Raw genomic sequence first — 56,777 nt, forward strand, 5'->3', positions numbered from 1 at the left:
AAAAGAAGCTGGCCCGGAAAATCAGCGAAGTCGTTTTGCTTTTGGTGGGCCTATTTTCCCAGGTTTATACCGGAACATCCGCCATATTACCGTAAGCTTCCAGCCAGGCACGCCGGTCGGGCGCCCGTTTTTTACCCAATAACATGTCCATACAGCTGTCGGTGTCGTCACCGTCTGCAATGGTCAGCATCACCAGCCTGCGGGTATCCGGCGCCATGGTGGTTTCGCGCAACTGCAGCGGGTTCATCTCACCCAAGCCTTTAAAACGCGTGACCGACACTTTTCCGCGGCTATTCTCTGCCGCCAGGCGGTCGATAATGCCCTTTTTTTCCGATTCATCAAGGGCGTAGAAGGTCTGCTTGCCAAGATCTACGCGGTACAGCGGCGGCATAGCCACAAACACGTGGCCGGCGGCAACCACCGGCCGAAAGTGCTTCACAAATAGCGCGCACAACAGCGTGGCGATGTGCAGCCCGTCGGAGTCGGCATCGGCCAGAATACACACTTTGTTGTAGCGCAAACCGGCCAGCTCGTTTGAACCCGGGTCTACCCCGATGGCCACGGCAATGTCGTGAATTTCCTGGGACGCCAGCACTTCGCTGGAATCCACTTCCCAGGTATTCAGAATTTTACCTTTCAAGGGCATAACGGCCTGAAATTGGCGGTCCCGGGCCTGCTTCGCCGAGCCGCCGGCGGAATCACCCTCTACCAAAAACAATTCCGACCGGGCCGTGTCACTGCCCGAGCAATCCGCCAGCTTGCCTGGTAGCGCAGGGCCCGAGGTAATTCGTTTACGGGCTACTTTTTTACTGGCTTTCAGGCGGCGCTGGGCGTTGCTGATAAAAAGCTCGGCCAGTATTTCGGCGATGTCGGTGTGCTGATTCAACCACAAACTGAAGGCGTCTTTCACCACTCCGGAAATAAACGCGGCAGCCTGACGTGATGACAGGCGCTCTTTGGTCTGGCCGGAAAACTGTGGCTCCTGCATCTTGAATGACAGCACATAAACTACCCGTTCCCAAATATCCTCAGGTGACAACTTAATGCCACGGGGCAGCAGGCTGCGAAACTCACAAAAGTCGCGCATGGCTTCTAGCAAGCCCGTGCGCAGACCGTTGACGTGGGTGCCGCCCTGAGCGGTTGGAATAAGGTTAACGTAGCTTTCGGCAACGGCGTCACCGCCGTCAGGCAGCCACTGGATGGCCCAGTCCACAGTTTCTGTATTGCCAGAAAAACTGCCAGTAAACGGCTCAAGAGGCACCACTTCACTGCCCGCCAGGGAAATGCGCAAATAGTCTCGCAGGCCGTCTTGATAACACCATTCGTCTTTCTCACCGGTTTTTTCCTGGCTAAAGGTCACCGTTAACCCGGGACACAAAACCGCCTTGGCGCGTAAATTGTGGCGCAGGCGGCTGACCGAGAAATTGGCCGAGTCGAAATACTTAGTGTCCGGTGTAAATTTAAGCCGGGTACCAGTATTGCGCTTTCCGCAGCTGTCGACGACCTCCAGCTCAGTCACTTTATCGCCGTTGGCGAACGTCATCCGATGTACCTGACCGTTGCGCCGAATAAGCACTTCCAGATGGGTCGACAGCGCGTTGACCACCGACACGCCAACTCCGTGCAAACCACCGGAAAAACTGTAGTTACCTTCGGAAAACTTACCGCCGGCGTGCAGCCGCGACAGAATCAGCTCTACCCCCGGCACACCTTCTTCCTTGTGCATGTCCACCGGCATGCCCCGGCCATCGTCTTCCACGCTCAGTGAGCCGTCGTTGTACAGCACGACATCGATACGCTTTGCATGGCCGGCCAGAGCCTCGTCCACGCTGTTATCGACCACTTCCTGGGCAAGATGATTGGGGCGGCTGGTGTCGGTGTACATCCCCGGCCTTTTTCGCACCGGGTCCAAACCGCTTAGAACTTCAATGGCATCGGCGTTGTAAGTTTGCTCGCTCATAGGCGGGGTAAAGCTCCGAATGGGAAATAGTGGGCCGCGGCCTAGCTTAGAGAATCAGCAGCAAAGTTCAACGGCTGTTTAACACCGCCAAGCTACAAGGACTCAGAACCCAACTTTAAGGACCACCTTACCAGTAGCACGACGCTCAGTCAGGGCACCAAGGGCCTTGGCGTAATCCTCAAACTCGAAAACCTCGCTGATTTTCGGATCAATTTTACCCTCGGCGTAGAGCTTCATCAGCTCCATCATGTTCTGGGCACTCGCTTCCAGCTCTCGCTGGGTAAAGCTGCCCCAGAACACACCGACGACAGAGCAGCCTTTCAATAGCGTCAAGTTCGCTGGAATTTTCGGGATATCGCCCGTGGCAAAACCAATAATCAGATGGCGGCCGTTCCAGGCCATGGCTCGCAGTGCCTGCTCCGTGTAATCACCACCCACGGGGTCGTAAATTACATCCACGCCCTTGCTGTTGGTCAGGCGCTTTATGGCGTCTTTAAGGGGCTCTTCCGTGTAATTGATCAACTCATCCGCACCCGCGGCTTCGGCAACTGCAAGCTTCTGTGCTGAACTGGCGGCAGCAATCACACGGGCACCCATGGCCTTGCCCAATTCAACCGTTGCCCGCCCTACACCACCGCTGGCGCCCAGAACAAGAAGACTTTCCCCAACCTGAATGTTCGCGCGCTGCTTAAGAGCGTAATAGGACGTGCCGTAAACCATCATAAATGCAGCGGCTTTTTCGTCACTCATGCCGTCTGGCAAAAGCAACACGTTATGCTCAGGCACAATCACTTCCTCAGCAAAAGCGCCATAGCCGGTCAAGCCCGCAACCCGATCGCCGACCTTAAAACGAGTGACTTTTTCTCCCACTGCAATCACTTCACCCGACATTTCGCCGCCCGGAGAAAACGGCAAGGTCGGCTTGAGCTGGTATTTCCCTTCGATAATAAGCGTATCAGGAAAGTTAAGGCCCGCTGCTTTTACGCGCACTTTAACACCGCGGCCTTTCGCTACAGGGCTCGGCACATCTTCAATCACGAGCGTGTCAGCAGGGCCGTATTCTTTGCAGAGAATGGCTTTCACAGAGACTCCTGTAATGATGTCATTGCATGATTCTGACAGGGCAAAATTATACCCCTGATGGTTGCCATCAAGCTAAACACAGTCCATCTATGAAGCAAATAAATCTTTCTTATTCGTCTGAATAAAAACGACTTATAGCCTGCACGAGGACTAGAGGCTTTATAAATGAACTGGCCACCCTTTCCTCAGGCTAATAAGTTGCTGGTTCCAACCGGAACTGTGGGCAAAATCAATCATCCCTTGGCCTGAGAGCCGTCAGGCGTTAACATTGCCGTTTTTTAAGCAGCCCGATTTTTCCAATCAGCCCGACTTTCGAAACCCCAGCATCTGTGAGGCAGACCCCCGTCATGCTTGAACGATTGTTTAAACTCCAGGCCCACGGCACCAACGTTCGTAAAGAAGTCGTTGCCGGTATTACCACCTTTTTAACCATGGCCTACATCATCGTGGTTAACCCCAGCATTCTGTCATCCACAGGTATGGACTTTGGCGCGGTGTTCGTCGCCACCTGCCTGGCGGCGGTTGTTGGCACACTGATTATGGGCCTGTGGGCAAACTACCCGATTGCCCTTGCACCGGGCATGGGCCTGAACGCATTTTTCTCGTTCACCGTGGTTGGCAGCATGGGATACACCTGGCAAGTGGCTCTTGGCGCTGTGTTTCTGTCGGGTTTGATATTCTTTGCGCTGAGTATTTTTAAAGTGCGGGAGTGGATCATCAACTCCATACCATTGTCTTTGCGCTTTGGCATTTCTGCCGGTATCGGTTTTTTTCTGGCGTTGATTGCCCTGAAAAACGCCGGCATTATCGTCGATCACCCAGCTACCCTGGTGGGTATGGGCGACGTCAAGGCGGCCGAGAGTCTGCTGTTTTTTGGCGGTTTTATTTTAATTTGCGCGCTGTCGTTCCGCCGCGTTACCGGCGCGGTGATGATCGGCATTATTGCGGTCACCCTGGTAGCGTTGGCTACCGGCATGATTGAATACAACGGCCTGTTTTCAGCACCGCCCAGCTTGGCCCCCACCTTCATGCAGCTAGACCTGGCTGGCGCGTTTAACGTCGGCATGATCAGCGTTATTTTTGCCTTTCTGTTTGTTGATCTGTTTGACACCTCTGGCACCCTGATCGGCGCCGCCCAACGTGGCGGCCTGCTGGACGAAAATGGCAAACTGCCACGTCTGGGCCGCGCGCTCATGTCAGACTCCGTGGCCACCATGTCGGGTGCTGTTCTGGGCACATCTACCACCACCAGCTATGTGGAATCCACCGCCGGTATCGCCGCAGGTGGTCGCACCGGCCTGACGGCAGTGGTTGTCGCCGGCCTGTTCGCCGCGTGTCTGGTGCTGGCGCCCCTTGCCAGCATCGTCCCTGCCTACGCCACCGCTCCGGCGCTGTTGTACGTCGCGGTGCTAATGGCCAGTGGACTAAAGCTGATCGACTGGGACGATGTGACCGACGCTGCACCAGCGGTTGTCACCGCGCTGATGATGCCGCTGACGTTCTCGATTGCTAACGGCATCGCTCTAGGCTTTATCACCTACGCGGTATTGAAAGCCCTGAGCGGTCGTTGGTCTGATCTCAATCTGAGCGTGATTGTTATCGCTCTGGTGTTTATTCTTAAATTCATTTTCCTGGATGTCGCGTAAGCGGCGCCCGGGAGTAAGGCAGGGGTTTCATGGATTACTTTTCTCAGAGCATCAAGCAGGCTATCCGCACGGTTCCGGACTGGCCGAAACCCGGTGTTACTTTCCGCGACATCACGACGGTGCTACAGAACAAAACCGCGTTTCGCAAACTGATTGATGCCTTTGTACACCGCTACCACGACCAGCAAATAGACGCGATTGCGGCGGTAGATGCCCGTGGCTTTATCATTGGCTCTGCCCTGGCGTATGAACTGAACGCCTCGCTGGTGTTGATTCGCAAGAAAGGCAAGCTTCCGTTTGATACCTTAGTGGAAGACTACGAACTGGAATACGGCACCGCCTCGGTGGAGCTGCACAAAGACGCCCTCAAACCCGGCGACAAAGTGGTGCTAGTCGATGATCTGATCGCCACCGGTGGCACCATGCTAGCGGCCTCCCGGCTGATTCGCCGGATTGGCGCCGAAATTGTAGAAGTAGCGGCGATGATCGATCTGCCTGACCTGGGCGGTTCTGACAAGCTGCGAGCCGAAGGCTTAGCGGTTTATACTGTATGCTCATTCGAGGGAGAATAAGCCGCCCTCAAACCTGAGTGAATGCAGGAAGTTGGTTAAGAGGTGCGAAAACGCTGTTCTCAACGAGTTTCCTGAATTTACGCAGATTTCGGAGGACACTATCGTGAATTATCAGCACCATTGGCACGACGCCACCCCTATTCATTTGCCCCTGGGCAAAATTGTCTGCATCGGCCGTAACTATGCCGAACACGCCAAAGAACTGAACAACCCGGTCCCGACCGAGCCCCTGCTGTTCATAAAACCCGCCACCGCCGCGGTACACCTGACCAGACCTCTGGACTTCCCGCGGGATCAAGGCGCCGTGCACTTTGAAACCGAATTGGCAGTGCTGATTGGCAAACCCCTGACCAACGCCTCCGCCAGCGATGCAGAAGCGGCGATACTGGGTTATGGCCTGGCGCTGGATTTGACCCTGCGCGACCTGCAAAGCCGGCTAAAAGAGCAGGGGCAGCCATGGGAGCGAGCTAAAGGATTTGATCGCGCCTGCCCACTCACGCCATTCATACCAGCCAACGAGCTTAACAAGCGCCGCCTGCACTTCAGCCTGGATATAGACGGCGAGCGTCAGCAAAGCGGCGACACCGCCGACATGCTGTTTCCACTGGTGCCCCTGATTGCCCACATCAGTACACAGTTCTCTCTGTTACCCGGGGATGTAATACTGACTGGTACGCCCAAAGGTGTCGGGCCACTGGAATCCGGACAAATCCTGCAACTGACGCTGGAAGATCGCCTGTCGGTGTCGACCAGAGTGATATAAAGAGTGATTTAAAGAGTGATATAAAGAGTGATTTAGACAACAGCCTTAAGCGTGGTTTAACGTGACGACGCTGAATCGTTTTTTGGTTAGGAGCGTATATCTGGCATGGCAAAAAAACCGGTTACCACCCGCAGTGGTCGTTTTTTCAAACTCGCAGGCATGACTGCCTCCGTGGCCGGACAATTCGCTGGCCAAAAGGCACGCAGTTTTTTTAGCGGTGAAAACGACGAAGGTGCGCGCAGCGAGAGCTACAGCCGTATGGCATCGCGCATTACCGACACTCTGGGGGAAATGAAAGGCGCTGCCATGAAGGTGGGCCAAATAGCATCGCAAACCCAAGATTTTTTACCCCGGGAATTTTCTGACGCCCTGCAAAAGCTTCAAAAAGAAGCGCCGCCCATGCCCTTCGAGGTGATTCGCCAGCAAATTGAAACCGCCTTGGGCAAACCGGTGCACGAGCTTTACGAGTACCTGCAGGAAGCACCTTACGCGGCGGCCTCGATAGGCCAGGTGCATCGGGCGCGGATGCACGATGGCACCGACGTGATCGTAAAGGTGCAGTATCCGGGGGTTGACCAATCTTGCGATTCCGACCTGAAGCAGCTTCGCCTGGCTTTAAAACTAGGCGGCCTGCTGAAAATGCCCAAGGAATCGGTAGATCAATTATTTAGTGAAATCCGCGAACGCCTGCACGAAGAATTGGATTACGACAATGAAGCCCGCAATCTTGATGTGTTTCGCGAGTTTCATCGCAACGATCCCTGGGTGGTTATTCCAGCGGTGGTGCGTAGCCACTCAACCCGCCACGTCATGACTCTGGAGCTGGAAGAAGGTGACCACGTCGGCGATATCACCCCGGAGCGTTACGACCAAAACACCATCAATCTCATCGGCCACCGCATTTTTACCGCGATGGCGGACCAATTGTTTCGTTTTCAGTGCATTCACGGTGACCCACACGCCGGTAACTTTGCTTACCGGCCGGACGGCACCATCGTGATGTACGATTTTGGCTGTGTAAAAAAGCTGAAGCCGGAGATTGTGCGGGCTTACCGCAATGCGGTAACGGCTGCTTTAGATCAGGATTATAAGGCGCTAGACCAGTATTTGATCGATTTGGGTGCGCGAGTTGAGAGCCAACCGGCGATTGATGAGGCTTATTACGCCATGTGGCGGGACATTTTAGTGGTGCCGTTTGAGTCTGAACAGCCCTACGATTTTGGTCAGGCGCGGTTGCATAAGGATGTGGCGGCCAAGACCAGTACGGTGTTTAAGTATCTGAATTCTTTTAAGCCGCCGGTGGAGAGTATTTTTATTGACCGGATGATCGCGGGGCATTATTGGATGCTGAAGCGATTGGGAGTTCAGGCGGCTTTTGGTAATGAGTTGCGGGCTTATTTGGCTGAGTTTGCTGATTAGGCGTTAATGGCACAGGTCTGGATTGAGAGTTAACAGCACAGGTCTGGATAAGCTGTTTACCCATTCTGCTACACCTTCCACTGCGCTTTTTTGAATAAACCGGGCGCGGGAGACTCTTCCTGTGGGGGTTACCGGGTCTATAACGGTGATGGGCACGTCGCGTTCTACTTTGTGGACCAGGCCGGCGGCCGGGTAGACTTGTAGGGAGGTGCCGACAATGAGCAGGTCGTCGGCACTGCGCACTATGTCTATAGCGGCTTCCAGCATCGGGACTTCTTCGCCGAACCAGACGATGTGGGGGCGCAGTTGGCTGCCGTCTTGGCTGCGTTCACCCAAGCTGATATCGCGGTAGCCGATGCTGTGGATGGCCTGGGGGTTTTTGCTGCTACGGGCCTTGGTGAGTTCACCGTGCAGGTGTAACACGTGGGTAGAGCCGCCGCGTTCGTGTAAATCGTCTACGTTCTGGGTGATTATGGTCACCTGATAACTGCGCTCCAATTCGGCAAGCAGGCAGTGGGCGCGATTGGGTAGAGTGTTGGCCAGTTGACGACGGCGTTCGTTGTAGAAACGCAGCACCAGCGCCGGGTCGCGCTGGAAGGCTTCGGGGGTGGCTACATCATGTACGTTGTGCTTTTCCCACAATCCGTTGCTATCACGGAAGGTGGCCAAGCCGCTTTCGGCGCTGATGCCAGCGCCGGTGAGTACTACGATGTGTCGCTTCATGTGCGCGCTAACCGCCGTATCAGTCGAAGATTTTACCCGGGTTGATGATGCCGTTAGGGTCAAAAACCTGTTTGATGCCTCTCAGGTACGCAATTTCAGCTTCGCTTCGAGTGTACTGCAGGTAGGCTTTTTTGGTCATGCCCACGCCGTGTTCGGCGGACACGCTGCCTTGGTATCTTTCCACAATTTCAAACACCCACTTATTCACTTGCTGGCACTTTTCGAAGAAGTCTTCTTTCGCCATGTCCTCAGGTTTGAGGATGTTCAGGTGCAGATTGCCGTCGCCGATGTGGCCAAACCAGATAATTTCGAAATCCGGATAGTGGTTGCTGACCACCTGGTCGATTTCGTCCAGAAAGCCCGGCACCCGGGATACCACCACAGAAATGTCGTTTTTGTAGGGGATACGCGGGGCGATGGATTCGGAGATGCGCTCGCGCAGCTGCCACAGGTTCTGGGCCTGGGTTTCGCTTTGGCTGATCACGCCGTCGAGCACCCAGCCGTTTTCCATGCACTGCTCGAACAGTTCCATGGCTTGTTCCGTCACCTGATCAGACACCGCTTCAAATTCCAGCAGCGCATAGTAAGGCGCCTCGGTGTCAAACGGCGCTTTTACCTGGCCGTGGGCCAGCACGTGATTCATCGCCTGGTGTGAGAAAAATTCGTAGGCGGTTAAATCCAGCTTGCTGCGGAAGGTGTTCAGCACGTCCATAGTGCTGCCCAGGTCATTCAGGCCCAGTACTAACACGGTAAGATTGTCTGGCTGGCGTGACAGCTTCATGGTGGCTTCTGTAATAAAACCCAGAGTGCCTTCAGCGCCGATGAACAAGTGGCGCAGGTCGTAGCCAGTGTTGTTCTTTTCCAGGTCTTTGTTCAGATCGAGAACATCGCCTTTACCGGTGACAACTTTCAAGCCAGCAACCCAGTCTCGGCTCATGCCATAGCGGATAACTTTGATGCCACCGGCGTTGGTGGACAGGTTGCCGCCCAGCTGGCTGGAGCCGGCGGACGCAAAGTCCACCGGGTAGTAAAGGCCGTTTTTTTCGGCAAAATTCTGCAGCTGTTCAGTAATAACACCGGCCTGGCAACGCACGGTGCGGTCACAGGCGTTGAAGTCCAGAATCTGGTTCATATTGTCAAACGCCACCACCACTTCACCGTCGGCGGCTACGGCGCCGGCGCTCAAGCCAGTTCGGCCGCCAGAGGGCACCAAAGCAACTTTGTTTTGGTTAGCGAACTGAACCAGCGCCTGCACGTGTTCGGTGGTTTTCGGCAGCGCAATAGCAACCGGATTTGGCGTGTATATTCGGGTCCAGTCGGTGCCGTAGGTGGCAAGATCAGACGGATCTGTCAGCACTTTACCCGGGGCATCACCCTTGGCCATCAGTTGCTTCAGGACGGCTATGATCTGTTCAGATGTCATCAGGCTGGGCTCTCGCGCAAGTGTGTCTCAAAATGGGGCGGTACAGTCAACATTAGACCGCCTGGAGGCGCAGGCCTGTATAAAAACAGGAGTGCTCTGCAAGCCGCCAACGCCAAGGATTATGTTATCATACCGCCCCTGTTCTGTGTGCCAGCCCATGCGATGTAAAGCTGAGATGACTGGCCACGGGTGGTTAAACGCGACAAAAAGTTGGAAAGTAAGCCCATGTCCAATACGTCTCTGCAAAAAAGCAAAATCCGAATCCTGTTGTTGGAAGGTGTTCACCAGTCTGCACTCGATTCGCTGCACTCCGCCGGTTACACCAACATTGAGTCCCTGTCGCACTCGTTGGCTGAAGACGAGCTGATCGAGAAAATTGCCGACGCCCATTTTGTCGGCTTACGATCGCGCACGCAGCTGACAGAGGCCGTATTCGAAGCCGCCAAGAAGCTGGTGGCAGTGGGTTGCTTCTGTATTGGCACCAATCAGGTAGACCTGCAGGCGGCCACACGCCGCGGTGTGGCGGTATTTAATGCGCCCTTTTCCAACACCCGCTCGGTAGCCGAACTGGTGTTGGCGCAAGCCATTTTGTTGCTGCGCGGCGTGCCGGAAAAGAATGCCAAGGCCCACCGTGGCGAATGGCTAAAGTCGGCCAAAGACAGCTATGAAATCCGCGGCAAGAAGCTGGGCATTATTGGCTATGGCAATATTGGCACCCAGTTCAGTGTGCTGGCCGAAGGCTTGGGCATGGACGTGTACTTCTACGATGTGGTGTCTAAACTCTCCATCGGCAATGCCACGCAAGTGGGTTCCCTGCAAGAACTGCTGAATCTGTGTGATGTGGTGAGCCTACACGTACCGGAAACCGCAGCCACCAAGTACATGTTCAAAGCCGAGCAGCTGGCACATATGAAGCCTGGCTCTATTTTGATGAACGCCTCACGTGGCACGGTGGTCGACATAGACGCCTTGGCTGACTCACTGCGCAGCGGCAAGCTGCTGGGCGCTGCCATTGACGTGTTCCCGGTTGAGCCAAAATCTAACAAAGAAGAATTCGAGTCGCCGTTACGTGAGTTCGACAACGTGATCCTGACCCCACACGTGGGGGGCTCCACCATAGAAGCCCAGGAAAATATCGGCCGTGAAGTCGCAGAAAAACTGTCCATGTACAGCGACAACGGTACGTCCGTATCGTCCGTGAACTTCCCCGAAGTGGCCCTGCCCTCGCATCCGAACCAGCATCGGCTACTGCACATTCACGAAAACGTGCCGGGCGTGATGTCAGAAATCAACCAAGTCTTTTCCGCCAACGGTATTAACGTCTGTGGTCAGTACCTGCAAACCAAGGAAGACATCGGCTACGTGGTGATCGACGTCGACAAAGCCTACGGTGAACTGGCGCTGGAAAAGCTGTTGGAAGTGAAGGGCACCATTCGCTGCCGCGTGCTGTTTTAAGCCCGCAAGGCCGAATAGGAAAAACCGGGGCTCAGGCCTCGGTTTTTTTGCTTTTAAGGGACAGATTTGAAATCTGTCCCTGGCCCGCCGAGGCCCCGGTTTTCTTACTCAAAGGGGATAGATTTGAAATCTGTCCCTGATCTTTTTGAGCAGTCCTCTCACCCAGCAAGCCGCTGGTTCCACCATAATCTGACGATGATAGCGTGCGGAAGTGTCAGCGCCGCCAGCGCCCAGAACATGACTCTGACTGCGTCAACCAGCAAACTCGTCGAAGGCCCAATAAGAATAGTCACTCCCCAGGCGACACTCGCCATTGCGATTGCCCCCAGCGTTGCAGGCAAGATTTTACGGGCCGGAAACGCCTGGAACAGGCTTTTTTGATTCGACAACAAGCGGTGTTCTGCAATCGAAAGGAAATGACGCACGCTGTGAATCGTACAAAAATAGAATGCGAATCCCAGAAGCGGTGGCAGTGCGATCAAGGCCGCACCCACCAGGCATAACTCGACCCACACTCTTGGGTCTAGTCGGTTGAGGCGTCCGAACAACAGGCATCCGAAGCCCAAAAGCCAAAACACCGCCAAATAAGGCCCAAGCCACACCACGATCTCCAAAACCACCTGTAGGTCACTCTTAACCAGCCAGGAAAACAACTCGCTTGTTTGCTGCGGGTGCCCGAGCATCGGACCCAGAATGGGCATGCTCCCGCTTAGCCAACGCAACAGAGGGTTTTTTGCCAAGCTTAGAAAAGCCTCGTCGGTATAGCCAAAATGCCAGACCGACAATCCCAGAAACACCAGCAGCGCCACCACCGGTAGAACCCAGATTAGCGCGACAAAAGCCAACGAGGCCATCAAGTAGACACACAGAACAACGAATAAACCGGTTGGCGACGTCGCGGTCAGTTTCTTGAGAATCATGGGGTCCGCGCCCCCGTGGGACAGGCCGAACACACCAATAGGCAGCAACACAATCCAGAACTGTTGTTCGATAGACAGAGCCGGCAACATAACGCCGACGATCAGCGCGAGGCTGGCAATGATCAATATAACGAACTGGTGAAGGCGTCCGCCTGAACTCCGATAAAGCACATTTTCAGTGTTAGCGGTGTCGTTTATCACCATGGCAATGCGGCTCGCACAAAGGGCCTGGGCGGTAGCGCGCTGGCCACTGCTAGAGCATCACGCCAGCGTGGCTGGTCGTTCATAAACCGGCTCATTTGTGCGGCACTCGTGGCAGCAAACAACCCCACGAACCATTGCGGTGCTTTGTCCGGGTGCCGCTTCAATGCCCGCAGAAATACGCTGTCCATCCAGTCCAGCCAGCCCGCCCGCACCACTGGGCCCTGAAGCATCCAGTCGCCACTGGCATGAGCCGCAAGAATCTGCCGGGCAAGCGCCGCGCTGCCTCTTTGGCAACTAACAAAATGATAGCCCGTGGCGGCTCTCATCCAGCCTGCACCGACGCCTGCCCTGAGCACCCGACCAACGCTCTGAACATTCGGCATGCGCAACATAGGCAGGCTACCAAACTCCTCTCTTGTGACCTCGTAATACCCCAGGTCCTGTCGCTGCAGCCATGAATCAAGGTCTGAGCGATAGTCCGGCGCAGGCTCCTTCTCTGGTTGAAAGGCGGTCCATTCAATCAGAAAGTGGTCCTCGTCGAGAGGCAACAGGTACAAAAAACACGGGTGCGGGTATCCAGGCTGAAAATCCATCAGTGTGGCCGTAGAGGTATCAAAACCGTGCTTGGGACAGGTAATCTCAAGGCCTGAGAAAACCTGCCAAAACCCAACGCCGAATATCAGCTGACCCTTGTCGGGAGGGCGCGTGTCTATGACTGCCTTTGCCTGCCAACGGCGTTGATCCGCCGACACTAAGGCGCCATCATCGGTGTGTTCGACGCCGTTAACGATCACACCAAGGTGTAAATCAAAGGCCGGAATATCGTCTATTTTGGCCAATGCATGCCGATACAGAACATCTGCCGGCAGCATTGCGTAAGCAATGTCCCTGTCAAACTGACACGCTGTTTGATGACCCTGGCTGACCTGCCAGCGAAACCAGCGATGGGTGATAAGATCGCGAAAAGGATGTGGCTCAAGGTCCCAGAAACACCATGTTCGATCGTTACTATAGGATGTTCGTGGTTCGAGAAAACAGACTCTGGGCAATGTTGTTTGCCCCTCTTCTGCCAACTGCAGAAGCCAACAGGCCAGGCTGAGCCCAGTTAACCCGGCTCCGATAATGACAAGGTCATACTCAGCGTTTGGCTCAGCGCGCTGGCTTGTGGGCTTCGGTCCAGATTCAGGTTCGACTTCAAGACGGCGGTTCATCGCTTTTCCGGCTGGCGCAGTTTAAGACTGGTAATCAGGCCTTGATGCAACTCGTGATCGTGACGAATAGACTGGCGGCTGATAGCGCCTGCCGTCAGTTGAACAACGGCTGCCACCGACACCTTCAATTTCTCGGCAGAGCCAACCACACATCGGCTCTGCCAATAGCGTTGTTCGCCCCTTTGCAGAATCTGTCGGCCAATTTGCCGATAGACCTTTGCAGCAACGGCAATGGCTAAACGTGCTCTGAACGGCAGATAACCCAACCCATGCCACCCACTGCGATAGTAGGCCTCGGACATGCCCAGCAGATTGCGGACGCCCAACCAGGCTTGATGCCGGGCATCTCGATTTCCAGCCACAATATCTTCTGGCGTAATCGTACCCCCTGCCCCATCGGCCGGCAGGTATAAGCGGTTCAAGTGGGCATCCTCCAGAACATCTCGAGAGATGTTGGTCAGCTGCATGGCAATTCCCAAATCAATGGCGTGCGGTAGGGCTTTCTCCCGCTCACGTGCGTTTAACAAGCACGTCATCATAACCCCTACCGTTCCGGCCACACCGTAGCAATAACGAAGGAGTTCGGCCTGATCCGCCACTCTGACAAGGTCAAGATCCCGACGCACCGTGGCAACAAGATCTCCTAATGCGCTCAGCGCCAACGGATGTTCTCCCAGCAGCAATTCGGCCTGCTGGTAAAGGTTGGGGTTTTCGTCGGCCAATGTTGGCCTGGACATCAGCGCCTGATGGAATTCGCCAAGCTGTCGGTCAGCGGCCATCGCCTGGGCGGGTGTTGATGCCTCGTCCGCCAAGTCGTCTATGCTTCGGCATATCCGATACAGGTCTGCGGCGCTCTCAAGCTGTTCCGCGGTCAATAGCTGGCCGGCCCAATAAAAGCTCTTCCCCTTGCGCCGCAGCACATCAGCGCCGGTTGCGGTTAGAGTGGTCTCGGCCACCGAATCCGTCATTTCACGCCTCTGATGGCGGTGCCTGCTGACGCTCCCGCTTCGGTGTCGGCCTGAGATTCAAAGGCTCTGACCACTAAGCGCTCAACCACACCTGCCGAGCACACGACACCTGGCACGCCTGCACCGGGATGAACACCAGCACCCACAAAAAACAGGTTCCGGTAGCGCGGCGACTGGTTATGAAAACGCAGCCCGGCCGACTGCGTGAGTGTAGGCGCAATGGAGAACCCGCTGCCAAAAGGACTGTTCAGTTCAGTGTGGAAATAGGTGGGCGAAATGCTGCGTTTGGCGCGGATCTGCTGCGGAAGGTCCGGCATGAGGCGCTGAGTCAAAATGTTGATAATTTGATCTTCAACGTCAGTAGAAATCTGATCCCAATCCTGATTGCCCTGAAGATTAGGGACCGGGGCCAGGACATAAAAGGCGTCACCATTTTTTGGCGCCATGGTCGGGTCTGTCGCGCCGGGCCGGTGCAAATACAAGCTCAGATCTTCCGGAATCTGGCGCTGTTCAAAAATCTCGGTCAAAATTTCCCGGAAGGTTTCACCAAACACAATCGTGTGGTGTTCAATGTCGGAGTAAACCCGCTCGGTGGTGAAATAAAGCACAAACAGCCCCATAGACTGCTTTAACCGTGCCCTATGGCTGTCGGCAAGCCGCTGGCGAGTGGTTCTTTCAATCCAGTGATCGTAAACGTAGAGCGGGTCCGCGTTACTCACCACCAAGTCGGCATCAAAACGCCGGCCCTGGTCGGTCACAGCGGCGCGCACGTTCAGGCCGTCCATGTCCAGATACTGAACTGACTGGCCGACGTGCAAGCGACCGCCGTGTCGCTGGAACAGCTCCGCCAATGCTTTAATCAATACACCGGTTCCGCCTTGTACATACCAAACACCGCTTTTACGCTCCAAAGCATGAATCAGGGCGTAAAGTGACGATGTTTGAAACGGGTTACCCCCCACCAGCAGAGAAGGCACAGAGAAAGCTCTGCGCAGACGCTCATCGCTGAAAAACTGGGAAACGAATTGGTAAATACTCCGGTCGGCCCTGAGTTTAATGAGGTCTGGCAAAACCTCCAACATGTCCGCGACTCGGGTAAAAGGCCGTTGTGCCAACTCGGTGAAGCCGCGATCGTACATTGCTTCGGCGGCTCGCAGGAATTGCGGGTAATGTTCGCCTTCGCCCGGCGAGAGCCGGTCAATCTCTTCAACCAGCGCCTCTGTTGTGCCGTGATAGTCAAAGTGACTGCCATCGGCAAAGTCCATGCGGTAAAAGGGCGACACCGGCAACAGTGTCACCTGATCTTTTAGAACTTCACCAAAACGTTCGAACAATTCAGCAAAAAGAAAAGGCGCGGTAATGACGGTTGGCCCGGCATCAAAGCTGTGGCCATCCAGTTCGAAGGTTCTGGCTCGCCCCCCCAAATCCTCGTGCTTTTCCAACAGGTCGACATTATAACCTCGAGCCAACAAGCGTAAGGCAACAGCAAGTCCGCCAAATCCGGCTCCAACAACCACCGCTGTTTTCGCCGCACTAACCCCACGTAGTTGTTGTGTCATGACATCACTCCCCATTCGATCCAAGGGTGTAGCGATGTGCTTGTGCTCTGCCTTCCAATTTCATGAGTAACGGGCCGAGCGTGGGCGTAATCGGCGTAGCCATCTGTGTTTCGAGACGCTTAAGCTGGCGTCGGCCACGCTGCAATGCAGCCAGCGCGTGGCGGGTCGCCCTTTGGACTCTAAGTTCCGGACTGTCGCTCAATCTGCCACGATGATGGTGCCATGCATGAAAAGGATGGAGCGATTTCACCTTGGTGTCCAAATCAGCCATTGGCTCCGCCAGATCGTCCAGGTCGTCGATGATCTGATAGGCCAGACCAACCGCCTCTGCGAACCGCTTTATAGAGTCCAGAACCGACAACTCAGCCTTCGCCGCTATCGCACCTGTCATCAGCGGAAGCTGGATCAGTGGCACAGTTTTGGCTTGCGCAGCTTCTATATAAGCCTTGAACCGGGGCTGAACGCCGGGTTCTACCGGTGCAATCTCAATGCTTTGCCCGACAATAACCCGACCGGTCATCGCCGCCAAATATTGTGTCAAAAGACGGGATTGCTGGGCATCGTCCAAACCAGCGGACACAGCAAAAGCCGTACAAAGAAGTAAATCGCCGGCGCACAAAGCGACACCTCTGCCGTGTCGTTTCCATACTGTCGGCTGCCCTCTTCGGAGGTGATCGCCGTCGAGGAGGTCATCGTGGACTAAAGACGCGTTGTGGATGAGTTCGCAGCATGCCGCTGCAACAACCGCGTATTCTTGGGAACATTCAAAACTTCTGCAACTGGCCAGCGCCAGACGGGCTCGCAACAAACTCCCCCTGGTACTGATCTGGTATTGGCTGGCGTTGTTTGCTGGCCCTTCCATTACACCTTGCAAAGCGTCGAGCATCAATGCCCTAACCTGCTCCAACGCTTGCGTATGATCGGCCTTGTCGGCTGATTGGACCGCCACAACGTTAGCACTGGCGTTTTTTTTCAAAGGTGACTCGGCGCCTAAGACGGAAACAGTCATTGTTATTCTCCCTACCCGGGGATGAGTACTGAAAGCCGCTTATTGAGCCCGCTCAATCTTAAAGGGAAAAGGCGGAACCGGCACAGACCTGGTCCGTGCCGGTTTGATCACAATGGCTGGCAATCAGCAGTCAAGTTCCGACTGATCTTACGACTGCGTTAAGGCGCCTTTTTTCACCGGGGTTTTCTGCTCTGCTTGCGCGGCTGTTTCTGCTGGTACTTTCACATGTTCACGCTCATCTGCCTTACCCTTGCGCACTGCAATCGTAAAGATCAACAGCCCGAACACGGCTTTCGCAACAATGTCAGCAATGGTGTAGCCGGTTTCAACAGCAACAATCGCTGAACCGCCGGTTACGCCAAGCAGTGGTAGCAAATAGACGATTGGGTAAAATGCCCAGGAAGCCACCACCAGAATAGATGCTGTGCTTATCAGGCCTTTCACTTCGTCCGGCTGCTGTGAAATAGATTCTTTAAGACCGATTACCAGCTCACGCACGATGTACAGGAACGGGATCATCGACAGAATCCAGAAAAGTGCCCGGGTTCCGACTTCACTCGCAACTTCGCCAGGATAGCCAAGAACAATCATTAGCGCGGCTGCACCACCAAGCTTGACAGACCGGCTCACGGTCTCGCTATTGCTGAGCTTCATCACCAAAATCAGCTCAACCAGCAGCAAAGGCACTGTTAACAGCCAATCTACATAGCGGTACGCTCGGTTAAAGCCTTCACCCGAAGCCAATACGTCACCCGTAGTCACCGATGCAGCCCCGTGCCAAGAGAGCATGATTTGGAGGTAATGATAGGCTGCAATAGCCGTCACCAAACCGCTGATTGTGATGGCCATTCGATAGGCCGGCGCAACAGACGACTTCATCAACCACAAAAACAATGTGGCCGATGCCATGACGGCAAAACCGAAAGAAAAAACATTGCTTATAAAACCATATTGACCAACTGATAAACTTTCGAGCTCTAACATGTCCTTAACCCTCTCACTTGTTGTATTAAGAAGTCAGCCATCGGCATGTTTTTAAAGCTTTTTTACCCGACTGCCAACCTTGGGGACAAGATAAAAAAAACCTTACAATTGGTACTTACGTTTAACCGATTTTTTAGATCAGGCTCATACCGCTATTCATGAATAATTTTCCGTAAAAATGACAGGCAAGCTAGAAAATTGCGTTTTCGCTGCAGGCTGGTGTCTGCGCCAAAGCCGCTTTTCTTCCTTGTGACGGCACCGCAACGTGGTGCAGGATTACCACATACGTTAATGATACGACATGTAGAAAAAGGCTCAGGAAAGTTTAGTTCATGAGTGGGCAATGGCTGCCCACTCATAGACTGGCAACCAATAAAAAAGCCTGCCCGAGCGCAAACTCGGACAGGCTCTTCAGACGCTTTCGCTAGCGAATGACAGCGCTCAGGAAGCGCTCAATGTTGCCCGTGCTTCTCTAACCGCAGTCGAAAGTTCCCGCGTCAGTGACAAAACATCATCGCGGCCCTGCGCTTCGGTATCTGCATTGGCTATGCACTCCACCAAAGCCGAGCCCACCACTACGGCATCCGCAAAACGCGCAATACGTTCAGCTTGGGGGGCAGTGCGAATGCCAAAGCCCACGGCCACTGGCAAGTTTGTATGCTCGCGAATCCGCGCCAGTTCTTTTTCCACTTTTTCAGCAGTAGGTGCGGCAGAACCCGTAACACCGGTGCTGGAGACGTAATACAAAAAACCAGAGGTATTTGCCAACACACTTGGCAGCCGGGCCGCATCAGTGGTGGGCGTTGCCAGGCGAATAAAGTGGATACCGGCTTCGCGGGCCGGCACGCACAGTTCGTTGTCATGCTCTGGTGGCAAGTCCACCACGATCATGCCGTCTACACCAGATGCTGCGGCGTCGTGTAGAAACCGATCTACTCCGTAGCAGTAAATCGGGTTGTAATAGCCCATCAGTACAATCGGCGTGTCCTGATTATGCTCACGAAATTCACGCACCATCTGCAGGGTTTTGATGGTGTTGTGACCACCGGCCAAAGCCCGCTGGCTCGCAAGCTGAATGGGCACGCCATCGGCCATAGGGTCGGTGAACGGCATCCCCAGCTCGATGATATCGGCACCGGCTTCAGGCAACCCTTTTAGAATCTCCGCGCTGTGCTGGTAGTCCGGATAGCCTGCGGTTACAAACGTAACCAGGGCAGCACGATCTTGCTCGCGCAAGGCTTCAAAACAACGATCAATACGACTTGCGCTCATATCAGGCTTCCCTTTTAACGTCTTTTCCAGCGTCTTTATCAGCGTTTTCAGCACTGGCGTCCATGGCGGCAAGGACGGTAGACATGTCTTTATCACCGCGGCCGCTCAGGTTAATAACAATCAAATGATCCTGCGGCAATGTCGGGGCCACTTTCATCACATAGGCAATAGCATGGGCTGTTTCCAGCGCCGGAATAATACCTTCAATACGGCACAGAGTGTGGAAGGCTTCCAAAGCTTCGTCATCGGTAATGGCGGCGTAGCTGACCCGGCCAATATCATTTAACCAGGCGTGTTCAGGGCCAATGCCCGGGTAATCCAGGCCCGCCGAAATCGAATGGGCATCCTGAATCTGCCCGTCAGCGGATTGCAGCAAGAAGGTACGGTTGCCGTGCAATACGCCAGGAGTGCCGCCTTTCAGGCTGGCCGCGTGGCGCTTGTCCAGGCCTTCACCGGCAGCTTCAACACCCACCATAGCGACGCTCTCATCATCCAGAAATGGATGAAACAGGCCCATGGCGTTTGAGCCGCCACCCACACAGGCTACCAGCGTGTCAGGCAGGCGCCCTTCGCGCTCAAGAATCTGCTCGCGGGTTTCTTCACCAATAATCGATTGGAAATCACGCACCATGGCCGGATAGGGATGCGGGCCTGCGACTGTGCCGATGATATAAAAAGTATCGGCCACGTTGGTCACCCAGTCACGCAGGGCTTCATTCATGGCATCTTTCAAGGTGCCTGCACCGCTGGTGACCGGGATTACTTTTGCACCCAGCAATCGCATGCGCTGCACGTTGGGCTGCTGACGGTGAATGTCGACGCTGCCCATGTACACCACGCACTCCATACCAAAGCGCGCAGCTACCGTGGCGGTTGCCACACCGTGCATGCCCGCCCCGGTTTCCGCAATGATGCGGGTTTTACCCATGCGTTTGGCCAGCAAAATCTGGCCCAGGCAATTATTGATCTTGTGAGCGCCGGTGTGCAGAAGATCTTCACGCTTAAGGTAAACCTTGGCCCCGCCGAGCTGTTCGGTTAAGCGCTCAGCCAAATACAACGGGCTCTTGCGGCCGACAAAGTCACGGCGCAGCGCATCCATCTCATCAATAAAGTCTTTTGAGTTGCGTGCAGTTGTGTATTCTTTTTGCAGTTCAAGAATGAGCGGCATCAGGGTCTCGGCCACAAAACGGCCACCAAAATGACCAAAAAAGCCGTTGATATCCGGGCCCTGTCGAAGCGTGGTTGCTGTGCTCATGCGATTGACTCCATTGCGCTGATTCGATTTCTGTTCGATTTCTAATTGATATCCAGTGTAAAGCAGGACAGCACAGAGGAAAATCGATAAAATCGCACCAACCTGTGAGAAAAAGTAACCGATTTATGGAACATGCCAACCTACCTTTACCGTCGCTGAATGCGCTGCGCGCCTTTAATGCTGCAGCACGCTTGCTCAGCATGAGCCGCGCCGCTGAAACCCTAAGCGTGACTCACGGCGCCATCAGCCGGCAAATCGGCCAGCTTGAACAACAACTCGGCATAGCGTTATTCGAACGCCAGGGCCGCGGCATTGCTTTGACCGCCGCAGGCCATCAGCTGTTCGCCACCACGGATTCGGTTTTCTCACAGTTGGAACAGGTTTGCGATCGCCTGCGGCGAGAGGCCCGTGATGCGCCCCTGGTGTTGAGCTGCTCGGGTAGCTTTCTGGCGCGCTGGTTTATTCCGCGCCTGGGCCGGTTACGCCAGGACTGCCCCGGCCTGGACATTCACCTGACCACCACCGACGAAGAGCTGCACCTGCCCGCGGGGGTAGACGCTGCTCTGGGCTTCACCTCGGCGCCGGCGCCCTCAGGCCAAAACCTGATTGTTCTGGGTCCTGAACGAATTGGACCGGTGATGGCCCCCGGGCTGGCCCCTGCCAACCCAGACATGCCGGCGAGCGCACTGCTGGAGTTGCCGCTACTGGAAACCCTGTCACGGCCGCAAGCCTGGCCACAATGGTGTAAGCATCAGCAATTAGATACGCAGAGTTTGCCGATACGGCAATCATTCGAACATTTAAATTACATGCTAGAGGCCGCATTGGTAGGGCTGGGCGTGGCAATAGCGCCGCAATATCTGGTGGAAGAAGACCTTCGCAGCGGGCGACTGCTGGCGCCCTGGGGTTTTATAGAGACCCGCGACACCCTGTGCCTGCGGCTTCCCGGTGATACGGTGTCGCCGCGGGCCCAGCGCCTGGCCGATTGGCTGGCCAAGGCGCTGGCACAGTGACTCTAATCCGGGAGTTGAACCTAACTCCGTCGCGTTAGCGCACGGACATCCGCTTTAACGCATAGGTACCAGCGTTAGTTCAACGCGACGGTTCTGTTCACGGCCGGATTCGGTGTCGTTAGACGTCACCGGGGAACGTTCTCCGTAACCCACCGCGCGGGTACGCTTGGACTCAATACCCTGATTTAACAGAAAGTCACGAACAGAAGACGCGCGGCTCTCACTCAACAACTGGTTATAGCTATCGGCGCCTTGGCTGTCGGTGTGCCCTTCTATTTGAATAATAGTTTGGTCAAATTCTTTCAGTACTAAGGCAACAGAATCCAGAGTTCCGGCAAACTGCGAGCGGATACTAGTCTGGTTGAGGTTAAAAGTAATGTTGCCAGGCATCACCAGCGAGATCTGGTCGCCATTACGCACCACGCGCACGCCGGTACCTTCAAGCTGCTGGCGCAGTTGCACTTCCTGGCGATCCATATACACACCAATACCGCCACCTAAAGCACCGCCAGCTGCAGCGCCAATCAGCGCACCTTTGCCGCGATCGCTTTTGCTGGAGGTAGCCACACCAATTACAGCACCGCCAAGTGCGCCAATCACGCTACCCTTGGTGGCGTTCGATGTTTTCTGTTCGCCGGTGTATGGGTCGTATGTCATACAGCCGCCAAGCGTCAGGCTGGCCAGTGTTACCGCAAGTATGGTTTTTTTCACAACACTTTCCTTCTTTCCGTGGGTCTGCGACAGCGTGTTCACACGTCTGTCGTGAATGTATCGATAATCGTGTTAAACACCGTTGCCTGCAAATCGTGGGCCTCGTTGACCAAATGGTGCCTGCCCCGTGGCAACTTGACTTCATGAACCCGCGCAAACTTGTTACGAATAATCCGCAAATTATGGGGCCAATCTACGGTCAGGTCTTTTTCACCCTGGACTACGGTTATATCGAACTCAACCGGGCGCGCAGACTCAATATGAGGCACCCACTGACGCAATGCCGAAACCCAGTCAACGTGAACAGCGCGGGCCTGCAACGGGTCGGCGTTACGTAGAAATTTCAAAAACTCCGAGTTGCCGCTGTTGGCACTGAATACCCGCCGCCAACGGCTGACAAACGGCTTAAGCACCGTGTGCAACACGCGGGCTTTAACCCAGCCGGCGGGGCGTATCAGCGGCGCCAGTAAAACCACTTTGCGAAACTCTGATGTGGCCCGGGTATGATGATTCGACAGCAGATAGTCAATCAGTATGGCGCCGCCCGTGCTCTGCCCCACGGCATACCAAGGCCCGCGAATTTTGTGTCGCACCTTTGCCGTTACATCGCTAAGCACCAGCTGGTACTCCAGAAAGCTGCCTATAGCCGCCGGAGTGCCACTGGAAAGCCCGTGGCCCGGCTGGTCATACGCCAGCACGTCAAAGCCTTCCCCCAAGCAACGATCTATCAGCTGGGTGTAAAGCCCGACATGGTCGAAATAACCGTGCATTACAAAAACCGTTCCGCGGCAATGTGTTGCGGCTGCACTGCGGTAATAGTGCACCATGACCTGATGCTTGCCGGAGTTCACATAGCCTTGGTGGTATTCCACCTGCGAATGCTCTACCCAAAGGTCCAGCCCATAAAAATGACAGTAAGCCATCATTTCACGGCTCAGTTCTCGCTTGTTTTCTGGCTCGAACGCTTCCAGCCTGTCCAGCAACGAGTTACGGTCCCAGTCGGGTATTTTTATAGTATCTGTTTTCCAGTACACGAGGGGCTAAACACCTGTGGTGAGTAAGAAACATTCGTTGAGGGCGTCATGTTCTGCGCCTTTAAGCTCACGAAACCCTACTGGTCGGAGAGCCAGTCGTCCAGCGCAAGCTGGCCATTGCACAGGGCCTCTTTACGGTTTTTGGGCCAGCGTTTGATTTTCCACTCTAACTGCATGGCTTGAGCGCGGCCACCAACACAGCTCTGGAACGCCAGAACCAGCGGGCCCTTGCCGCGAAGGCTGCGAGCACCTTTGACGCTGCCCTGATGTTCTGAAAAACGCCGCTCCACATCCGTAGACACCCCGGTGTATAAGGCGCCAGCGGCGGTTCGCACCAGGTAAACCGACCACTCAACCGCCACCGCTCACGACTCCTGCGGCGGCATCCTGTTTCTGTGAGGCTTTTTTCTGCTGCAACCACAAGCCGGCCATAATCAGTACCAGCCCAACATAAGTAGACGGCAAAATCCGCTCGCCCAAAATAAACCAGATAAACACCAGCGACAAAAACGGCGATATGAAAATAAGGTTGCTGACTTTCGCCGTGTTTTCGGCTTTTTTCATGGCGTAGGACCAAAGCACGAACGCAATGCCCATTTCAAACACGCCAACATAACCGGCCGCCAGCAAGGAACCCGTCAGCGGAAAGTGCAGACTGTCGGTGGCTATGGCCGCTGCAACAATCACTGGCAAACCAAATAGAAAATTCAGGAACAAGCCCACCACTGGGTCGCGGGTATCGCGGGTGGCAATAATCCAATAGCTCGCCCATACCAACGTACTGCCAACGGCAAAAGCCACTCCCACCGGGTCCGAAAAGCTCAGGTCGGTTACCGCGCCACGGGTGGCAATCACAAATACGCCGGCGTAGCACACCAGCCCGGCCGCAATGTCGCGCCCGCGCAAACGTTGGCCCAGAAAGGGAACAGACAGGTAAGCCAACACCAGCGCCCAGGTGTAATTGATGGGCTGGGCTTCCTGGGCCGGCAGGCGGTCAAAGGCGCCAAACAGGAGGAAATAGTACAGGCACGGGTTAATAAGGCCCATCATAAATGACTGCGCATACTGCCCGCTGCGCAACTGGAACACCAAGCGCCAGCGGCCCTGAAGCCCCAGAATTGTGCCCATCACCAGGATAGAGGCCACACAGGCAATTAACAGCAGCTGCAGCGGAGATAGATCCGCCAGTGCCAACTTGAACGCGGTGGCCACGGTGGACCACAGTAATACCGTGGTAAGGCCGTACATCATGGCCTGTTTTTGATTGGTCATAGTTTAAACTCTCACCGCGGCTTTGACGCCGGACTATGGGCAACGCAGTATACCCATCCTTACCGTCCTTATACAGGTCGGTAATTTGCTAACAATATTGCCTTATGCCAGCCTAACAACTGATTTTTCGCCATCATCGGAGACTATCGCCATGAACAAACGGATTCTAAGCGTTCTTACCACCACAACGCTCGTTAGCCTGCTCAGCGCTGCCGGCGCCATGGCTCAGCAGACACCGGCGATTGAGAAGATTACGGAAAGTTTCAGCAAGCCTGCAGCGGCCGGAACACACACAGCGTTTTACAACGATGCACAGCTACACAAGTTCGTGAATGCACAACAACAGATTAGCGATTTAGAAAACGATTACAAAGATCGCATTGACAGCGCCGAGTCTGAGGCTGACGCAAAAAAACTGGGCGAAGAAGTGAATGTGCGAATGGCAAAAATTATTGAAAGTCAGAATCTGGATGTTGAAACTTATAACGCCATCGCATTCGCGTACAACAGCGAACCGAGCATTCGCAACCGAGTTGACGCCTTGATGCCCTGATGTCGTCGCCCCCGAATGAGCCGTCTGGGTCAGTTTCCAGTCACCGGCGCAGATACAAAACCGATACCCTCGGTGGCCATAACCTGCGCGCCAGTAGCGGTTAGTTCACTGATAAATCGAAACTGGGCGCTTGGCTTTATCGGAGATGCTTTAAGCCTGTAAACCATACCCCACGGTTCGTTAGATACTACCACCAGAACTGGCTTCCAGGTTTTGGTGAGCGGGTGGGTGAATGCAACAGTGCGCAGCAACGTCATCACTCTCGCCATGTCATGGTGGGGTTGCAGGTGAAACTCGGCAACACACATAAGATGATCAGTGCCGTCATTGCCGTTGGCAATCAACGAATCCCACAGTTTGCTATGAGGTACCACAATCACCGTGTCGTCTGGCGTTAACAATTCGGCAGCGCGGGTGCCAATCGCACGCACTTCGCCGTATTGGCCGTCAATTTCTATCCAGTCGCCAGGCCGGTACGGCATTTCGTAAAGGGTAACAATGCCGGCAATCAGGCTATTGGCGTAGTCTTTGAATGCAAAACCCAGCGCCAGCGCCAAGGCGCCAAAAATAGCCACCATATTCTCTAAAGTCGGCTTCACCAGAATCGGCACCACCAGAATGACAGTAGCGACGATAATCACTAATCGCAGCAGCGGCACCGATGCCAATAAGTACAGTCGAGGTTTACCGCCGAGTTTGGCGGCTATACGGGGGAAAACATTCTGCACTGCCCAGCTCAGCAGTGACGCGCTCACAATCAGAATTAACGCCTACCACAACGCTTCGGACGTTATGCTGTCCAGAGCATGTTTTAAACCGAGCCCTTCTTTCATCGATCGCTCTCCCCGTGTTCGTCGGTATAATCAGAAACGATCAATGGGAAATCCCCACGTCTGCAAATGCCGGCGGACGCTTGGATACCCAAGCGGAGTGACTCGCCATGACGCATCTGCGGCCATTTCCTGATAGGCCAACGACTTCTGTTCCGGCCAACTCAGCTCAAAAACTGCGTCTGGGCACGGCGCCACATAGACAAAGCGATGCCCGGAATTCCGCGGGAATCTGCCGCCAGATTACGTAAGAACTCGCTGTATTTACGATTTTCCCCCGGCTTTTCATCGGTTTCCTCTGGTTCCAACGGCAGCACGTATAAGCCATCCGTCGTCATTCGCACGATCGGTACGTCATCGCGGCTGTGACACGCCAGTTGCTGCAACTAGGCACCTAAACGCTCGGTCGTCATGGGAGCCGGCATCCAAGGTGCAAACTGGGCATCTGGGTAGTAGCTGGTCCAAAACTGCCAGCACCAACTATTGCAACCAATAATCCCCTCGCCGGCACTGTTTTGTGCCACTCGCCGCAACAGCTCTTGCACCAGTGCAAGGCCACTGCGGTGGCGACGCCAGAAAGCGGCCAGCTCGCTGATTACCCAAGGTTTATCCAACGGTTGCTGCTGCCACCACTCCCGCGCCGCTTCTTCGCTCATGAGGAGGTTGTCGGGCGGCAGAATTAATTGATAAGCGTGTGCCTTTGAAACACTCTTGTGTCCTGATTCGGTACGGGCAGCATCAGATTATCGTTCCCAATGCTGTCATTATCGGCGCTGTCGCTACTTTTTTGCTCTAGTGTGTGCTTTGTCACTCGCTCTCCAATGCGCTAATCGTCTGCAAAGGCCTCACAATCCATAGCATAGTCCTAAAACAAAGCATTACGACGTTATTCGGGAACCAGCCACTCCGTCTGTTGACACAGGCCCAGCCTTGCAGCCGGCTCTAGGTCGCTTATCATCGCCGACAGACGTTCATCCATGCCCCACGGCGGGTTGATGACCAGCATTCCCGAACCGACCATGCCGCGCTCAGGCGGCGTATGCAGTCGCACTTCGCTGCGTAGGATTTTGCGAACCGGGCCAGCCCTGAAACTGTCTAGCAAAGTCTTTTCAAGGCCAGTGGTCAGAATGGGATACCACACCAAAAACACCCCGTGACGGCATTTTTGCCACGCGCGGCGGAGTGTTTCGGCTACGGCGTTATAGTCGGTTTTTACTTCGTAAGACGGGTCAATCAACACCAATAAGCGCGGCTGACGGGGTGGAAGTACTCTCAACAAGCCCGTCATACCGTCTTGATGGGTTACTTTTAATCGTTTGCCAGAAGCCCACTGGCTCAAACTGTTCGTTTCTGACGGGTGCAGTTCGAACACTCCCAAATTGTCCTGCCCACGCAGAAAATGTGCGAACCACGCAGGAGATCCGGGATATTGACGCAGGTTCACACCCGAATTAAGTTCGCGCAAATACGACCGAAATAGCGGCCAATCGGCTGACTTCAGAGTGTCCAGCTGGGGCCAGAGTTTGCGGATACCCGCGTCAGCTTCGGCTGTTTTGCGAGCGCGCTCACTATCAAGATCGTAAAGCGCACTGCCCGCGTGGGTATCAATACAGGCAATGCCCGATGCTTTTGCTTGCATCATATTAAGCGTCAGCACAAGCGCAGCGTGCTTGTGCACATCGGCGAAATTGCCAGCGTGAAAGGCGTGGAGATAACTCAGCATAAATAGCTCCCGTTTAATGGAAGCCATTAAGCCCGAGGGCGGCCAACGTGTGCAAGCGCATCACCGGTGAATACAATTCAACACGGCCACACGGGTCTGTAAGAAGACATCAGCAGCCATTGTGCTTATTGATTATTGCCGGTTTACCGGCGCTCGGTACTGCGTTTTGAACCCGCAGATTTAACCGCTTCTGACGCGGCAAAGGAACCCTTTTTAATTTCTTGCCAGGCCGTAAAAATGCTGGCGGACGTTCCTGCAAGCTGGATAACTGAGCTGCTCATGATCCGATTCTCCGCGGTGTTTGATTGACACGGCGCGCACCAGAGTCTTATCAGGCGCTTGCTTGACGTCAATGTAACAGCCTTGATAGTGATTGCAAATCATTCTCATTGTTATTTTTGATCGAGATCAATTACAGTTTGCGCATTCGCATTGCGGTACTTCATAATGCAAACGCTAACCGGTATCATTACAAACAACTATTTTTGGAGTTTATTATGCCCTTTCCATTCCGCCCAGGGACGTTGGCGATTGCCGTTTCTGCTTTGCTTGTGGTCGGCTTCAACGCCAACGGTGCCGTTGCAAAAAACCAGCCTGCTGATCAGACTGTTAGCCGCAGCGCAGTGGTTGCTCATTATGCAGACGTTGCCCACGCCACCTTTGAAGATGCGTTAATCACCTCACGCGCGTTAAACGCGGCGGTTGACCGTCTGATTGCGGACCCGACCGACGCCAGCCTGAATGCCGCTAAAAAAGCTTGGTACGCAGCACGCGTTCCTTACCAGCAAAGCGAAGTTTTCCGCTTTGGTAACACTCTGGTAGACGACTGGGAAGGCCAAGTAAATGCTTGGCCGCTGGACGAAGGCATGATCGACTACGTCAAATCCGATGGTTACCAGTACGAGCTGGGCAACGCTGGCGCAACCGCTAATATTATCGCCAGCACCAGTATTAACGTGGGTGGCGAACAGCTGGACGTAAGCACGCTGACGGCTGAATTGCTGGCCGACCTGAACGAAATCGGCGGTTCCGAAGCCAACGTTGCGTCTGGCTATCACGCCATTGAGTTTCTGCTGTGGGGCCAGGATTTGAACGGCTTCGACGCAGGTAATGGCGAACGGCCAGTCAGCGACTATCAGCAAGGTAAAGATTGCACCAATGGCAACTGCGACCGCCGTGGCCAATACCTGGACGCCGTGACCGACCTCTTGGTTGAAGACTTAGAATGGATGACCGCACAGTGGGCCCAAGGCTCCGCCGATAACTATCGCGCTCAGCTGACGGCTGCCGATGCCGGGGAAGGCGTTCAAAAGATGTTGTTTGGAATGGGGTCGCTGTCGTTGGGCGAACTGGCCGGCCAGCGCATGAAGGTCGCATTAGAGGCCAACTCCTTTGAGGACGAACACGACTGTTTCAGTGATAACACTCACAACTCTAACTATTACAACGGCCAGGGCATTCAAAATGTTTACACAGGAAGTTACCGCAGAATAGACAATTCCGTGGTCACCGGCCCGTCCTTGGCTGATCTGGTTGAGCAAACCAATCCCCAGCTAAACGCCGAACTGAATAAACAGCTGGACGAAACCATGCAGGCGCTGACCATTATGAAAGCCAAAGCCGAATCGTCAGAGGCCCCTATGGCGTTCGATATGATGATTGCACCCAGTAACGATGAAGGCGCGAAAATTGTTAACGACGCTATCATGGCATTGGTTGTTCAAACCGGTTCTATTGAAGAGGCTGCCCGCGAACTGGGAATCCAAACCCTCTCGCCGGACGACGCCGGCCAAGCATTCTGAGGCAAAATGAAAACACTTTTCTTAACCGGAGCACTGGCTTTTGCCAGTGCCTCCCTGTTCGCCAATGCAGCAACCAGTGCCGACGGTTCCAGCGAACACGCCGGATACGCCCTGCAAACTAACCCGATGACGGGTGGCGATGGCACCGTAAACCAATCTGATAACAATGCGTTTTCCCTGCCGCAGGGCAACCTGTCGATGACCAAACGGCTCGACTTCAGCGTTGGTAATAGTTTTTTCCGCAACCCTTGGGTAGAAGCGCCTGCCAGCACCCAGGCCCGCGACGGCCTTGGGCCGCTGCTCAATACCAATACTTGCCAGGGCTGCCACGTGAAAGACGGGCGCGGCCACCCACCGGCGGTTGATACGCCGTCAGTTTCTTTGTTTCTTCGCCTTGCTGTACCTCATGACCCTGTCGAAGACGCCGATATTTTACGCACCAACGGGTTCAAACCCCACCCGGTCTACGGAGCACAGTTGCAGACATCTGCCCTGCCCGGCGCCAAGCCAGAAGCCGACATGATTTTAAGCTGGACCAGTCGCGTTGACGTGCTTGCTGACGGTACCGGGGTAGACTTACGCGAGCCCGTGTACACGATAGAAAATCCGAACTACGGACCTCTGGGAGATGACCTGTTGATGTCACCGCGGGTGGCACCACCGATGATTGGCATGGGGCTGCTGGAAGCCATTCCCTCCGAAACGGTGGCAGCCCTGGCCGACCCCAATGATGCCAACAATGACGGCATCAGCGGTAAGGTTAACCAGGTGTGGGACATCGCCAGCGGCCAGACCGTTTCCGGGCGCTTTGGCTGGAAAGCTGCAGAGCCCGATGTGCACCAGCAAAGCATGGGCGCCTTCGCCGGTGACATGGGCCTTACCTCATCCCTGAAAACCGCCACCGACTGCACGCCAAGCCAGAACTGCGGCGACTGGGCCAATGGCGGCGAACCGGAGGTGACGGATAAAATTGCCGATTTTGTGACCTTTTACTCTAAAAGCCTGGCGATTCCTGCCCGCCGCGATATGGATAGCGCCATCGTTCAGCAAGGCGCCATGCTGTTTAATGAAACCGGCTGTGCTGCCTGCCATACACCCACACACGTGACCGGTGTTGATCCGCAACGCCCTGACCTGAGCAACCAGACCATCTGGCCTTACAGCGATCTGCTGCTGCACGACATGGGACCAGCGCTGGCCGACGGTCGCGACGAGTTTTTGGCCAACGGCAATGAATGGCGTACGGCTCCTCTTTGGGGCATTGGCATGGCTCAGCAGGTAAACCCTCTAGCCGGATTTTTACACGATGGCAGGGCTCGTACGCTGGAAGAAGCGATTCTTTGGCACGGTGGCGAAGCCCAACCCGCCAGCGACCGTTATCGTCAGATGGACGCACAGCAGCGCCAGGCGCTGGTTGAATTTCTAAACTCACTGTAAGGACGTTTTATGCTGCGATTTACCCGCTATTTCCGCGCCACCGCACTTGTCCTGTTGATGCCAACGCTGGCACTGCCAGGCCTTGCAATGGCTGCTTCTGCGGAATCCGGAACCGCTGTTGAACAGCAGACACGCGTAGACTGGCATCAGGATATCGGCCGCGGCTATCAAGCTTTGGCAAGCGATAGTAAAACCCTGCTGCAGCAGGCAGAGGCTTATTGCCAGCAGCCCTCAACGGAAGGTCGCAACACCGTTGAAAATGCTTGGAAACAGGCGTTTGGAGCCTGGCAGCAGGTGCGGTTTGTGGACTTCGGGCCCATTGAAACCAATAACCGCGCCTGGCAGTTCCAGTTCTGGCCGGACCCGAAAAACCTGATCGCCCGCAAAGCTGATCTGCTGCTGAAAGATGACGCAACCGTCAGTGCCGAAACCGTTGGCCAGGCCGGTGTGGCGGTTCAGGGCTTCCCCATGCTGGAATACCTGCTGTTTGACACCCGCTTCAATACTGGTGATCACGCTCTACCAACCAAGACAAGCTGTCAGCTTCTGACTCAAGTGGCATCTCATGTTGTCGATAACAGCCAGCAGTTGGTCTCAGATTGGAGCGAGTTTGAACCCCGTTATCTGGCGACCGGCAATTACACCCACGCCACCATTCGCGCCGCCATGACCGCACTGGAAGTGGCCGAAGAACGCCGGCTGGCAACCCCCATGGGTTTGCGCGGTAATGGCAAACGCTCCGTTTACGCCGCCGACGCGTGGCGCAGTGGCAGCAGTCTGGCGAGCATTGGTGCCAGCGTTGACGGCTTGCAAAAATTCTTCCTGCCCGGTCTGGAAAAGCTGTTAACCGCCCAAGGCAATAGCGATCTGGCGGAGCGCATCCACAAACAGTTTGGCGAAGTACAGGAGCACTTCCCGGCTATGGACCTTGCGTTGGAGCCATTGCTAGAAGACGATAACGCCTACCGCAGCCTTCAGGGCCTGTATGTTGACCTCTCGCAGCTGGCCACGCTGGTCAACGGCGAAGCCGCCGCCAGTCTTGGGGTGATTCGCGGCTTTAATTCCAGTGATGGTGACTGAGCCATTATGAGCTTAAATCGCAGACATTTCCTCGCGTCATTGGGTGGCGCCATTGGCGCAACCGGCCTGAGCTTAACAGGTTGTTCGCTGTTGCCGGCAAAAGCCAACTCGCTGAAAAAACGCGAATACGTGGGCGCCAGCAAGCGTAACGATGGGCGCTATGCCGTACAAAGCCTGAACAGCGATGGCACACAACGCTGGCAAACCCTTGTTGAAGCCCGCTGCCACGGTGGCTGCTTCCGCCCGAACAGTGCACAGGTACTGATTTTCGAGCGCCGGCCCGGCTGGTGGTTTCACGTGTTTGACAGCCGCAGCGGCGAGCGCCTGGCGCACATAAAAGCCAATGACGGCGAGCATTTTTACGGCCATGGCGTGTTCTCAACCGATGGTCGCTATTTATACGCAACGGCCAGTCGCTATCAGCACGGAGACGGCATTATTGCGGTGTATGACGCCCAAGCCAGCTATGCGCGTGTCAACACGCTCGATCTGAAGGGTATAGGCCCCCACGAACTGCGCCTGCACCCTGATAGTCAAACCCTGGTTATCGCTCTAGGTGGCATAAAAACCCACCCGGATTACGACCGCATCAAGATGAATCTCGAGTCCATGGCGCCCGCGCTGATGATGATGGACCGCACCAGCGGCGAGATTCGAGCGCGCTTCAGCCCGTCACAACATCAACTCAGCTGTCGCCATCTGGACGTAACGCCACAAGGCCACATTTATGCGGGCTATCAGTACCAGGGACCGAATGATCACACACCGTCCTTGATCGCCAGGTACCGCAATGGCCGCTTCGACGAAGTCGAGTTTACCGACGATGTCCAACCGCAATTAGCAAACTACATTTCCAGCGTGTCTGCGCACCCGCAAAGCGACCTGGTGGCAGTCACCGCGCCCCGCGGCGGCCGCGCTCTGATATTTGAGGGCGCAACAGGGCGAATACTTCGCAACGAAGCGATAACGGATGGCGCAGGAGTGGAGGCCCTGGACGGCGGCGATTTTTTGGTGACCACCGGCCACGGCAAGCTGATTCGCATGGGCATAAACGCCCCGGCATTGGAATTGGCCACCCTGCCCCTGCATTGGGACAACCATCTGGTTTAGCCCATCCGTAGCGACTGGTATGCTGGGCATTCACTTTTCACAGGGAATGCCGGTGTGCCAACGTCCAAAACACGTCTAGACCGACTCTATGGCCTGATCGCCAACGAGGAAGACACACGGGTCTGTAAAGACATTCCTGATTCAGCCTGCCGCGAAGTACCGCGTAACTTTTTCCTGATTCTGGCCGCTAACGTGCTCACCAAACTGGGCGATTTGCTGATCAGTCCAAAAACGGTGCTGGCCTGGTTGATGAGCGCGGTTGGCGCACCGGCCTTAGTGGCCTGGTTGGTACCCATTCGTGAATCCGGCTCCATGGTTCCACAAATGGTGATAGCCGCCTGGGTGCGGCGTAAACCGGTACGCAAATGGTTCTGGACACTGGGCAGCCTGGGCCAGGCCCTGAGTGTGGCCGCCATGGCCGCCAGCGTGTGGTTTCTGGACGGCTACAGCGCCGGCTACGGCCTGATTGCCGCGCTTATCCTGTTCTCGCTCTCCCGTGGTTTCTGCTCGGTGTCGATGAAGGACGTTCAGGGCAAATGCATTCCAAAAACCCGTCGTGGCCGCTTGTCTGGCCTGGCTTCCACCATCGGCGGCACAGCCACCGTTGCCCTTACCGCTCTGTTGTTCTGGGATCGGGGCGACCCAGGCATGGCCTTTTATAGCTTGCTGTTGTTGCTGGCTGCCAGCCTGTGGCTCATAGCCGGAGCGCTATTTGCCGGCGTTGACGAGTACCCCGGTGAAACCGGCGGTGGCGGCAACGCCATTAACGATGCCATTTCCAGCCTGTCGCTACTAAAAACCGACAAGCCGTTCCGTCATTTTGTGATTACCCGTGCCTTGTTGCTGTGTTCTGCCCTTGCCTCGCCGTATTTCGTGGTCTTGGCTCAACAACAAAACGAATCCGGCTGGGCATTGGGAGTTTTCCTGATGGCCAGCAGCCTGGCAAGTTCATTGAGCGCCAGTTTCTGGGGTTGGGCCGCCGATACGTCTAGCCGTAAAGTCATCATTCACGGCGCGCTGATGGCCAGCATTGTGTGCCTGAGTGTTGCGGGCACTGCTCTGGTTATGGGGAACTCAGTGGGCGGTGTGTGGTTCTATCCAGGCGCTTTTTTTGTGCTCAGCATCGCCCACGCCGGCGTAAGGCTTGGCCGAAAAACCTATCTGGTGGATATGGCGGGGGGCAACAAACGCACGGACTACACCGCTGTCAGCAATACCGTTATCGGTGTTTTACTGCTGGCAACCGGGGCCCTGACGGCGCTAATCTCAACCTTTTCGAATATTGCGGTTATTCTGGTGCTGGGGCTCATGGGCCTGGCCGGTGCGTTCAGCGCCATGGGCCTGAGTGAAGTGACCGGCGACGATAACCCCTGAGCGGCGAGCGCCGGTCGCGCTAGCCATTTCAACGGCTTTGCTAATGCTTTGAACTGCTTTGAGGGTGGTAACCAATACGGAACCCACCCCAATGTTTGCCGTCGATGTAAATGGGCACTGACAGGTCGTGCATAATTTCACCGGTGTCGCGGCGATACGTTTGCAGCAGCATTTCCTGGGTATGGCTGCCGCAGCGAATGCCCGTGCGATCATTGAACAACCGCTTACTGCGGCTACGCGCCAAATCGGTGGCGGCATTGCCGGTAGAAGCGTGGGCGAACTCGCGATTGTGAGTAGGCACGTAGCCATCCGGCGCCGTGGTAATCGCGTACACAATCTGCGCGTTGGCGCCCTTTATCGCCTCCTGAATAACAGGCAGGGCCTGATCCGTGAAGCGGTCATATTCGCAGGTGTATTTCGGTGGGCTGGTATTGTCCACAGGCTGGCGATTGCGATCGAACAGGGCTGCGGCGCTGAGTTTATTGTCACGTAAAGCTTGTGCAAAAACATTGGCAACTTGCGCCGCACCAACGCTGGCGTGCTGGAAAAATGGGTGGTGGTAACTGGTGTCGCTGTTTAACGCAAATACCGCGTTCGTGGTTTCAGCAATTTCCATAAGGCGGGTGGCCTGCTGTGCCAACGAAGCCACATTGACATCGCTCTCGGTGATGTCATCGCGCACCGTTTCAATCACTGTGAATATCTGCTGCAGATTGTGTTCGTTATCCCGATCAATACTGGCAATCTGCGAGACCTGTTGCTGGAGCTGGTCAGACTGCTCGCGAATACCGTCCAGTTGCGTGCCCACCAATTCCACCGACACCACACCCTGCTCGATACTGACCGTTAAAGCTTCTATACCGGTGACAATCTGGGCAGTGTCCTCGCGAATTTCTCCCAGTGTGGTGGCAACATCGGCCGTGGCCTCTGCAGTGCGACGTGCCAGCTGTCTTACCTCGTCGGCAACAACGGCAAACCCTCGCCCCTGATCGCCAGCCCGAGCCGCTTCAATGGCCGCGTTCAAAGCCAACAGATTGGTTTGCTCAGCAATGCCCTGAATCGTGCTAGTGACCCCCTGAATACGATTAGACTTTTCGTTAAGCTGCTGAATACGTAATAAGTTATCATCAGACTGACGATGCACATTTCGGATACGCGCAATCACCTGAACCAGCGCCTGGCGGCCTTCTTGGCTGGCGGAACTGGCCTGCTGTGCAAGGGCAGCGGCATCATTGGCCTGCAAAGTCGATGCCTGGGTGGCGCCAGTTATTTCGCCGGCGAATTCGGCAAGCCTGGCGGTTTCCTTCACCTGGCGGTCCAGCCGCAGTTTGAGCTGATCGGCAGCGTAAGATACTTCTGCGGCAGAGATGGCGTTGGTATTGGCACTGTGGCGAAGATTTTCCAGCAGTGCGCGGCCGGCTTTAGCATCGCTGAGCAGCTGCGCGCACAAACTTGCAAACGGGTGTCCCGGCGCTAACTGGCCCTGGCTGAGATGAATAAGACTGCGCTCTGCCGGCGCGAGAACCCGCCAGGCAATAAAAAAACCGGCCACCCCCAGACCAACCGCCAAACCGGTCAACACGGAAACCAGGTCAATCGCGGTAACGGCCGCAACCAAAGCGCCACCGGCCAGCGTAGCTAGCACCATTACCAAGCCCCAGCCTTTCGTTGCCTTGTCTACAAACAACATCTGATTACCCCGTTTTATCATTGTTCGTTGTCGGGCGCAGCGCGCAGCGCGCAATCCGCAATCTGTCACCAAAGTCGCCCACAGCTTACCGAAAAAGACACCGCCAGGCCTTGCTACTTTGGTAAAGAACGCTTGCGGTTACTTATTTTACGACTGCAATGGGTATTTCTGAAGTGCGTGATCTGGCCAAATATGCAACACAAAAAAACCGGAGCAATGGCTCCGGTTTTTTGATCTGTGCCGATGCTTACTGAGTAGCGTCGTCCATAGCGCCTTCCGCAGCGTCGCCGGCCTCTTCTGCGGCCTCACCGACTTCTTCACCAGCATCTCCGGCGGCGTCTTTAGTTTTGTCCGAAGCGCTATCGTTCTGCCCGGTAACGTCTTCATAGCTTTCCTCAACGGCATCGCCGGCATCATCAGCCATGTTGCTGATGTTGTCGCCAGCCTTGTCCAAATCTACCATCTCGTCATCATCGGAACTGCAGCCCGCCAAGCCCAGAGTCATCACCAATGCCAATGCGCTAATTGTAAATTTTTTCATAAAAAAACCTCCATTGATCGTCATTGAAACCAGCGCCAAGATTACGCTGCGACCCAGCGAAAACACAATTACACACGGGTTACCCTTTGGTTAATCGTGCAAGGTGTCAGAACCACTCCGCTTTCATTCATTGCCAGGCAGGTGTCATCCATGTTGCGCAGTAGCACCAGATCCTGAGCAACGGTGGGTAACTCCCAATGAAAAAAGTACGGTGCGGCCTGCAATTTACCCTCATAAAAACAGCGTTCACGATCGTTGCTGGCATCGTTCAATCCTATCGCGGCAGCATTGGCCTGGCGCAGCCACATCCAAGCCCCACAGATGCGACCGAAAAGGTGCAAATAGCAAGACGCGTTGGCCAGAGCCTGCTCGGTTTCACCGGCCATCAGCATTTTACCCAGGCTTTGGGTGACTTTCACCGCCTGTTGCAGAGTTTCGCTGAGTGACATGAACGCAATTATGGCGCCAAGGCACAAGTTACTTGACCTTCAGACTGCGGCAAGTATCATTCTTTTTCATACTTTTTATACGGAGTAACCATGACGGAGAGGTCTTTCAGCTGCTGGCTCACATCAGATCTACTTTGCATGGCCGACATCGCCCGCTATCGCGGCAAACTTCCCTATTTTCCAGACCCTCCAAGACATTGAGCAGCTCATAGTTAACGGGTGTCAGCCCACTTGTGATGGATCGCTGGTAACATCCGGTTCTGTATTACACCTATAATTGAGATTGCGATGTCGCTCCTCCTGGTTGTTTTGCTTCCCTTCTTAGGGGCTATGGCCGCGCCCCTGTTCGCGCAGGGCGGGCGCACAGCCATCGCTATTGCGTCAACCGTTCCGGCGTTTGTTGCTCTCGCCGCGTTATTTCCCCACTGGCAGACACTGGCAGACGGCGGTGTTGTTTTGCACACCTACGAATGGCTACCTGCGATCGGGCTGTCGCTGAGTTTCCGCCTGGATGGCCTGTCGCTGCTGTTCGCGCTGCTGATTCTGGTGATTGGTATCCTGATCATTCTTTACGCCCGCTACTACTTGAAACCTGAAGAAAACATTGGCAAATTTTACGGCCTGCTGCTGTGTTTCAAGGGATCAATGCTTGGCATTGTGCTTTCCAGCAATTTGTTGCTGATGATGATTTTTTGGGAAGTCACCAGCTTGGTGTCATTTTTACTGATCAGTTTCTGGACCCACAAAAAAGGCGCGCGGCGCGGTGCCCGTATGGCGTTGACGGTTACCGGCGGCGGCGGCCTGGCCCTGTTAGCAGGTGTTCTCATAATCGGTCAGATTGTCGGCAGCTACGAGTTGGACGATGTGCTGGCCGCAGGGCCCATCATCAAAGCACACGCGCTTTATCCGGTTGCGCTCACTTTGGTGCTACTCGGCGCATTTACAAAATCGGCCCAGTTCCCGTTCCATTTCTGGTTGCCCCACGCCATGCAGGCGCCTACTCCGGTATCGGCCTACCTGCACTCAGCCACGATGGTAAAAGCCGGAATATTCCTTCTGGCACGGCTGTATCCGGCGCTGGCAGGCACTGAACAATGGTTTTACATGGTCAGTTTTACTGGCATGGTAACGCTGCTGTTGGGCGCTTACATCGCCATGTTCAAACACGACCTAAAAGGCTTGCTGGCGAACTCCACTATTAGCCATCTGGGATTGATTGTTCTGTTGCTCGGCATGGGTACAGAACTTGCCACGGTTGCGGCCCTGTTTCACGTCATTAACCACGCCACGTTTAAGGCATCGCTGTTCATGGCGGCCGGCATTATTGACCACGAAACCGGCACCCGCGACATGCGCCGCATTAACGGGCTTTGGCGGTTCATGCCCCATACCGCCACCCTAGCGATGGTGGCAGCGGCCTCTATGGCCGGTGTACCGCTGCTGAACGGGTTTCTCAGTAAGGAAATGTTCTTCGCCGAGTCTCTGGCACTTAACCTGCCCGGTTACTGGGCCTGGTTGCCGCCGATTGTGGCTACCCTGGCCGGCATTTTCGCGGTTGCTTATTCCGCCCGGTTTATTCACGACGTGTTTTTTAACGGCAAGCCGATAAATTTGCCCATTTACCCGCCCCATGAACCGCCGCGCTATATGAAAATCCCTGTGGAAATATTGGTGTTCGCTTGCCTGATGGTGGGTATGTTTCCGACCATATCCGTAGGCCCGCTGCTTTACGCCGCATCCTCAGCAACCTTGGGCGTTCCGGCACCGGACTATCGTCTGGCGGTACTGCACGGCTTCAATCTGCCGCTATTTATGAGCTTTTTAGCGTTCTTTGGCGGTTTGCTGATGTACAGCCAGCGCAAGCGTTTCTTTGCCTTTCACGACCGCTTCCGCGAGATCGACGAAAAAGCGATCTTCGAAAAAATGGTATTCAGCCTGAGCCTGAGAGCCAACCAGCTCACTGCTGCCACCGAGAACGGCTCGCTGCAGCGCTACGTTATGCTGCTGATTGTCAGCGCTCTGGCCGTGGCGTTTTTACCGATCATCAAAATGGGCTTTTTTATTGGCAGCAACGGGTTAACCCCGGTGGACTGGCCTACGGCAACCTTGGGTGCCGTTCTGACTGCCTGCGCCCTGGCAACTGCAGCCATGCACCGTGAACGCTTCTTTGCGCTGGTACTGATCAGCGTAGTCGGGTTGTTAACCGCGCTCACCTTTGTGCGTTTCTCGGCGCCAGATCTGACCATGACCCAACTTTCTGTGGAAGTGGTCACCGTCGTGCTGTTAATGCTGGCGCTCTATTACATGCCCTCATGGACTCCGATTGAGAGCAGCCGTGGCCGCCGCTTCCGTGACATGGGGATAGCCTTGTTAGCCGGCAGCGGCATGACCATCATTACCCTGGCCATTCTGACCCAGCCGTTCAGTTCGATTTCCGAGTTCTTTCTGGCAAACAGCAAAACCGGTGGTGGCGGCACCAACGTAGTCAACGTGATTTTGGTGGATTTCCGCGGCTTTGACACCTTGGGTGAAATTTCGGTGCTGGCGATTGCAGCATTGGGTATTTTTGCAATGCTCAAAAACACATCACTTACGCCGCCTCCGGGCGATGGGTTCGGCCACACCTGGACCCGTGACCGACATCCAACCATGCTGAAGCAAATTGCCCGGCCGATGCTGCCGTTGGCATTGATGGTGTCGGCGTTTATATTCCTGCGAGGCCACAACCTGCCAGGCGGCGGCTTTATTGCCGGTTTGATAACCGCCATTGCGCTGATTCTGCAGTATATCGCCAGTGGCTTTTCCTGGACTCAGGACCGCATAGCCGTGCGCTATCACAATGTGATTGCATTAGGTCTGCTATTTGCCGTTATTACCGGCGCCGGCAGTCTGGCGTTTGGTTATCCGTTCCTAACCTCCACGTTTGGCTATATCACTTGGCCGGTGGTGGGCAAGTTCGAGCTAGCCTCGGCGCTGATGTTCGATCTGGGTGTGTACCTGGCAGTAGTGGGTGCCACGCTAATGATGCTGGTCAGTATTGGCCGCATCAACCCCCATTCCGCTATCCGCGCTATCGACAGCGAGTCGAGTCACGGCGCTGACACTATTACCCCGACTCAAAGAGAGACCGAATAATGGAACTTGTATTCGCACTGGCCATTGGTGCGCTCACAGCCGGCGGAGTGTATCTGTTACTGCGCGCTCGCACGTTTCCGGTGGTGCTGGGCCTGACCATGCTATCGTACGGGGTGAATCTGTTCCTGTTCGCCAGCGGGCGCCTGGCCACCGGCAGCCAGCCGGTTCTGGGCACCGCTGCCCAGTACGCAGACCCATTGCCCCAGGCGCTGGTGTTGACCGCGATTGTTATCGGCTTCGCCATGACCGCATTCGTGGTGGTGTTGTCACTTCGCAACCTGGCCGACCACGGTAATGATCACGTAGACGGCGATCCGAAAAAGCGTACGCCGGCGTCCAAGCATGTGCGGGAAGGCCGGCCCCTATGACCCACTGGCTGCTTGCCCCGATTCTGATCCCGCTACTGGGCGCTATTCTGCAAATATTTGTGGGCTACGCGCCCATGCCGCTGCGGCGGGTGTTGGCCATTATTACCTCGGTTCTGACCTTGGCCGCCGCCATTGTTCTGCTAAATTTGGCCGGCGACGACACCTACCGTGTCTACGCCATGGGCAACTGGAAGCCACCCTTCGGCATTGTGATGGTGCTAGACCGTTTGGCCGCCATGATGTTGGTTCTAACGGCGTCACTGGCACTGCTGTGCCATCTGTTCTCGACCGGGGGTGCCGACGAAGGCACGCGCCAGTTCCACAGCCTGTTCCTGTTCCAGCTAATGGGCCTGAATATCGCCTTTCTGACCGGCGACCTGTTCAACCTGTTTGTTGCGTTTGAGATTCTGCTGATTGCCTCTTACGGACTGTTGATGCACGGCAGTGGCAGCACGCGCTCAACCCCAGGGCTGCATTATGTCGTGTTGAATCTGGTGGGCTCGTCGCTGTTTCTGATCAGCGTGGGCATGATTTACAGCGTTACCGGCACCTTGAATATGGCCGATCTGGCCGTGAAAGTGCCGCAGGTCAGCGGCGACCAACGCTTTTTAGTCGAAGCCGGTGGCATGCTGTTGTTGGTGGTATTTGCCCTTAAAGCAGCGGTGTTGCCACTGACATTCTGGCTGCCGCGGGCCTATGCCAGCGCTACCGCACCGGTCGCTGCATTTTTTGCCATCATGACCAAAGTCGGTATCTACGCGATTATCCGGGTTTACCCACTGGTGTTTGGCGCCAACGCCGGCGAGATGGCGAATCTGGGCATGAACTGGCTTTTCCCGCTAGCGCTGGCCACCCTTATTATGGGCGTTATTGGCGCTATGGGTGCACAAACCTTGCGCACCCTAGTGACCTGGCAGCTGGTCATTTCCGTTGGCACTCTACTGGCCCCCATCGCGCTGGGCTCGCAAAAAGGCCTGGGTGCGGCCCTGTTCTACTTGCTTAGCACGACCTGGACAGTGGGCGGTTTGTTTCTGCTGATTGAGCTGGTGCGCAGCCAGCGCGGGTCCGCTTCTGACAAAATCGTTATGGCGCCGCAGATTCGTCATCGAACCCTGCTTAGCTCGCTGTTTTTCTTTGGCGCGGTGTCCGCTGCGGGTTTACCACCCCTAAGCGGTTTCTTTGGCAAGGTGATGATTCTGCAATCCGCCACCAGCGGCGTGGAAATGGCGTGGCTTTGGGGTACGATTCTCACGGGCAGTTTTTTCACTCTGATTGCCTATAGCCGCGCCGGCAGTGTGGTATTTTGGCGCAATATTGAAGGCAAAATTGAAAACAGCACTCCGGTAACGCCGTTGCTGGCCATTTCTACCGGCGCGCTGATTGGTATGAGTGTGTTAATGGTGGCACTGGCCGGGCCTATCAGTGCCTATACCAACGCCACTGCCGTGCAGTTGCTGGACACCCGCGGTTATATCCAGACTTTGCAAGCGCCAATGGTTGAGGAGGGTTCGTAATGCTCGATCGCCTGAGTTTCCCGCAACCCTGGCTAAGCCTTCTGCTGTTCAGCATCTGGCAGTTGCTTGCCAATGGCGTTAGCGGTGGAAGCGTGGTTCTGGGTTTAATACTGGCCTGGGGTATTCCGCAGCTCACCCAAAGCTTCTGGCCTGAGCGTCCGGCAGTGTTCAAGGCTTGGCGTTTGCCGGGTTATTTGCTGCTGGTGTTATGGGACATCGTAATTGCCAGCTTTGAAGTGGCCTGGCTTATTATCAGCCCGCGCCGACCAAAACCGATGTTTATCAGCTACCCGCTGCAGCTTGACTGTCCACAGGCTATCGTTATTCTGGCCAGCACCATTTCCCTGACACCGGGGACAGTGACCGCCGATATCAGTGATGATCACAAGCATCTGCTGATTCACGCGCTAGACACCCGAACCGCAGAAGAAGTAATTAAGGCCATTCACAATCGTTATGAAAAGCCGTTGATGGAGATGTTCCAATGATTGCGATTGTGTTGAAAATATCCATCGTCTTAGTGGTGATTGCTGCGTTGCTTAATGTGTATCGCCTGATCGTTGGCCCACATGCCCCAGACCGGGTTCTGGCCATAGATACTCTGGCCATTAACGCCATAGCGCTCATCATTCTTCTGGGTATTACATTGAACACCCGGATGTATCTGGAGGCCGCGTTGCTGATTGCAGTCATGGGTTTTGTCAGCACGGTGGCTATGGCCAAATACCTGAAACGCGGCAGCGTTATTGAATAACAAGGGTGCAGAGCGAGGCGCCAGGCGCTTTGCAAAGGAGACGACACAATAATGAACCTGTTTATCGAACTCGTTATCGCAGCCCTGTTGTTGCTGGGTGCAGCATTTACATTGGTGGGCGCCATCGGGCTTGCAATCTTGCCCGATTTTTTTACCCGCCTGCACGGGCCCACCAAGGCCACCACCGTGGGTGTGGGATCTATGGCGTTAGCGTCGATGATTTGGTTCGCCAACCAGCCCGTGGGCACAGGCTTCGTGGAAATTCTTATCATGGTCTTTTTGCTGCTGACTGCACCGCCAAGCGCCAATATGATGGCAAAAGCGGCAATGCACATGAACGTACCTAAAGTGGGCAATACCCGCGGCGATCCCTGGCAGCAATAAAACTGTCTTTGAATGTGAGTGCCTGCGAAAACGGCGGCGGTACGCTAGGTTAGATGATTCGCTGAGTTAGAGGGTGCGCTAAGTTAGAGGGTGCGCTAGATTAGGTGCGTAGCTATTACGCAGAATGGTGTTTGAAACAGTCCGACACGGAGTTCTGTTTATGCTTAAGGTAAATGAATATTTTGATGGCAAAGCAAAGTCGATCGCCTTTCAGTCAGACGCATTACCCGCCACCATTGGCGTAATAAGCCCTGGCGAATACGAGTTCAGCACCCAGCAAAAAGAAACCATGACCATTGTCAGCGGTGTGATGTCGGTGTGCTTGCCAGGTTTGGAAACATGGATGACCTATGGTGCCGGTGAATGCTTCGGGATTGCACCCAATTCCACCTTTCAGGTTACCGTTGAATACGATACCGCCTATTTGTGCATCTACGGCTGAGGCGGCTTACCTCCCCCAATAACAAAAAGGATATTGTCATGGCCTCGACCCGTTTGCTGACTCCAGCAAAAAACGCCTATCAGTACCCATTACTGATCAAACAATTACTGGCTTCCGGGCCGCGTTTCGCCGGCTCCCAGGAAATTATCTACGCGAACAAAAGCCGCTACACCTACACTGAATTACAAGCCCGTATCGGCCGCTTGGCTAACGCCCTGACCAAAGCCGGAGTGAAAGCCGGCGACACCGTTGCGGTGATGGACTGGGATACGCCCCGCTATCTGGAGTGCTTTTTTGCGATCCCGATGATTGGCGCCGTTCTGCACACCGTTAACGTGCGGCTGTCACCGGATCAGATCGTATACACCATGAATCACGCCGAAGACGATGTGGTGCTGATACACGACGACTTCCTGCCCATACTCGATGCTGTCAAAGACCAGATCGAGACGGTAAAACACTATATACAGCTGACCGATAACGATCAGCCTGCAGCCGCCAGCGTCGCGGTGCTGGGTGAATACGAGCAGCTTCTGGCCCAGGAAGACAGCCATTTTGATTTCCCGGATTTTGACGAAAACAGCGTAGCCACCTGCTTTTACACCACTGGCACGACCGGCAAGCCTAAAGGTGTGATGTTCAGCCATCGCCAGTTGGTGATGCACACCATGGCGATGGTAGGCTCCCTTTCAATGTTCGACGAGGCGCCGCTGCTGCGCTCCAGTTCTGTTTACATGCCGATGACGCCCATGTTTCACGTGCACGCATGGGGTGTGCCCTACGCTGCCACCTTAATGGGCATTAAACAGGTATACCCCGGGCGCTATGAACCCGAACTGCTGATGAACCTGATCAAAACCCACAATGTGACCTTCTCCCACTGCGTGCCCACCATTATGCAGATGCTGCTGGCCACCGAGTCCATCAAAGACGCAGATCTGAGTAACTGGCAGGTATTGATAGGCGGTAGCGCCCTGACCAAAGGGTTGTGTGAGGCCGGAGCCGAGCTGGGTATTCGCATGTACACCGGCTACGGCATGTCGGAAACCTGCCCGATTCTGACCATCACCCACCTGACACCGGAAGATCTGGAACGGCCGCTGGCGCAACAGGCCGAGCTGCGAGTAAAAACCGGTGTCGCCATTCCGTTGGTTCAAGTTGAAATTGTGGACACCAATGGCAAACCGGTTGCCCACGACGGTCAGGCCAAAGGCGAAGTGGTTGCGCGCTCGCCCTGGCTAACGCAAAGCTATCTGAAAGAACCGGAAAAAGGCGAAGAACTCTGGCAACATGGCTGGCTTCACACTGGCGACGTGGCCAGTATGGAGCCGAATCAGACCCTGATGATCAAAGACCGCATCAAGGATGTGATCAAAACCGGGGGTGAATGGTTGTCGTCACTGGACCTGGAAAACCTGATCAGCCAGCACCCGGCGGTAGCCGCCGCCGCGGTTGTCGGCGTTGCCGATGAGAAATGGGGCGAGCGCCCACACGCATTGATCACGCTAAAGCCCGGCCAGAATGCCACACAAGAAGATATTCAAGCGCACTTACAGCGCTATGTGGATAAAGGCGAAATCAACAAGTGGGCGATCCCCCGGCAAATGGACTTTGTGGACGACATTCCAAAAACCAGCGTAGGCAAGATCAACAAGAAGCAAATTCGCGACCAGTTAGGCTAGCGCGACTTATGTCACTGAAACGCCACTGAAGCGAAAATCCAGCTGCGGCGGCCGTCCGGCGATAATATCCGCCAGCGCGGCCGCTGACCCGCAGGCATGGGTCCAGCCCAAAGTACCGTGACCGGTATTCAGAAACAGATTACTGATGGCGCTCTTACCCACGTAGGGCACGCTGGATGGCGTTGTTGGCCGCAACCCGCTCCAGTACTCAGCCTGCTCCCAGTGCCCCGCCTCGGGCATAACAGCCGCCACCCGGCGCAACACAGCCCGGCAGCGGGTGACATTCAGGCGTCTGGAATAGCCGCTGAACTCTGCCGTACCCGCAATGCGCATACGATCCCCCAAACGTGAGTAAACCAGCTTGTACTCATCGTCGGTCAGGCTGACGTTGAACGCGGCCTCAGGATTTTTCACCGGCACGGTGATGGAATAGCCCTTGGCCGGATAAATATTCAAAGCCAGTCCCAATTGCCGCGCCAGTGGCGCACTAAAGCTACCCAGGCTAAGAACCCAAGCGTCTGCGCGCAAACTATCGTGATGGCCTTGGGACAGGGTTTCCACCGCATCTACACGCCCGATACCGCGTTGAAACCCAACCACTTGGGTGTTGTGTTTGAACACCACACCCGCTTGTTTACAGCGCTCTGCCAAGGCCTGGGTAAACTTGCGGGCATCACCGGATTCGTCTTCCTCGGTGTAGGTGCCCCCTGCGAGGCGATGCTTCAAGGGCGCTAAAGCGGGCTCCAGTTCGATTGCCCGCGTTGCACTCACCACTTGCCGGTCACACCCCAGTTCGCGCATCTGCCGCGCCGGTTCCAGGGCGCTGTCGAATTCTTTCTGGCTGGTGTAAAAGTGCAGAATTCCACGGGTCAGATGGTCGTACTCTAAACCCAGTTCGGCCCGCAGTTCCTGTAATTTGCTGCGGCTGTAAAGGCCTAGGTTGACCATCTGACGCAGATTGTCGGCCGCCCGTGCAGATGTGCATTGGCCCAGAAACGCCAGCGCCCAACGCCACTGGGCAGCATCCAGTCGTGGCCGGAACAGCAGCGGAGCATCATTGCGGTGCAGCCATTTCAGAACCTTCAGCGGCGTAGACGGATTGGCCCAAGGCTCGGCATGGCACACTGAAATCTGGCCGCCGTTAGCGTAACTGGTTTCAAGCCCGGCTGCTGGCTGACGATCTATCACTGTGACTTGGTAACCCTGACGCTGCAAAAACCAGGCACTGGTAACGCCAACCACACCCGCGCCTAAAACCACTACGTGCATACCCGTTCCTGTCGGTTATTCGTGTTGTTAATCGTTGATTGCTGATGGCTGTTTGTTGATGAGCAGGCTCAACCACCGGAACGCTTTACCACCCAGCCTTTTTGCATCAGCAACGGCACCAAAATATCCCGCTGGTCGCCCTGAATTTCGACAACGCCGTCTTTCAGGGTGCCACCGGTGCTGCATTTGGCCTTAAGCTCTTTGGTGTAGGATTTCAGCTCTTTTTCTGCCAAGGGTATGCCGCTAATCAGAGTAACGCCCTTGCCTTTGCGGCCTTTGGTTTCGCGACTGACCCGCACGACGCCGTCACCCAGCGGGCGTTGTTCCCGGCCGCAGCTGCACTGTTCCTGCGGATGACGACACTGGGGGCACATGCGGCCCTGATCGGTGGAATAAACCAGTCCGCCGTCGTGTTTTTTACTCATTCAGTCCAGCCCAGGCGGATATTTGGTGAACATTTCCTGAACCACTTCGTCGATCAGCTTGCGCCGCGTTTCTGGTGACTGGTTTTCGTTCAGGTAGCGCTTGCTGGCCGCACGCCAAATAACCTGACGGTTTTGCGCATCGGCTAGTTCGATCACCAGTTTACCTTCGTCGACTTGACGCACCGGAGGCGGTGCCGACAGCCCCCAACCAAAATTACCGGTACCAAACCCTAACCCCAGGCCCAAGCCGCTTTGTTCCAGGCGTTCTTCCTTTGCGATGTGCCAATTCACCAACATGTCCGCCTCAGCAGCGCTTACTGGTTTCATAGCCTTGCCTGCCAGCTCACGCTCCAGCGCGCTTTTTACACGGCTGCCGTCGAGTGACATAAAAGAATCGGCGCCGGCATCGTCGGCATAGGCCCAGGTGTTGTAATTACCAAAAGCCGTGGTTGAATTATAATCCGTCACCACGTTGCTAGCGCAGCCGGCCATGGCCAGCGCAGCTACTACACAGGTTACAAGGCGCATCATTGCATTCTCCTTTTTTTTGACGAGTCAGTACATTATACGCGCTGCCCGGCAAGCGGGTCAGGTATCGAAGTGGTAATTCAGGCCGCGAGCGTTACAAAAGCCAGCAAACTCTTCTGTCGCAGGCTCTGGTACGTCAACAGATACATTGACCAACTGACCGTAATCAATCCCGATAATGGTCGCACTGTGCAACTCGCACCAGTGCCGCAAGGGCTGCTCATCGCCAAAATCAATCACCGCAAAGGCTAACCGGCTGGGTTGGTGTACAACCCGTTCTACCGCCGACAGCACGCTTTCTGCGGCACCAGCATAGGCTCGCACCAAGCCACCGGCACCCAGTTTTATGCCACCAAAATAGCGAATAACCAATACTAGTATATCCCCCATGTCTTTATGCTGGATGACACTGAGTATTGGTTTTCCGGCGGTGCCGGACGGCTCGCCGTCGTCGTTCATTCCAGCTTCCGCCGCCGAGCCCGGGCGGCCAATCTGATACGCCCAGCAGATATGGCGGGCATCAGAATGACTTGCCTGAGCCTGTGCCAGCCATTGATGAACCTCATCGCGACTGTTTACCGGGGCCACGCGGGCTATAAACCGGCTCTTTTTAATTTCCGTGACCCGCTCCAGATAACCGGCGGGGACGGGGTAGTCTTTTTTCATTCGGTTATGCCTGTTTGCTCGAAATATCTATTGGCCGTTAGCGGGATGCATGCTTAGCTAACCACAAACACTGGCAGTTTTACCTGAACCACCAGGCCACCTGCGGCCGCGTTAGCGGCACTGACCTCACCATCGTGGGCCACAATTACCTTTTGCGCGATTGCCAGCCCAAGACCCCAGCCCGGGCCACCACGGGATTGGTCGCCGCGGTAGAACGGCTCAAACAGGTGCGCCAAGGCTTCGTCTGGCGCACCTGGACCGCTGTCGGTAATTTCAATCCATAGCCGGTTGTCTGCAACCGTGACCGCAACGGTCAAGGCTTGTCCTGGTGGCGTATAATCCAGAGCATTCTGCAGAATATTGTCAAAGGCTCGATGCAACAGCCCGGCATCACCCAGAACCAGCGTGTGAGTTGCCTGCTCGCTGGCATTCAGCCGGCATTTCACATCCCGTCCACGGGCATACCCTGCTGCGTCTTGCAGCACAGCGTTTAATAGCTCCATAACAGCCACTGGCTGGCATGCAAACTGCTCGCCCTGGGCGGCTAACCGGTAAAGGGTCAGCACCTGTTCGGTCATGGCTTCCAGGCGCTCGTTCTGGCGCAGTATGCTGTTGAGCAATGCAACATCGCCGCCGCCGTCCAGAGCCAGTTCAATGGCTACCCGCTGCCGTGCCAACGGCGTGCGCAAGTCGTGGGAAATATCCCGTAATAATTGCTGTTGGCGATCAAGAAGACCCCACAGCTGTGCCGTCATGGCGTTAAATGCACTGGCAAGGGCGCCAATCTCATCACGGCGCGAGGCAACCTTGGGGTCAACACGCAGGCTTTTGTCGCCGGCGGCAATAGCGCGAGCAGTAGCTTCCATGGTTTTTAACGGCCGTGACAGGCGCCGGGCAATCAGCCAGCAGGCCAGGGAAATCAGCACCACCGCAAAGCCGGCGTTAATGGCTCTTAAAAACTCAGGGGTCAACCAGCCGGCGGATTTGCCGCGCGGCCAGGCAATCAACTTATAATTGCCTGCCAGTTCAATCACTGCGGGTTTCAAGGCAAACCAGTGCGAATCCATGCGTTTATGAACGGAGGCCGGCAGGTTTCGACTAGGGCCGGGCTCGCCGGAAGCCTCGGGCGCGGCCAGTATCAGGTGCAGGCCCAGGGTTCGGCCTTGCTGGCGCAAAAATTGGCGGGCCGCATCACCGCCACCACTCTGGCTGAGCTCCAGCGCTTCCTGGCCTAACTCATACAGCCCAAGCTGACGCGTCATGGCCTGCTGTTCTTGTGTCACCAGCAACCGCGATACCAACTGCCCGGCGGCCAGCGTTAACGCCATGGCCAGCCACACCATCAAAAAAATGCGCCAAAACAGTGACACCGTAAAACGTCGCCGCGGCTCGGCAGCTTCAACGGCGCCACTATTGTTTGTGCTGTGGAATGGTTTCATGGCACTACCCGGTAGCTATAACCAAGCCCGCGCACGGTTTCGATGCGAGGCGGTTCGTCGTTGCCGAGTTTCTTGCGCAGATTGCTGATGTGCATATCCAGAGTGCGATCGTAGGTCTCAAGACGCCGGCCCAGCGCCCACTGCATCAGATCGGTTTTCCGCACCACACTGCCGGCGTGAGCCAAAAGCACCTGCAGAACTTCGTATTCGGTAGCGGTTAAGTCCAGCGGCGTGCCGTGCTGACGCACCCGCCGGAGGTCTGGTTCCAGACGCAAATCACCGTAGTTGCGACTGTCGCCCAGTTCCGCTTTTTGGTCCCACGCAATACGGCGCAATAGTGCATGCAAGCGCGCTACCAGCTCACGGGGATTGCAGGGTTTGGGGATGTAATCATCGGCGCCCACCTCAAAACCGACAATGCGATCGGTTTCATCACCGTGGGCGGTCAGCAGAATCACTGGCAGATGAGTACTGACACGCAACTGTCGCAGCACGTCGAGCCCGCTGATATCCGGCAGCATAATATCCAGAACCACGATGTCACAGGATTCGCTTAGAGCCAGTGCCAGTCCGTCTTTACCATTGGCTGCTTCGCGCACAGTAAAGCCCTGGGTAGTAAGGTAACGGGCCAGTAGCATCCGTAGCTCTTCGTCGTCTTCTATCAGTAGTACCCGGTTTTGCATGCCCTCTTCACCCCATCTGAAACCGCCCTGGCCTAGCGCCAGTCTAACATGCTTGAACTCGCCCCATTTGGCTGGCCGCAAAGCCTTTACAGAACCTTTACCCAACGCTGACAGCGCTTGACACTGCAGTGGTTAAGATGGGCCCACCTAAACGAAACCACGAATCGTTTATGGCTTCATCACAAACGAGTTACCGGAGAAATCACCATGAAAACACGCCAATCTGTTCGCATCGCAGCTGCCCTGATGACCTGCGCATTGCTGTCCACCGCTTCGCTTGCCATGGCCCAGGGCTACGAAAAAGGCCAGGACAAGCATCAACGGATGCAGGAGCAGTGCGAACAAATGGACAGCACTGACATGCAGGCCCGACATGCGCAACATCAGCAAAAAATGGTGGAGCGCCGCAACGAAATGGCCGACCGCCTGAAGCTAACCGATGAACAGCGCGGAATTTGGAACGATATACAAGAAGAGCGCCAGCAACAGATGCAGAAGAAAATGGAAAAACAGCAAAAGCGTTGCGACAAGATGGCTAAATAAATCGCAACGGGTGATCGCCTGGGGGGTTCTGGCGTAAGGTATGTGCAGTGAGTGTACCGTCTTACAGGAAATCGAACTTACATGACCCACCGCGATAGCCAACCATTAAGCCTTACCTTTAACGGCCCTGCACAAAGCAAGATCCACATTTGCCAGTCTATCGACGATATTGATGTCGTAGACTGGCAAAACTTGGCCGGTAACGATTACCCCTTTGCGCGCTACGATTTTATTCAGGCACTGGAGCACAGCGGTTGTACCAATGCTGCTACCGGTTGGCAGCCCAGCCATCTGGTGATCCGCCAGCAGGGTCATGTTACCGGCATTATTCCAGCATTCTTAAAAAATAATTCCCGCGGCGAATACGTGTTCGATTTTGCCTGGGCCGAAGCCTACCAGCGTTACGGCCAGCCTTATTATCCCAAGTTGCTGATGGCCATTCCCTTTACCCCGTCACAGGGGCCGCGGCTGCTGCTAACACCGCAGCTGCGCAAAATTCTGGACAGCGCATCTCTGCACAAGCTGTTTGATACAGCCACTACTGCACTCGGTGCCCACTCCTGGCACCTGCTATTTCCCGACAGCGCGGATCAAGCGCTGCTTGGCCAGCAGCAAACACCAGACAGCCCGCAATTGCACCGGCTGGGCTGCCAATTTCACTGGCACAATGCCGGGTACGAAGCCTTTGACGACTTTCTGGCGCAATTAACATCGCGCAAGCGCAAGTCCATCCGCAAAGAGCGCAAACAGGTTAGCGATCAGGGCATTGAGTTTCAGCGTGTCAGTGGATCAGACATATCTGAACGGGTACTCGATGGCTTCTACGTGTTCTACCAAGCGACTTATCTTAAACGCGGCCAGCGGCCTTATCTGAACCGTGACTTTTTTGAGCGCTTGTTTCGCCAGATGCCAGAGCATGTGCACATTGTGATCGCGCTCAAACAAGGTGAAATGATCGCCAGCGCGCTTTTTCTAAGTGGCTCTGACACCCTCTACGGGCGCTACTGGGGTTGCCTCGACGAGTACAATCATTTGCACTTTGAAACCTGCTATTACCAGGGAATAGAACTGGCCATAGACCTTGGCCTGCAGCATTTTGACGCCGGTGCTCAGGGCGAGCACAAACTGGTACGGGGTTTTGAGCCGCTACTTACCCACTCATGGCACGGCATAGAACACCCGGGTTTTCGCGATGCCATTGCCAATTTTGTCGCTGAAGAGCGCGAGGGAGTTCGCAGCTATTTTGAAGAGAGTAAAACATTACTGCCATTTCGCCAGACTGAAAACGACAAAAGCGGCTGATTGCGCAGCCGCTTTTGGGTTATGCCATTCAACATGAACTAGCGTGCAAAATCAGTCTTTACCAATACGAAAGCCAATTTTCAAACTGACTTGGTAGTGGCTCACCTTGCCGTCCACAATGTGGCCGCGGGTTTCAACCACTTCGAACCACTCCATGTTACGCAGGCTTTTACCGCACTCGTCCAGAGCGTTCTGAATGGCTTCCTCAATGCTGTTGGGAGATGACCCTACAATTTCAACCTTCTTGTAAGTATGCGAGCTGTTCAATATTGAGTTCCTCCTATCTTGATGAATCGACACATACTTTCAGCCTAGAACAGGATTTTATACAATGCAATTTCAAGCGGATGGATTTTTTACTCTGTCTGCGGCTAAAGCTGGTTAATGCACACCTGAAGAGTGCCCGCAATGCTGGCGTTTAGCCTCAGCACTGCCATAGATTCGGCGCGGGTTCGGCCAAGATTCAACGTGGCAATGGGTTTACCCCATTCATGAGCGTAACGGCAAAAACGGAATCCCGAGTAAACCATCAGCGATGAGCCAATCACCAACAGGCCGTCGCTGGCTTTAAGCGCATCCAGCGCCGCATACACCCGATGTTTAGGCACGAAATCGCCAAAGAACACCACGTCTGGTTTTAAAATACCGCCGCAAGCCGGGCAGTCTGCCAACTGGAAGTCTGCAAAATCAATGTCTAAATCCGCATCACCATCCGGCGCCACGTCCGCCGTGTACCCACTGAATTGCGGATTAAGAATCGCACAGCGCTGGTGTACCTCGTCCCTCATGCATCGATAATCACAGCTCATGCACAGCACCTCGTCGGCGCGGCCGTGCAAATCAGTTACCGCTTGAGTACCTGCTTTTTGATGCAATCTGTCAACATTCTGGGTGACGACCAGCGCACTGTGATTGAGCATTTCAAGCTGGGAAATATGATGGTGAGACGCATTCGGTGCGGCGTTGCGCATCAGCGGCCAGCCTATCAGGCTTCGGCCCCAGTAGCGCTGGCGGGTTTGAACGCTGTCCATAAAGGCCTGATGTTGTACCGGTTGCTTACGCTTCCAGGCGCCATCGCCGTCGCGGTAGTCTGGAATACCCGAATCGGTGCTGACACCGGCGCCAGTGAGAATCAACAATCTGGGATGGCTATGAATATAATCAGCAAGCATGGCACCGGCCTGCTCGGGCTGGTGCGCATTGGGCGTAATGTCAGTATCTGGCAGCCGCTGATCAGAGCTAAAGGGGCGGGAACGGTGACGGATTTCAGACATGCACACTCCGGTCAGGAAGGATTTTCCAGGCAGCTCGCCAGTAAGGCGCGCATTTTCTGGGCACCCAGTTTTTGCGTGAGTTCAATATTACGGTCTGGTATGTCATCTACGTTCGGATAGTGATCAATAGCCACTTCCAGGCTGGCTTCGCGTAGCAGATGTAGCATTGGGTAGGGCGATCGATTGGTGTAGTTCTCGGCATCATCCGGCCCGGTGCCAGCGAACTGATAGTGCGGATGAAAACTGGCAATCTGGTAAACACCGTCCCTTTCCAGAACCGCCAACAGACCGGTGGCTTCTTCCAAAAACTCGTTGTACAGCATGAAGTCGCCCAGCGCGTAAGGGTGAATCAGCAGTGAGGTTTCCAGATCTGGCTCGTCATCCAGACGTTGGAGTTCCTGCTGCAGGCACTGCAGCAGTTCCTCTTCGTTCGTCGCTTCGCATACCGTAAAACGCACACTGCCTTTGACCAGCTCGCGCTTGGCGAACGGACAGAAGTTCAACCCAACGACTACCATGTCCACCCAGTTACGCGTAGCGCTTATAATGTCTGACTGGTTCACACCCTATCCTCTTGCATAACCAAGTGCGTTACTTGCTATTACTTATACGTAGCCGCGGCTGCGCAGGTATTCGTCGTAGTTGCCGCTGAAATCGATGACTCCGCTAGCGTCGAGCTCAATAATACGGGTCGCCAGGGACGATACAAACTCGCGGTCGTGGCTCACAAAAATAAGCGTGCCTTCGTAGTTTTCAAGAGCCAGGTTTAGCGCTTCAATCGACTCCATGTCCATGTGATTGGTGGGCTCGTCCAGCAGCATCACGTTGGGCTGTTGCAAAATCAGTTTGCCAAACAGCATCCGGCCCTGCTCGCCTCCTGACAACACGTGAACAGATTTTTCGATGTCATCGCTGGAAAACAGCATGCGGCCCAGTGTGCCGCGAATAACCTGCTCGCCGCCGGTGGTCCAGCGTGCCATCCATTCGTTCACGTTCATGTCCTGAGCGAAATCTGACGTATGGTCCTGGGCGAAGTAACCAACCTGAGCGCTGTCAGTCCACTTTACCTCGCCGCTGTCTGGCTGGTAATCCCCTGTCAGACATTGCAACAGCGTCGTTTTACCGACGCCGTTGGGGCCGATGATCGCAACCCGTTCGCCGGCTTCAATTTGCAGGCTGAGTTTTTTGAACAGCGGGGTATCGGTAAAGCCCTTGGTCAATTCCTTAAGCGTTAATGCCTGGCGGTGAATCTTTTTACCCGGTTCAAAACGAATAAACGGACTGACGCGGCTGGACGGTTTTACATCATCCAATTGAATCTTGTCGATCTGGCGCGCCCGCGAAGTGGCCTGTTTGGCTTTAGAGGCGTTGGCCGAAAAACGACTGACAAATTGCTGAAGTTCGGCAATTTGGGTCTTTTTCTTGGCATTTTCTGACAACATGCGCTCGCGGGCCTGGGTGGCCGCGGTCATGTACTCGTCGTAGTTACCCGGGAACAGGCGCAGCTCACCGTAATCCAGGTCCGCCATGTGGGTGCACACGCTGTTCAGAAAGTGGCGGTCGTGAGAAATAATAATCATGGTGCTGTTGCGCGCCACCAGAATGTTTTCCAGCCAGCGGATGGTGTTAATGTCCAGGTGGTTCGTGGGCTCGTCCAACAGCAGCACGTCCGGATTTGAAAACAGCGCCTGAGCCAGCAAAACCCGCAGCTTCCAGCCGGGCGCCAGTGCACTCATCAGGCCTTCGTGCTGGTCCAGAGGGATGTCCAGGCCCAGCAATAACTCACCGGCACGGGAGTCCGAGGTATAACCGTCCATTTCAGCAAATTGCACTTCCAGATCCGCCACCGCCATGCCGTCGTCTTCGGTCATCTCTGGCAGCGAATAAATACGGTCGCGCTCTTTCTTCACAGCCCACAATTCTTCGTGGCCCATGATCACGGTGTCAATCACCGTGGAGTTCTCGAAAGCGAACTGGTCTTGGCGTAATTTACCCAGGCGAATATTAGAATCGAGCATAATGTGACCGGAGGACGGCTCCAGATCGCCACCCATGATTTTCATCAAGGTCGACTTTCCACAACCGTTGGCACCGATCAGGCCATAGCGATTGCCGTTACCGAATTTGGCTGAGACGTTTTCGAACAGGGGCTTAGCCCCGAATTGCATCGTAATATTGGCAGTAGCGATCAAGGCAGCAACCTGTAGACGTAAGGCCGGTACCGGCAATTCACCAGGGAATCCGGAGCGGCTGAAAATAGACGCGGTATTGTACAGGATTGCGCACAAAATGGTCAGCCAGCATTAACACTGACAAAAAGTTCTTGCCAGAGGCCGCCATGGCGGGCAGCATTCGCCAGTCGTCTTTAGACACATAAAATCACTTGAGGAAACGAAACATGGCACAAGCAACAGCGCGTCACATTCTGGTAGACACCGAAGCAAAGTGTGAAGAACTGAAAAAAGACATCGAAGGCGGGCAGGATTTTGCCGAAGTCGCCAAGAAGCACTCGTCTTGCCCATCTGGCCGCAACGGCGGCGACCTGGGTTCCTTCGGCCCCGGCCAGATGGTTCCGGAATTCGACACCGTGGTTTTTAGCGCTGACCTAAACACCGTACAAGGCCCGGTTAAAACCCAGTTTGGCTATCACCTGCTAGAAGTGACCGGCCGCAGCTGATTTGTTCGCCCGGCGAATCGCTCATGGATCGCCGGGCGATTAGTACAAAATGACTCTCTTGTATAACGACTATTTAGTGGCCTGAGGTGCCAAAAACTGGCCCAACTGCTCGCCAATACTCTCTACTGGCTCAATAACCGCTTGTTTCACACCACTGGACACCACGCGGGTAAAAGCCGCACCGGCATCGCTTTCCAGAAACCTGAGATACTGCTCCATTTCCGCACCACTGATATCCTGGTAGGCATACAGGTAACTGTTAAACACCTGCTGCTCCACTACCCCTTTCAAAACCGGACGCTGGCTTTCTATACGCTTTTGAAGAGTTTCGAAGTTCACCGAATCGCTGCTGAATGCTGCCATGGTAGACGCTAACCCAAGCTGCACCGCAATGGTGGTATCAACAGCGCTTTGGGTTGCGCGCGAAGCGCGGTCAAAACGCACGAAACTCTTGGCGCGGTCGGTATTGCCAAACCTTTGGGCCAGTTGGTCGGCCTGCGCGCTGATTTGCGGCCACACCGCCGGTGCCGATGCGGCGACTTCCATTCTTGAGATTTTCTGTGCGACGGGTGTGTTGTACCAGTCCGCCACGGCTTGCAACTGTTCATTGCTCAACTCCGCCTGCAGCCGGACAGCCACCTGCTGTT

57 protein-coding genes and 1 pseudogene (1 of these 58 running past the window's edge) are annotated in these 56,777 nt (G+C 55.0%); 23 read left to right on the top strand and 35 right to left on the bottom strand.

Features of this window, described 5'->3' with window-relative positions; translation table 11 throughout:
• Positions 1-64: 64 nt before the first annotated feature.
• Together parE and MIH19_RS15100 are read right to left on the bottom strand one after the other, a co-directional pair.
• Entirely contained in the window at positions 65-1,960 is a 1,896-nt protein-coding gene (gene parE, locus MIH19_RS15095) for a DNA topoisomerase IV subunit B (RefSeq protein WP_249005647.1), read from the bottom strand.
• A gap of 102 nt (positions 1,961-2,062) precedes the next feature.
• On the bottom strand, positions 2,063-3,043 hold the full coding sequence (locus MIH19_RS15100) for an NADPH:quinone oxidoreductase family protein (RefSeq protein ID WP_249005648.1): 981 nt from the start codon (positions 3,041-3,043) through the stop codon (positions 2,063-2,065).
• Between the two features lie 347 nt (positions 3,044-3,390).
• Between MIH19_RS15100 and MIH19_RS15105 the strand changes: the two genes are divergently transcribed.
• The 4 genes from MIH19_RS15105 to MIH19_RS15120 all read left to right on the top strand — a co-directional run bounded on the left by MIH19_RS15105 (position 3,391) and on the right by MIH19_RS15120 (position 7,443).
• Positions 3,391-4,689 (top strand): NCS2 family permease, encoded by a 1,299-nt coding sequence (locus tag MIH19_RS15105; RefSeq protein WP_249005649.1) that lies wholly within the window; start codon positions 3,391-3,393, stop codon positions 4,687-4,689.
• 29 nt (positions 4,690-4,718) lie between these two features.
• Positions 4,719-5,261, top strand: a complete 543-nt coding sequence (locus MIH19_RS15110) for an adenine phosphoribosyltransferase (protein ID WP_249005650.1) — start codon at positions 4,719-4,721, stop codon at positions 5,259-5,261.
• 103 nt (positions 5,262-5,364) lie between these two features.
• Positions 5,365-6,024, top strand: coding sequence for a fumarylacetoacetate hydrolase family protein (locus tag MIH19_RS15115; protein WP_249005651.1), 660 nt, complete (start codon positions 5,365-5,367; stop codon positions 6,022-6,024).
• 105 nt (positions 6,025-6,129) lie between these two features.
• Complete coding sequence (locus MIH19_RS15120) at positions 6,130-7,443, top strand: AarF/ABC1/UbiB kinase family protein (protein ID WP_249005652.1); 1,314 nt, start codon at positions 6,130-6,132, stop codon at positions 7,441-7,443.
• A 3-nt stretch (positions 7,444-7,446) separates the two neighbouring features.
• Here the strand turns inward: MIH19_RS15120 and MIH19_RS15125 are convergent, their stop codons facing one another.
• Together MIH19_RS15125 and MIH19_RS15130 are read right to left on the bottom strand one after the other, a co-directional pair.
• On the bottom strand, positions 7,447-8,166 hold the full coding sequence (locus MIH19_RS15125) for an NAD-dependent deacylase (RefSeq protein WP_249005653.1): 720 nt from the start codon (positions 8,164-8,166) through the stop codon (positions 7,447-7,449).
• Positions 8,167-8,185: 19 nt separating this feature from the next.
• On the bottom strand, positions 8,186-9,589 hold the full coding sequence (locus MIH19_RS15130) for an FAD-binding oxidoreductase (RefSeq protein WP_249005654.1): 1,404 nt from the start codon (positions 9,587-9,589) through the stop codon (positions 8,186-8,188).
• A 225-nt stretch (positions 9,590-9,814) separates the two neighbouring features.
• On the opposite strand from MIH19_RS15130, the gene serA reads away from it, so the two are divergent.
• A complete protein-coding gene (gene serA, locus MIH19_RS15135; RefSeq protein WP_249005655.1) occupies positions 9,815-11,044 on the top strand; it encodes a phosphoglycerate dehydrogenase in 1,230 nt (409 codons plus the stop codon).
• Between the two features lie 158 nt (positions 11,045-11,202).
• On the opposite strand, the gene MIH19_RS15140 is transcribed toward serA, so the two are convergent.
• The 8 genes from MIH19_RS15140 to trpB form a co-directional block, all read right to left on the bottom strand.
• Positions 11,203-12,168, bottom strand: coding sequence for a Brp/Blh family beta-carotene 15,15'-dioxygenase (locus tag MIH19_RS15140; protein WP_249005656.1), 966 nt, complete (start codon positions 12,166-12,168; stop codon positions 11,203-11,205).
• On the bottom strand, positions 12,162-13,379 hold the full coding sequence (locus tag MIH19_RS15145; RefSeq protein ID WP_249005657.1) for a lycopene cyclase family protein: 1,218 nt from the start codon (positions 13,377-13,379) through the stop codon (positions 12,162-12,164). The genes MIH19_RS15140 and MIH19_RS15145 overlap by 7 nt, the downstream gene beginning before the upstream one ends.
• Entirely contained in the window at positions 13,376-14,347 is a 972-nt protein-coding gene (locus MIH19_RS15150; RefSeq protein ID WP_249005658.1) for a phytoene/squalene synthase family protein, read from the bottom strand. The genes MIH19_RS15145 and MIH19_RS15150 overlap by 4 nt, the downstream gene beginning before the upstream one ends.
• Positions 14,344-15,906, bottom strand: a complete 1,563-nt coding sequence (crtI, locus tag MIH19_RS15155) for a phytoene desaturase family protein (protein WP_249005659.1) — start codon at positions 15,904-15,906, stop codon at positions 14,344-14,346. Before crtI ends, MIH19_RS15150 begins: the two co-directional genes overlap by 4 nt.
• A 4-nt stretch (positions 15,907-15,910) precedes the next feature.
• Positions 15,911-16,915, bottom strand: coding sequence for a polyprenyl synthetase family protein (locus tag MIH19_RS15160; RefSeq protein ID WP_249005660.1), 1,005 nt, complete (start codon positions 16,913-16,915; stop codon positions 15,911-15,913).
• Positions 16,916-17,062: 147 nt separating this feature from the next.
• Complete coding sequence (locus tag MIH19_RS15165; protein WP_249005661.1) at positions 17,063-17,824, bottom strand: bacteriorhodopsin-like; 762 nt, start codon at positions 17,822-17,824, stop codon at positions 17,063-17,065.
• Positions 17,825-18,340: 516 nt separating this feature from the next.
• A complete protein-coding gene (gene trpA, locus MIH19_RS15170) occupies positions 18,341-19,171 on the bottom strand; it encodes a tryptophan synthase subunit alpha (RefSeq protein ID WP_249005662.1) in 831 nt (276 codons plus the stop codon).
• A 1-nt stretch (position 19,172) separates the two neighbouring features.
• Positions 19,173-20,426 (bottom strand): tryptophan synthase subunit beta, encoded by a 1,254-nt coding sequence (gene trpB / locus MIH19_RS15175; protein WP_249005663.1) that lies wholly within the window; start codon positions 20,424-20,426, stop codon positions 19,173-19,175.
• Between the two features lie 125 nt (positions 20,427-20,551).
• Between trpB and MIH19_RS15180 the strand changes: the two genes are divergently transcribed.
• The gene (locus MIH19_RS15180) at positions 20,552-21,439 is read left to right on the top strand and encodes a LysR family transcriptional regulator (protein WP_249005664.1); all 888 of its coding nucleotides are present in this window, start codon (positions 20,552-20,554) and stop codon (positions 21,437-21,439) included.
• A 54-nt stretch (positions 21,440-21,493) separates the two neighbouring features.
• On the opposite strand, the gene MIH19_RS15185 is transcribed toward MIH19_RS15180, so the two are convergent.
• The 4 genes from MIH19_RS15185 to MIH19_RS15200 form a co-directional block, all read right to left on the bottom strand.
• A complete protein-coding gene (locus MIH19_RS15185; protein WP_249005665.1) occupies positions 21,494-22,150 on the bottom strand; it encodes an OmpA family protein in 657 nt (218 codons plus the stop codon).
• A 38-nt stretch (positions 22,151-22,188) separates the two neighbouring features.
• Entirely contained in the window at positions 22,189-23,184 is a 996-nt protein-coding gene (locus MIH19_RS15190) for an alpha/beta hydrolase (protein WP_249005666.1), read from the bottom strand.
• Between the two features lie 77 nt (positions 23,185-23,261).
• Complete coding sequence (locus MIH19_RS15195; protein ID WP_249005667.1) at positions 23,262-23,546, bottom strand: GIY-YIG nuclease family protein; 285 nt, start codon at positions 23,544-23,546, stop codon at positions 23,262-23,264.
• A complete protein-coding gene (locus tag MIH19_RS15200; RefSeq protein ID WP_249005668.1) occupies positions 23,536-24,456 on the bottom strand; it encodes a DMT family transporter in 921 nt (306 codons plus the stop codon). The genes MIH19_RS15195 and MIH19_RS15200 overlap by 11 nt, the downstream gene beginning before the upstream one ends.
• Positions 24,457-24,607: 151 nt before the next feature.
• Between MIH19_RS15200 and MIH19_RS15205 the strand changes: the two genes are divergently transcribed.
• Positions 24,608-25,009 (top strand): DUF4168 domain-containing protein, encoded by a 402-nt coding sequence (locus MIH19_RS15205; protein WP_249005669.1) that lies wholly within the window; start codon positions 24,608-24,610, stop codon positions 25,007-25,009.
• 29 nt (positions 25,010-25,038) lie between these two features.
• Here the strand turns inward: MIH19_RS15205 and MIH19_RS15210 are convergent, their stop codons facing one another.
• From MIH19_RS15210 to MIH19_RS15230, 5 genes are all read right to left on the bottom strand, one after another.
• Positions 25,039-25,764 carry a mechanosensitive ion channel domain-containing protein gene (locus MIH19_RS15210; protein ID WP_249005670.1) on the bottom strand — a complete coding sequence of 242 codons (726 nt, stop codon included), beginning with the start codon at positions 25,762-25,764 and terminating at the stop codon, positions 25,039-25,041.
• A gap of 239 nt (positions 25,765-26,003) precedes the next feature.
• Positions 26,004-26,225, bottom strand: a complete 222-nt coding sequence (locus tag MIH19_RS15215; RefSeq protein WP_249005671.1) for a hypothetical protein — start codon at positions 26,223-26,225, stop codon at positions 26,004-26,006.
• Positions 26,226-26,495 carry a hypothetical protein gene (locus MIH19_RS15220; RefSeq protein ID WP_249005672.1) on the bottom strand — a complete coding sequence of 90 codons (270 nt, stop codon included), beginning with the start codon at positions 26,493-26,495 and terminating at the stop codon, positions 26,226-26,228.
• Positions 26,496-26,725: 230 nt separating this feature from the next.
• The gene (gene rlmJ, locus MIH19_RS15225) at positions 26,726-27,562 is read right to left on the bottom strand and encodes a 23S rRNA (adenine(2030)-N(6))-methyltransferase RlmJ (RefSeq protein ID WP_249005673.1); all 837 of its coding nucleotides are present in this window, start codon (positions 27,560-27,562) and stop codon (positions 26,726-26,728) included.
• Positions 27,563-27,705: 143 nt separating this feature from the next.
• Positions 27,706-27,843: a hypothetical protein gene (locus MIH19_RS15230; protein ID WP_249018600.1), complete on the bottom strand. Its 138-nt coding sequence runs from the start codon at positions 27,841-27,843 to the stop codon at positions 27,706-27,708.
• Positions 27,844-28,059: 216 nt separating this feature from the next.
• On the opposite strand from MIH19_RS15230, the gene MIH19_RS15235 reads away from it, so the two are divergent.
• Genes MIH19_RS15235 through MIH19_RS15255 form a run of 5 tightly spaced genes read left to right on the top strand, consistent with a single transcriptional unit; the run spans position 28,060 to position 34,365 of the window.
• Entirely contained in the window at positions 28,060-29,364 is a 1,305-nt protein-coding gene (locus MIH19_RS15235) for an imelysin family protein (RefSeq protein ID WP_249005674.1), read from the top strand.
• A 6-nt stretch (positions 29,365-29,370) separates the two neighbouring features.
• On the top strand, positions 29,371-30,801 hold the full coding sequence (locus tag MIH19_RS15240; RefSeq protein WP_249005675.1) for a di-heme oxidoredictase family protein: 1,431 nt from the start codon (positions 29,371-29,373) through the stop codon (positions 30,799-30,801).
• 9 nt (positions 30,802-30,810) lie between these two features.
• Positions 30,811-31,881, top strand: coding sequence for an imelysin family protein (locus tag MIH19_RS15245; protein ID WP_249005676.1), 1,071 nt, complete (start codon positions 30,811-30,813; stop codon positions 31,879-31,881).
• A gap of 6 nt (positions 31,882-31,887) precedes the next feature.
• The gene (locus MIH19_RS15250; RefSeq protein ID WP_249005677.1) at positions 31,888-32,991 is read left to right on the top strand and encodes a DUF1513 domain-containing protein; all 1,104 of its coding nucleotides are present in this window, start codon (positions 31,888-31,890) and stop codon (positions 32,989-32,991) included.
• A gap of 54 nt (positions 32,992-33,045) precedes the next feature.
• Complete coding sequence (locus MIH19_RS15255) at positions 33,046-34,365, top strand: MFS transporter (protein WP_249005678.1); 1,320 nt, start codon at positions 33,046-33,048, stop codon at positions 34,363-34,365.
• A 40-nt stretch (positions 34,366-34,405) separates the two neighbouring features.
• Here MIH19_RS15255 and MIH19_RS15260 read toward each other — a convergent pair whose 3' ends face one another.
• From MIH19_RS15260 to MIH19_RS15270, 3 genes and pseudogenes are all read right to left on the bottom strand, one after another.
• Positions 34,406-36,055 (bottom strand): methyl-accepting chemotaxis protein, encoded by a 1,650-nt coding sequence (locus MIH19_RS15260; protein WP_283164060.1) that lies wholly within the window; start codon positions 36,053-36,055, stop codon positions 34,406-34,408.
• Positions 36,056-36,302: 247 nt separating this feature from the next.
• Positions 36,303-36,596: a hypothetical protein gene (locus MIH19_RS15265; protein ID WP_249005679.1), complete on the bottom strand. Its 294-nt coding sequence runs from the start codon at positions 36,594-36,596 to the stop codon at positions 36,303-36,305.
• Between the two features lie 106 nt (positions 36,597-36,702).
• Positions 36,703-37,045 (bottom strand): annotated as a pseudogene (locus MIH19_RS15270) (acyl-CoA dehydrogenase C-terminal domain-containing protein); the annotation flags it as partial.
• A 288-nt stretch (positions 37,046-37,333) separates the two neighbouring features.
• On the opposite strand from MIH19_RS15270, the gene MIH19_RS15275 reads away from it, so the two are divergent.
• From MIH19_RS15275 to MIH19_RS15310, 8 genes are all read left to right on the top strand, one after another.
• Entirely contained in the window at positions 37,334-40,180 is a 2,847-nt protein-coding gene (locus MIH19_RS15275; RefSeq protein ID WP_249005680.1) for a monovalent cation/H+ antiporter subunit A, read from the top strand.
• A complete protein-coding gene (locus MIH19_RS15280) occupies positions 40,180-40,548 on the top strand; it encodes a Na+/H+ antiporter subunit C (protein ID WP_249005681.1) in 369 nt (122 codons plus the stop codon). Before MIH19_RS15275 ends, MIH19_RS15280 begins: the two co-directional genes overlap by 1 nt.
• Positions 40,545-42,062 (top strand): monovalent cation/H+ antiporter subunit D, encoded by a 1,518-nt coding sequence (locus MIH19_RS15285; RefSeq protein ID WP_249005682.1) that lies wholly within the window; start codon positions 40,545-40,547, stop codon positions 42,060-42,062. Before MIH19_RS15280 ends, MIH19_RS15285 begins: the two co-directional genes overlap by 4 nt.
• Positions 42,062-42,550 carry a Na+/H+ antiporter subunit E gene (locus MIH19_RS15290; protein WP_249005683.1) on the top strand — a complete coding sequence of 163 codons (489 nt, stop codon included), beginning with the start codon at positions 42,062-42,064 and terminating at the stop codon, positions 42,548-42,550. Before MIH19_RS15285 ends, MIH19_RS15290 begins: the two co-directional genes overlap by 1 nt.
• Positions 42,547-42,816 carry a K+/H+ antiporter subunit F gene (locus MIH19_RS15295; RefSeq protein WP_014872097.1) on the top strand — a complete coding sequence of 90 codons (270 nt, stop codon included), beginning with the start codon at positions 42,547-42,549 and terminating at the stop codon, positions 42,814-42,816. Before MIH19_RS15290 ends, MIH19_RS15295 begins: the two co-directional genes overlap by 4 nt.
• Before the next feature lie 51 nt (positions 42,817-42,867).
• On the top strand, positions 42,868-43,200 hold the full coding sequence (locus MIH19_RS15300; RefSeq protein WP_249005684.1) for a Na+/H+ antiporter subunit G: 333 nt from the start codon (positions 42,868-42,870) through the stop codon (positions 43,198-43,200).
• Positions 43,201-43,360: 160 nt separating this feature from the next.
• A complete protein-coding gene (locus tag MIH19_RS15305; RefSeq protein ID WP_249005685.1) occupies positions 43,361-43,642 on the top strand; it encodes a pyrimidine/purine nucleoside phosphorylase in 282 nt (93 codons plus the stop codon).
• Positions 43,643-43,680: 38 nt separating this feature from the next.
• Complete coding sequence (locus MIH19_RS15310; protein ID WP_249005686.1) at positions 43,681-45,324, top strand: fatty acid--CoA ligase; 1,644 nt, start codon at positions 43,681-43,683, stop codon at positions 45,322-45,324.
• A gap of 6 nt (positions 45,325-45,330) precedes the next feature.
• Here the strand turns inward: MIH19_RS15310 and MIH19_RS15315 are convergent, their stop codons facing one another.
• The 6 genes from MIH19_RS15315 to MIH19_RS15340 form a co-directional block, all read right to left on the bottom strand.
• A complete protein-coding gene (locus MIH19_RS15315) occupies positions 45,331-46,593 on the bottom strand; it encodes a D-amino acid dehydrogenase (RefSeq protein WP_249005687.1) in 1,263 nt (420 codons plus the stop codon).
• A gap of 68 nt (positions 46,594-46,661) precedes the next feature.
• Entirely contained in the window at positions 46,662-47,018 is a 357-nt protein-coding gene (locus tag MIH19_RS15320) for a translation initiation factor Sui1 (protein WP_249005688.1), read from the bottom strand.
• The gene (locus MIH19_RS15325) at positions 47,019-47,546 is read right to left on the bottom strand and encodes a DUF4136 domain-containing protein (protein ID WP_349292909.1); all 528 of its coding nucleotides are present in this window, start codon (positions 47,544-47,546) and stop codon (positions 47,019-47,021) included. It abuts the gene before it with no gap.
• 60 nt (positions 47,547-47,606) lie between these two features.
• On the bottom strand, positions 47,607-48,212 hold the full coding sequence (locus MIH19_RS15330) for a YigZ family protein (protein ID WP_249005690.1): 606 nt from the start codon (positions 48,210-48,212) through the stop codon (positions 47,607-47,609).
• A gap of 53 nt (positions 48,213-48,265) precedes the next feature.
• The gene (locus MIH19_RS15335) at positions 48,266-49,651 is read right to left on the bottom strand and encodes a HAMP domain-containing sensor histidine kinase (RefSeq protein ID WP_249005691.1); all 1,386 of its coding nucleotides are present in this window, start codon (positions 49,649-49,651) and stop codon (positions 48,266-48,268) included.
• Positions 49,648-50,334, bottom strand: a complete 687-nt coding sequence (locus tag MIH19_RS15340) for a response regulator transcription factor (RefSeq protein WP_249005692.1) — start codon at positions 50,332-50,334, stop codon at positions 49,648-49,650. The genes MIH19_RS15335 and MIH19_RS15340 overlap by 4 nt, the downstream gene beginning before the upstream one ends.
• A gap of 207 nt (positions 50,335-50,541) precedes the next feature.
• On the opposite strand from MIH19_RS15340, the gene MIH19_RS15345 reads away from it, so the two are divergent.
• Entirely contained in the window at positions 50,542-50,877 is a 336-nt protein-coding gene (locus MIH19_RS15345) for a hypothetical protein (RefSeq protein ID WP_249005693.1), read from the top strand.
• Positions 50,878-50,958: 81 nt separating this feature from the next.
• The gene (locus MIH19_RS15350) at positions 50,959-52,179 is read left to right on the top strand and encodes a GNAT family N-acetyltransferase (RefSeq protein ID WP_249005694.1); all 1,221 of its coding nucleotides are present in this window, start codon (positions 50,959-50,961) and stop codon (positions 52,177-52,179) included.
• Positions 52,180-52,230: 51 nt separating this feature from the next.
• Here MIH19_RS15350 and MIH19_RS15355 read toward each other — a convergent pair whose 3' ends face one another.
• From MIH19_RS15355 to MIH19_RS15370, 4 genes are all read right to left on the bottom strand, one after another.
• Positions 52,231-52,446, bottom strand: a complete 216-nt coding sequence (locus MIH19_RS15355) for a dodecin (RefSeq protein ID WP_249005695.1) — start codon at positions 52,444-52,446, stop codon at positions 52,231-52,233.
• Positions 52,447-52,550: 104 nt separating this feature from the next.
• Positions 52,551-53,453 carry an NAD-dependent protein deacetylase gene (locus tag MIH19_RS15360; protein ID WP_249005696.1) on the bottom strand — a complete coding sequence of 301 codons (903 nt, stop codon included), beginning with the start codon at positions 53,451-53,453 and terminating at the stop codon, positions 52,551-52,553.
• 11 nt (positions 53,454-53,464) lie between these two features.
• Positions 53,465-54,016 carry a DUF1415 domain-containing protein gene (locus MIH19_RS15365; protein ID WP_249005697.1) on the bottom strand — a complete coding sequence of 184 codons (552 nt, stop codon included), beginning with the start codon at positions 54,014-54,016 and terminating at the stop codon, positions 53,465-53,467.
• Between the two features lie 42 nt (positions 54,017-54,058).
• Positions 54,059-55,645, bottom strand: coding sequence for an ABC-F family ATPase (locus tag MIH19_RS15370; protein WP_249009024.1), 1,587 nt, complete (start codon positions 55,643-55,645; stop codon positions 54,059-54,061).
• Between the two features lie 206 nt (positions 55,646-55,851).
• Between MIH19_RS15370 and MIH19_RS15375 the strand changes: the two genes are divergently transcribed.
• Complete coding sequence (locus MIH19_RS15375; RefSeq protein WP_249005698.1) at positions 55,852-56,130, top strand: peptidylprolyl isomerase; 279 nt, start codon at positions 55,852-55,854, stop codon at positions 56,128-56,130.
• Between the two features lie 69 nt (positions 56,131-56,199).
• Here the strand turns inward: MIH19_RS15375 and MIH19_RS15380 are convergent, their stop codons facing one another.
• Positions 56,200-56,777 carry the 3' portion of a DUF2059 domain-containing protein gene (locus MIH19_RS15380; RefSeq protein WP_249005699.1) on the bottom strand. 280 nt of this gene lie beyond the right edge of the window, so only the last 578 of its 858 coding nucleotides appear in the window; its start codon lies beyond the right edge, outside the window — the gene reads right to left on this strand; the stop codon is at positions 56,200-56,202.

The organism is Marinobacter sp. M1C (assembly GCF_023314135.1).
Lineage (GTDB): Bacteria > Pseudomonadota > Gammaproteobacteria > Pseudomonadales > Oleiphilaceae > Marinobacter.

What these genes read in the sequence shown, in the direction of transcription:
- MIH19_RS15245 (WP_249005676.1), top strand. Translation starts at nt 30,811, where the DNA reads ATGCTGCGATTTACCCGCTATTTCCGCGCCACCGCACTTGTCCTGTTG.
- MIH19_RS15315 (WP_249005687.1), bottom strand. Translation starts at nt 46,593, where the DNA reads ATGCACGTAGTGGTTTTAGGCGCGGGTGTGGTTGGCGTTACCAGTGCC.
- trpB (WP_249005663.1), bottom strand. Translation starts at nt 20,426, where the DNA reads ATGAGCACAGCAACCACGCTTCGACAGGGCCCGGATATCAACGGCTTT.
- MIH19_RS15300 (WP_249005684.1), top strand. Translation starts at nt 42,868, where the DNA reads ATGAACCTGTTTATCGAACTCGTTATCGCAGCCCTGTTGTTGCTGGGT.
- MIH19_RS15130 (WP_249005654.1), bottom strand. Translation starts at nt 9,589, where the DNA reads ATGACATCTGAACAGATCATAGCCGTCCTGAAGCAACTGATGGCCAAG.
- MIH19_RS15230 (WP_249018600.1), bottom strand. Translation starts at nt 27,843, where the DNA reads ATGAGCAGCTCAGTTATCCAGCTTGCAGGAACGTCCGCCAGCATTTTT.
- MIH19_RS15375 (WP_249005698.1), top strand. Translation starts at nt 55,852, where the DNA reads ATGGCACAAGCAACAGCGCGTCACATTCTGGTAGACACCGAAGCAAAG.
- MIH19_RS15275 (WP_249005680.1), top strand. Translation starts at nt 37,334, where the DNA reads ATGTCGCTCCTCCTGGTTGTTTTGCTTCCCTTCTTAGGGGCTATGGCC.
- MIH19_RS15160 (WP_249005660.1), bottom strand. Translation starts at nt 16,915, where the DNA reads ATGACTGTTTCCGTCTTAGGCGCCGAGTCACCTTTGAAAAAAAACGCC.
- trpA (WP_249005662.1), bottom strand. Translation starts at nt 19,171, where the DNA reads ATGAGCGCAAGTCGTATTGATCGTTGTTTTGAAGCCTTGCGCGAGCAA.
- MIH19_RS15360 (WP_249005696.1), bottom strand. Translation starts at nt 53,453, where the DNA reads ATGTCTGAAATCCGTCACCGTTCCCGCCCCTTTAGCTCTGATCAGCGG.
- MIH19_RS15310 (WP_249005686.1), top strand. Translation starts at nt 43,681, where the DNA reads ATGGCCTCGACCCGTTTGCTGACTCCAGCAAAAAACGCCTATCAGTAC.
- MIH19_RS15145 (WP_249005657.1), bottom strand. Translation starts at nt 13,379, where the DNA reads ATGAACCGCCGTCTTGAAGTCGAACCTGAATCTGGACCGAAGCCCACA.
- MIH19_RS15125 (WP_249005653.1), bottom strand. Translation starts at nt 8,166, where the DNA reads ATGAAGCGACACATCGTAGTACTCACCGGCGCTGGCATCAGCGCCGAA.
- MIH19_RS15340 (WP_249005692.1), bottom strand. Translation starts at nt 50,334, where the DNA reads ATGCAAAACCGGGTACTACTGATAGAAGACGACGAAGAGCTACGGATG.
- MIH19_RS15110 (WP_249005650.1), top strand. Translation starts at nt 4,719, where the DNA reads ATGGATTACTTTTCTCAGAGCATCAAGCAGGCTATCCGCACGGTTCCG.
- MIH19_RS15105 (WP_249005649.1), top strand. Translation starts at nt 3,391, where the DNA reads ATGCTTGAACGATTGTTTAAACTCCAGGCCCACGGCACCAACGTTCGT.
- crtI (WP_249005659.1), bottom strand. Translation starts at nt 15,906, where the DNA reads ATGACACAACAACTACGTGGGGTTAGTGCGGCGAAAACAGCGGTGGTT.
- MIH19_RS15280 (WP_249005681.1), top strand. Translation starts at nt 40,180, where the DNA reads ATGGAACTTGTATTCGCACTGGCCATTGGTGCGCTCACAGCCGGCGGA.
- MIH19_RS15295 (WP_014872097.1), top strand. Translation starts at nt 42,547, where the DNA reads ATGATTGCGATTGTGTTGAAAATATCCATCGTCTTAGTGGTGATTGCT.
- MIH19_RS15290 (WP_249005683.1), top strand. Translation starts at nt 42,062, where the DNA reads ATGCTCGATCGCCTGAGTTTCCCGCAACCCTGGCTAAGCCTTCTGCTG.
- MIH19_RS15200 (WP_249005668.1), bottom strand. Translation starts at nt 24,456, where the DNA reads ATGACCAATCAAAAACAGGCCATGATGTACGGCCTTACCACGGTATTA.
- MIH19_RS15205 (WP_249005669.1), top strand. Translation starts at nt 24,608, where the DNA reads ATGAACAAACGGATTCTAAGCGTTCTTACCACCACAACGCTCGTTAGC.
- MIH19_RS15140 (WP_249005656.1), bottom strand. Translation starts at nt 12,168, where the DNA reads ATGGTGATAAACGACACCGCTAACACTGAAAATGTGCTTTATCGGAGT.
- MIH19_RS15320 (WP_249005688.1), bottom strand. Translation starts at nt 47,018, where the DNA reads ATGAGTAAAAAACACGACGGCGGACTGGTTTATTCCACCGATCAGGGC.
- MIH19_RS15150 (WP_249005658.1), bottom strand. Translation starts at nt 14,347, where the DNA reads ATGACGGATTCGGTGGCCGAGACCACTCTAACCGCAACCGGCGCTGAT.
- MIH19_RS15335 (WP_249005691.1), bottom strand. Translation starts at nt 49,651, where the DNA reads ATGAAACCATTCCACAGCACAAACAATAGTGGCGCCGTTGAAGCTGCC.
- MIH19_RS15240 (WP_249005675.1), top strand. Translation starts at nt 29,371, where the DNA reads ATGAAAACACTTTTCTTAACCGGAGCACTGGCTTTTGCCAGTGCCTCC.
- MIH19_RS15120 (WP_249005652.1), top strand. Translation starts at nt 6,130, where the DNA reads ATGGCAAAAAAACCGGTTACCACCCGCAGTGGTCGTTTTTTCAAACTC.
- MIH19_RS15305 (WP_249005685.1), top strand. Translation starts at nt 43,361, where the DNA reads ATGCTTAAGGTAAATGAATATTTTGATGGCAAAGCAAAGTCGATCGCC.
- MIH19_RS15235 (WP_249005674.1), top strand. Translation starts at nt 28,060, where the DNA reads ATGCCCTTTCCATTCCGCCCAGGGACGTTGGCGATTGCCGTTTCTGCT.
- MIH19_RS15325 (WP_349292909.1), bottom strand. Translation starts at nt 47,546, where the DNA reads ATGCGCCTTGTAACCTGTGTAGTAGCTGCGCTGGCCATGGCCGGCTGC.
- MIH19_RS15330 (WP_249005690.1), bottom strand. Translation starts at nt 48,212, where the DNA reads ATGAAAAAAGACTACCCCGTCCCCGCCGGTTATCTGGAGCGGGTCACG.
- MIH19_RS15180 (WP_249005664.1), top strand. Translation starts at nt 20,552, where the DNA reads ATGGAACATGCCAACCTACCTTTACCGTCGCTGAATGCGCTGCGCGCC.
- MIH19_RS15265 (WP_249005679.1), bottom strand. Translation starts at nt 36,596, where the DNA reads ATGAAAAAATTTACAATTAGCGCATTGGCATTGGTGATGACTCTGGGC.
- MIH19_RS15350 (WP_249005694.1), top strand. Translation starts at nt 50,959, where the DNA reads ATGACCCACCGCGATAGCCAACCATTAAGCCTTACCTTTAACGGCCCT.
- serA (WP_249005655.1), top strand. Translation starts at nt 9,815, where the DNA reads ATGTCCAATACGTCTCTGCAAAAAAGCAAAATCCGAATCCTGTTGTTG.
- MIH19_RS15165 (WP_249005661.1), bottom strand. Translation starts at nt 17,824, where the DNA reads ATGGCATCGGCCACATTGTTTTTGTGGTTGATGAAGTCGTCTGTTGCG.
- MIH19_RS15285 (WP_249005682.1), top strand. Translation starts at nt 40,545, where the DNA reads ATGACCCACTGGCTGCTTGCCCCGATTCTGATCCCGCTACTGGGCGCT.
- MIH19_RS15345 (WP_249005693.1), top strand. Translation starts at nt 50,542, where the DNA reads ATGAAAACACGCCAATCTGTTCGCATCGCAGCTGCCCTGATGACCTGC.
- MIH19_RS15260 (WP_283164060.1), bottom strand. Translation starts at nt 36,055, where the DNA reads ATGTTGTTTGTAGACAAGGCAACGAAAGGCTGGGGCTTGGTAATGGTG.
- parE (WP_249005647.1), bottom strand. Translation starts at nt 1,960, where the DNA reads ATGAGCGAGCAAACTTACAACGCCGATGCCATTGAAGTTCTAAGCGGT.
- rlmJ (WP_249005673.1), bottom strand. Translation starts at nt 27,562, where the DNA reads ATGCTGAGTTATCTCCACGCCTTTCACGCTGGCAATTTCGCCGATGTG.
- MIH19_RS15220 (WP_249005672.1), bottom strand. Translation starts at nt 26,495, where the DNA reads ATGAGCGAAGAAGCGGCGCGGGAGTGGTGGCAGCAGCAACCGTTGGAT.
- MIH19_RS15250 (WP_249005677.1), top strand. Translation starts at nt 31,888, where the DNA reads ATGAGCTTAAATCGCAGACATTTCCTCGCGTCATTGGGTGGCGCCATT.